Source organism: Mesorhizobium sp. Root554, from assembly GCF_001427025.1.
Taxonomy (GTDB): Bacteria; Pseudomonadota; Alphaproteobacteria; order Rhizobiales; family Rhizobiaceae; genus Mesorhizobium.
Map to the genome: position 1 here is coordinate 2,671,318 of NZ_LMGA01000001.1, position 46,386 is coordinate 2,717,703.

Consider the following 46,386-nt stretch of genomic DNA (forward strand, 5'->3'; position numbering starts at 1 on the left):
CGTGCGCCCATCCGTACGATGCGGGCGAGGAACGAACCGGTTACGAGTTCACCGTTGAACTGCCGCAATGTCAGCGAACCCGGAAAACGGGTGCGGATGGTCTGCGACTAGCCAAGATAACCGCTTTCGATAAGGACCGACGGCGGCTTTTATTCGTCCGGAAAGAACGCCGGGCCGACCATGCGGACCTGCCGTGTGGTGTCCAGCTTTTCTAAGGAAGCGTTCTGTGCTTCCCCTTGCGCTTCTTCACTGATCGCGCTCGTACGCTCGGCAATTTCCGGCCGGGAAGCCGGCAATGGAATGATGGCGTTCTTCATGTTCGTCGGCGTAACGGTCCGCGCCCGCAGCTCGGCGACGCGGTCATAGTAGCGCTTCAGATCGCATGCCCTGAAATTGGCGTCTTCGCGATAGCGGAATGCCGCCGGAAGCTCCTTGTAGGGTCTGCGCTCCCCGACAGAGACCATCTCCTCGGTCTCCAGGCTGAGGTCGCTGAGCGAATACACGTCGACCGCTGCAGCGTCGCAGATGTAGCGGCACTGATCGAGGGTATCCTCGACGTCGTCCTGCTTGGCGAACTGCGATTTCGGCGCCGGAAAATAGTAGCCGTCGGACTGGCGCACGCAAAACAGCACAGCACCGCTGGCGACATAGCTTCCGCTCGGACGCTGTTCCTGTTTGATCGTTTCAGTCCGTTCGCGCCGCGCCGCGCCGTTGTCGCAGCCGAGCGATGCATATCGCGCCCTCAGCCTTGATGCGTCCCTCACCCCGGAAGCCTCGGCGATCTGCCGCTGCACTGTTGCCTGGCGGCTGGCGATGTCGCCACATGCGTCGAAGAACCCGCCGGAGCCGCCGCCGCTGCATCGGCGCTGGCGTTCCAACCCCTTCAGCGCGACAAGCTGGCGCCTGAGCGCCGCCACCTGCGCACTGTTGCCGCCGCTGCCGCTATTACGCAGTTGGCTGGCAATGGCGGAGCAGGCATCCGCATAGGAAACCGTCACGCTGGCGGCAAGCGAACATAAAGCGAGAATGGTCGCGAAAACCAGCAAACGAACCGGGGCCGCAGCCCGCTTTGTTCCACAGGAAACCGCACAATTGCCTATGGTCTGTCCGCGCGCATGGCTTGCGCACCTGCCAGACGACTCCGCCGCCGAGGAAAACATGTTGCCGACCTTCAAACCTGAGACCGGGACTATACTTACGACGCCCGAAAAGTTCGAGTCTTCATTGGGCCCGATTCATTACAGGATTAAGAAGCCGTATGCGGCCCATGAACCAATGGCCGGCATCACACTGCGGTTTCCCGAAAACTCTGGGCATTTTATGATTAAGAACCGAGGCCGAAAAGCCGTTGGCGCGAAGGCGCTGATCGGTAGGTCGCTGGAAAAGGGAATTCTGGTACGCCCAAGGGGAATCGAACCCCTGTTCCCGCCGTGAGAGGGCGGTGTCCTGACCGCTAGACGATGGGCGCAGCCGAGACCGGCGATATAGTCTGGCGGTTTGCAAAAAGCAACAGCGGCCGAACTAGCGATTGCGAACGGCGAAGCGTCCGATCATGCGCTTCTCGCCCAAGTCGTAGACGAAGATCGAGCGGCTGCCGTCGGCGAGTTCCGCGTCGATGGATATGCGATTGCCGGAAAGAGACTGCGACACCACCCTGGAGCCCGGCGGCAGCACGATATCGCCTGTTGCCGGCTCTCCGACCGGCGCCTGGATGTCGCCTGCGGCGGGGGCCGGCGGCGCGGCGGTGCGTGACTTGTAGACAAGCGCCGCGACCACCACCATAAGGGCGAGGAACAGAAGGCCGAGATTGATGGCCATGAAGCGCACCATCTTGCGGCGCACCTTCTCGACATTGGGGTCGAGCGGCTTGTCTTCTTCGTCGGTTTGAACACGCGCCATGGCGGAAATTTCCGGAATGGGTTTTCGATGATTGCACCTGATAGCGAAGGGCACCGGCAATTGATAGAGGACAGATCGGGCGCGGCAGGCCCGGTGACGCTCCAGGCCGGCGACGATGCCGAAGGCCAGCGGCTCGACCAGTGGCTGGCGGAAAAGCTTGCCCCCGGTCTGTCGAGGACGCGGGTTCAAGCTCTCATCAGGCACGGCGCGGTGCATGTCGGCGGCAAGGTCGCAACCGAGCCCAAGCAGAAGCTGACGGCCGGCGCCGGGATTTCGATCGAACTTCCAGAGCCCGAACCGGCTGAACCGCAGGCCGAGGACATCCCGCTCGACATTCTCTATGAGGACAACGCACTCATCGTCATCAACAAGCCAGCCGGCCTGGTGGTGCATCCCGGCGCCGGCAACTGGACCGGCACGCTGGTCAATGCGCTGATCCATCATTGCGGCGACACGCTTTCCGGCATCGGTGGCGTGAAACGGCCCGGCATCGTCCACCGCCTCGACAAGGACACCAGCGGCGTCATGGTCGTCGCCAAGACCGACCGCGCCCACCGGGTGCTGTCAGACGCCTTCGCCGACCATGGCCGCACCGGGGATCTGAAGCGCGCCTACGTGGCGCTTGTCTGGGGCATCCCCCAGCGCGTCACCGGTACGGTGGATGCGTATCTCGGCCGCGCCGCCGACCGTATCCGCCGCGCCGTGGTGCCGGAAGGCCGCGACGACGCCCGCCATGCCGTCACCCATTACACGGTTGAGGAGCGTTTCGGCGAAGGGCAGAAGGAGTTCGCCTCCGCCAGCCTGGTCGAATGCCGGCTGGAAACCGGCCGCACCCACCAGATCAGGGTGCACATGGCCCATATCGGTCATCCTCTGGTCGGCGACAGCGACTACGGCCAGGCGTTCAAAACCAAGGCCAACCGTCTGCCGGAGCCGCTGAAATCCGAGGTCCAGGCCTTTCACCGGCAAGCTTTGCATGCCCGCCTGCTTGAATTCTCCCATCCCGATACCCACATGACGATGAGGTTCGAGGCGCCGATGCCGAAAGACATGGAGACTCTCGCCGGCGGCTTTCGCAAACTCTGAACCGGGATCCAACCACCAAAACCTGAGCCGTATTGTTCACTTTGGCGTGACACACTGTTTCGCATTGAACAAATGCTGTCTTTTCTGGTTTTGTTCCTGTATAAATCGATTAGCGAGGATGCGCCGTTCGGCATCCGCGCCATATGCCCGCCGCGTTTTGGGGGCATCACTCTAAGAGAGGGAGGGCGCTATCATGGCCCAGTCACTACCCAGTATCGTTTCCGGCGAAGGCGGCCTCAGCCGCTACTTGGAAGAAATCCGCCGCTTTCCCATGCTGCAGCCGCAGGAAGAGTACATGCTCGCCAAGCGGTATAATGAGCATGAGGACACCGGCGCCGCCCACAAGCTCGTCACCAGCCACCTCCGGCTGGTCGCCAAGATCGCCATGGGCTATCGCGGCTACGGCCTGCCGATCGGCGAGGTGATCTCCGAGGGCAATGTCGGCCTCATGCAGGCCGTCAAGAAGTTCGAGCCGGAACGCGGTTTCCGGCTGGCCACCTATGCCATGTGGTGGATCAAGGCCTCGATCCAGGAATACATCCTGCGCTCGTGGAGCCTGGTCAAGATGGGCACGACCGCCAATCAGAAGCGCCTGTTCTTCAACCTGCGCAAGGTGAAGGGCAAGATCCAGGCGCTGGACGATGGCGACCTGAAGCCGGATCAGATCACCGAGATCGCCACTCGGCTGAATGTCTCCGAGGCGGAGGTCGTTTCGATGAACCGCCGCCTGTCGGGCGACGCCTCGCTCAACGCGCCGATCCGCGCGACGGAGGGCGAAAGCGGTGAATGGCAGGATTGGCTCGTCGATGACCATGAAAGCCAGGAAGACATGCTCATCGAGCAGGACGAACTGGAGAACCGGCGCGGCATGCTGTCGGGCGCCATGGCCGTCCTGAATGATCGCGAGCGCCGCATCTTTGAGGCCCGCCGTCTCGCCGAGGACCCGCTGACGCTGGAAGAACTGTCCAGCGAGTTCGACATCTCCCGCGAGCGTGTCCGCCAGATCGAGGTTCGCGCCTTCGAAAAGGTGCAGGATGCGGTCAAGGCCGCCGCCAAGCGGCAGGCACAGTCGCTGCGCACCATTGAGGCGCAGCCGGCCGCGTAAGCGGTTCGAAATCTGGCCAACAAAAAGCGGCGCTGAAATTCAGCGCCGCTTTTCTTTTGTCTCCAACCCTTCAGTGCTTACCCTAAAGGCTCCGGGGTATCCGTCGCGGCTTAAGCCGCCGGCTGCTTAGTCTTGCGCAGATAAGGCAGCACGGTCTCATATGCCCCGAACCGCTTGATCGCATCCTCGTTGGACACCGCGCCGGTGATGATGACGTCGTCGCCCTGTTTCCAGTTTGCCGGCGTCGCCACCTGATGCTTGGCGGTCAGCTGCATGGAATCGACCGCCCGAAGAATCTCGTCGAAGTTGCGGCCCGTGGTCATCGGATAGGTCAGCACCAGCTTGATCTTCTTGTCAGGCCCGATGACATAGACCGAACGCACCGTGGCGTTGTCGGCAGGGGTGCGCCCCTCGGAACTGTCGCCGGCGCCCGCCGGCAGCATATCGTAAAGCTTGGCGACCTTGAGGTCCTTGTCGCCGATCAACGGGTAATTCACCGTATGGCTGGTCGCCGTCTTGATGTCGTCCGCCCACTTGCCGTGGCTTTCGACCGGATCGACCGAGATGCCGACGATCTTGACATTGCGCTTTTTGAACTCGCCTTCGAGCCCCGCCATGGTGCCGAGTTCGGTGGTGCAGACAGGCGTGAAGTTCTTCGGATGGCTGAAGAGAATGGCCCAGCCGTCACCGATCCAGTCGTGGAAATGGATCGGCCCCTGGGTGGTTTCGGCGGTAAAATCCGGCGCGATGTCGTTGATGCGAAGGCTCATGACGGTCCTGCCCTATCTCATTGTTATGGATTAGCTGCCGACGAAAGCGGCAATTGCTTCCGGTACCATTCTATCTTTTCTCAAAAACATGCCGGAAGGAAGAACGTACTGGCAGAAACGCATCTGCGGACAAGAAAATCCGGATATCGGTTGAACCGGGGAATCGTTTGCCCTTGTGCCCGACGACGACCGGCGAGCGCCTAGGCTTTCTTGATCGTCAGCGTCCCCGCCAGATCTTCCATGCGCTGCGCCAACGCGCCAAGCGCTCCGGTCAGGGCGGAATCGTTCTTGTCGGCCTTGATCAGTGCATCGTCGCGCGTCTTGCGCAGCGTCTGCACTTCGCTCTCCATACCCATGATGCGCTTTTGCAGTTCTGAAAGCTCGTCCATGACCATGATGCCAGCCATGACCGTCAACCGCTGGTCACCGATTTCGCCGAACGATTCCTTAAGATGCGAGACATACCGGTCGAAGCGCTCGGCCAGGTCGATAAGATGCTCTTCCTGGCCTTCGTCGCAGGCCATCCGGTATTGCTTGCCGTCGATCGAAACCGTTACCTGCGCCATGGCTTACCTATCAAGCACCGCGCGGATGGTTTCCATCGCGGTCACCAGCCGTCGCGAAACTTCCTTGTTGGCATCTTCGAGCCGCTCGGCCCGGGCTTCCGAATTGTCGAGTTCCTGCGCCAACCGCGAACGGTCGGCATTCATGCGCTGAACCTCTGCCTCGGCTTCGGAATAGTCGCGTTCATGCTCGAGACGAGCCGCGACGGCGTTCTCGAGACCCTCCATCGCCTTACCGAGTCTGGCGATCACTTCCTTGAGCGTAGTTTCGCCGGTCATGGCCTTCGTCCCGTGATTGCCCATCACCGAATCGTGCGCGTTCAGAACGCCTTATTCATGAAACATTAGGCGCCGGGTGAAGCATGCGTCAACAAGCTCTCGCGGCTGTCCCCTGCTAACGGCGGAAAGCCAGCCAAATATGGCGGCGAACGACGCCAAAGATGGACTAAATCGATTTAGAGTTTGTTGACTAAAATGGCTGGCCTGATATGTGTCGCGCAGCCTGGAAAGCGCGCAAACTCCCTGAAATAAGTTGGCGTTGGAGGAACGATGTCTACGCGAGAACAACACGACCGGATGGCCAATGCGATCCGTTTCCTGTCCATGGATGCCGTCGAAAAGGCCAATTCCGGCCATCCCGGCCTGCCTATGGGCTGCGCCGACATCGCAACGGTGCTGTTCACGCGCTTCCTGAAATTCGACGCCAAGGCGCCCCACTGGGCCGATCGCGACCGCTTCATCCTGTCGGCCGGCCACGGTTCGATGCTGCTGTACTCGCTGCTCTATCTGACGGGCTACGAGGACATGACCATCGACCAGCTGAAGAATTTCCGCCAGCTCGGATCGAAGACGGCGGGCCATCCCGAATACGGCCATGCCGCAGGCATCGAGACCACCACCGGCCCGCTCGGCCAGGGCCTCGCCAACTCGGTCGGCTTCGCGCTCGGCGAGCGGATCATGAATGCCGCCTTCGGCAACGACCTGGTTGATCATTACACCTATGTCCTGGCCGGTGACGGCTGCCTGATGGAGGGCATCAGCCAGGAGGCCATTTCCCTGGCCGGACACCTGAAGCTCAACAAGCTCATCGTCTTCTGGGACAACAACGACATCTCCATCGACGGACCGGTCTCGCTGGCCGATTCCACCGATCAGGTTGCCCGCTTCCAGGCTTCCGGCTGGAATGCCATGCATGTCGACGGCCACGACCCCGAGGCCATTGCCTACGCCATCGAGGCCGCCCGCCATTCCGACAAGCCGACGCTTCTCGCCTGCAAAACCACCATCGGTTTCGGCGCGCCGACCAAGGCCGGCACCAACAAGGCGCACGGCTCGCCCCTCGGCGCGGACGAGATCGCCGGCGCCCGCAAATTCTTCAACTGGGAGCTGCCGCCGTTCGAAGTGCCGAAAGACGTCCTGGATGCCTGGCGCGCCGCCGGCAAGACCGGGGCGAAAACCCGCACCGAATGGGAAGGCCGCCTCGGCAAATCCGACAAGAAAGCCGAGTTCGAGCGCCGGATGGACGGCAAACTGCCGAAGGGCTTCGACGACACGATCGTCGACTACAAGAGGAAGCTCAGCGCCGACAAGCCGAAGGTGGCGACGCGGAAATCCTCCGAAATGGCGCTGGAGGCCATCAATGGCTTCGTCCCGGAGACGATCGGCGGCTCGGCCGATCTGACCGGCTCCAACAACACCAAGACCAGTCAGACCAAGAACATCACGCCCACGGACTATGGCCAGCGCTATATCCACTACGGCATCCGCGAACACGGCATGGCCGCCGCCATCAACGGCCTGACCCTGCATGGCGGTCTCATCGCCTATGGCGGCACTTTCCTGTGCTTTTCGGACTATGCCCGTCCGGCAATGCGCCTTGCCTCACTGATGGGGATACGGTCGATCTTCGTCATGACGCACGATTCCATCGGTCTCGGCGAGGACGGTCCTACGCACCAGCCGGTCGAGCATCTGGCTGCCCTGCGCGCCATTCCCAACCACAACGTCTTCCGCCCGGCCGATGCCGTGGAAGCGGTGGAATGCTGGCAGATCGCGCTTGAAAGCGAGAAGACCCCTTCCACCCTGGCGCTGACCCGCCAGAACCTGCCTACGGTTCGCACCGAGCATGTCGCGCAGAACCTGAGCGCCAAGGGAGCCTATGAACTCGCCGCCGCCGAGGGCGGCGATGCCGCGGTGACCATCTTCGCCACAGGTTCCGAGGTCGAGATCGCGCTCGATGCGCGAAAGCTCCTGCAGGGGCACGGTCACCCGACCCGTGTTGTCTCCATTCCCTGCATGGAACTGTTCGATCAGCAGGGCGACGCCTACCGCAAGAAGACGTTGGGGGCCGCCAAAATCAATGTCGCCATCGAAGCTGGCATCCGCGAAGGCTGGGACCACATTATCGGCATTGACGGCATCTTCATCGGCATGAAGGGTTTCGGCGCTTCGGGCTCAATCGAACAGCTCTATCCGCATTTCGGCATCACCGCCGAAGCGGCCGCCAAGGCGGCGGAAGCCCGGCTGCATGCCAAATAGCCTCGCCTGAAAAACAGTTTCCGCCGGGCCAGCGCTGCTGTTTCGGCGGCCGGGCGGCTGGATTGTTTGCCGGTCTACCGCTATGAAGTCTCAAAATTGAAACCCATCCGCTCCCAGGGAGAGAAACATGCCTGTCAGAGTTGCCATCAACGGGTTTGGCCGTATCGGCCGGAACGTCCTGCGCGCCATCCATGAGTCCGGCCGCAAGGACATCGACGTCGTTGCCGTCAACGATCTTGGCCCGGTCGAAACCAATGCGCACCTGCTGCGCTATGACAGCGTGCATGGCCGCTTCCCGCATGAAGTCACTGTCCAGGGCGACCAGATTTCCGTCGGGTCGGAAAAATTCAAGGTCACTGCGATCAAGGATCCGTCGCAACTGCCGTGGAAGGAACTGGGCATCGACATTGCCCTCGAATGCACCGGCATCTTCACCTCGAAGGACAAGGCCTCCGCTCACCTGACCGCAGGCGCCAAGCGCGTGCTGGTTTCGGCCCCCGCCGACGGCGCCGACCTGACCGTCGTCTACGGCGTCAACCACGACAAGCTGTCGAAGGACCACATCGTCGTCTCGAACGCTTCCTGCACCACCAATTGCCTGGCGCCGGTCGCCATGGTGCTGAACAATGCATTCGGCATCGAGAAGGGCTTCATGACAACCGTGCATGCCTATACCGGCGACCAGCCGACGCTGGACACCATGCACAAGGATCTCTATCGCGGCCGCGCCGCGGCCATGTCGATGATCCCGACGTCGACGGGCGCCGCCAAGGCTGTCGGCCTTGTCCTTCCCGAACTGCAGGGGAAACTCGACGGCGTGTCGATTCGCGTGCCGACGCCGAACGTCTCGGTCATCGACTTCAAGTTCGTTTCCAGGAAACCGACCACAGTCGAAGAGGTCAACAAGGTGCTGATGGCCGCCGCCGACGGCCCGCTCAAGAACATCCTCGCCTATACCGACGAGCCGCTCGTCTCGATCGACCTCAACCACAACCCGGCGTCTTCGACCTTTGCGCTCGACCAGACCAAGGTGATCGACGGCAATCTGGTCCGCGTCATGTCGTGGTACGACAATGAATGGGGCTTCTCCAATCGCATGAGCGATACGGCCGTCGCCTTCGGCAAGACGATTTCCTGACGTTCGCTTTCTCTTGATATTTTGAACGCCCGGTCTCTGGCCGGGCGTTTTCATTTTGCGATGGTCCAACCTGCATTCGAAGAAAAACATCGGGCAGGACCAAAAAATCTCGGTCTTGCCTTGCACTGGCCATGCCTTCGCCCCACTCTGCGATGAAGCCATATTTTCAAGGACTTGAGGGGGTGCTTTCCGCATGGAGCATGCGATCTATCTGATAACGCTGGTCGGCACCGGTCTGGTGGTCGCCGCAGCGTTTTCGAGCCTGATCGCCTTCCGTTTCGGTGCCCCCTTGCTGCTTCTGTTCCTTTGCATCGGCCTCGCCACCGGCGCCGACGGCCTTGGCATCCAGTTCGACAACGCTCGCGTCGCCTACTTCGCCGGATCGCTGGCGCTTGCCGTCATCCTGTTCGATTCCGGCTTCGGCACGCCGTTGAAAGTGCTGCGGCAGGCGGCGGGACCGGCGCTCTCTCTGGCAACGCTCGGCGTCGTGCTGACGACCGGTCTGTTCGGCGCCGGCGCGTTCTATCTGCTCGACCTGTCCTGGCTGGAGTCCTTCCTGCTGGGCGCCGCCGTCGCTTCCACCGACGCGGCAGCCGTCTTCTTCCTTCTGCGGGCCGGCGAAATCAATCTGCGGGAGCGCGTGCGCGCCACGCTCGAGGTCGAGTCCGGCACAAACGATCCTATCGCAATCTTCCTCACCATTACCTTGGTGGAAATTATCGCCGCCGGCGCAAACCCGGAAGCAAAGGTGCTGGTCACCGACCTTATCCTCGGCTTTGTCCTGAACATGGGTCTTGGCGCTGCGGTCGGCGTGATCGGCGGCATGCTCATTGTCCGCTTCGTCGAGCGGCTGAACCTCGATCACGGCCTGCTGCCGATCTTCGTTCTCACCCTGTCGCTCATGGTGTTCGCCGCTGCCGGCACGATCGGCGGGTCAGGCTTTCTGGCCGTTTATCTCGCGGGCCTTGTCGCCGGCAATTCGGACATCCGCGCCGTCACCATCATCAAGCGGTTCCAGGACGGCATGTCATGGCTGGCGCAGATCATCATGTTCCTGATCCTCGGTCTGTTCGCGACTCCATCGCAGTTCCCGGCCATACTCGTGCCGGCAATCCTGCTCGGCCTGTTCCTGATGTTCGTCGCCCGTCCGCTCGCCGTCTGGCTCTGCCTGCTGCCCTTTCGCTTGCCGAGGCCGGAGGTTGCCTTCATCTCGTGGGTCGGCCTGCGCGGCGCCGTCTCCATCCTGCTTGCCATCACCCCGCTCCTGAGCGGTCTTGAACATGGTCGCCTGATCTTCAACACCGCCTTCATCATCGTGCTGGTCTCGCTCGTCGTTCAGGGCTGGACCGTCGGCCCGTTGGCGCGCCGCCTCGGCCTGATCGTACCGGCGCGCATCGGCCCGCTCGACAAGGTCGAGCTGGAACTGCCCGGTTCCGCCCACCACGAACTGCTTGCCTACCGCGTCGTTCCCGGCAGCCCGGTGGCCCGTGGCGAACGCATCCCGCGCTGGGCGCGTCCGTCGCTTGTCGTGCGCGACGGTCGCTCCATGCGTTTTCAGGACATGGGCCGGCTGGCAGCCGGCGACCACGTCTACATTTTCGTCCCCGACCGCTATCCCCGCCTGCTGGACAGGTTGTTCGCCAGCCGCGCTGTGGTCGATCCGGAAGACGCCGAGTTCTTCGGCGCCTTTGCCGTCGATCCCAACCGCTCCGGCGAGGAGCTCGAGGCCGCCTATGGCCCGGGCCTGACCCCTGAGGAGCAAAAGCTCACCGTTGCCGAACTCGTCACGCAGCGGTTGGGCGGCAAGGCCGAGTATGCCGATCGGACCTCCATCGGACCGATCGAATTGATCGTACGCGACGTCGACGAGAAGGGACGCATCACCGGCCTCGGCCTCTCTTTCGAACCGACGGCGCCGGTTGCCCGCGTGCCTGTCTTCCTCAGCGCCGGCGAAATGAAGGACCGTTTCGTTGCCCTGTTGCGCAACTGGCGCGGCGCTCCCAAGGACGTCAAGGTTGAGACCGAGCCGTCGGAACTGGCGACCGCGACCGCGGAAGGACCGCAATTGCCTGTCAAAGCCGAAAAACGCCCGAGCGAATCCTGACGTACCAACGCTGCGGCGTTCTGCGTGGTTTTTCGTCTCATGGCTCCCCAGCGGAGCTTGCATCGCCCGTGGCGGATAGTAAGGTCCGCCCGGATTTCCGCAGGAGCGAACGATACATGGCCGACTTCAAGACACTCGACGCCATTGGCGACGTGGGAGGCAAGCGCGTTCTGGTGCGCGTCGATCTCAACGTTCCGGTCGCCGACGGCAAGGTCAGCGACGCCACCCGCATCGAACGCATCATCCCGACGCTTGAGGAATTGTCGAAGAAGGGCGCCAAGGTCATTCTGCTCGCCCATTTCGGTCGGCCAAAGGGCGGTCCCGCGCCGGAATTCTCGCTCGATCCCATCGCCGCCGCTATCGAGGCGATCCTCGGCAAGCCCGTCGCCTTCGCCGCCTCCTGCATCGGCGAGGAAGCCTCGAAGGCCGTCGCCGCCATGAAGGATGGCGATATCCTGCTTCTGGAGAATACGCGCTTTCACAAGGGCGAGGAGAAGAACGACCCCGCTTTTACAGAGCAGTTGGCCGCCAATGGCGACATCTACGTCAATGACGCGTTTTCGGCTGCGCATCGCGCGCATGCCTCGACCGAGGGACTGGCGAGGCAACTGCCCGCCTACGCCGGACGGACGATGGAAGCTGAACTGAAAGCGCTCGAAAAAGGCCTCGGCAAGCCGGCCAAGCCAGTCATCGCCATTGTCGGCGGCGCCAAGGTTTCGACCAAGATCGATCTCCTGATGAACCTGGTGAAGAAGGTCGATGCGCTGGTGATCGGCGGCGGCATGGCTAACACCTTCCTCGCCGCGCAAGGCGCCAATGTCGGCAAGTCGCTTTGCGAGCACGATCTGGCGGATACAGCCAGGCAGATCATGACCGAAGCCGCGCAAGCCGGCTGCGCTATCGTGCTGCCGTCCGACGGCGTCATCGCCCGCGAGTTCAAGGCTGGCGCTGCCTCCGAGACCGTCGCCATCGACAAGGTGCCGGCAGACGCGATGATCCTCGATGTCGGCGAAAAGACCGTCGCGTCCGTCAATGAGTGGATCGACCGCGCCGCGACGCTGGTCTGGAACGGCCCTCTGGGCGCGTTCGAGATCGAGCCGTTCGACGCCGCCACGGTTTCCGCAGCAAAGCATGCGGCAGCGCGCACCAGGGCAGGCAAGCTCGTTTCCGTCGCTGGCGGCGGCGATACCGTCGCGGCGCTGAATCATGCGGGCGTCGCTGACGATTTCACCTATGTTTCGACCGCCGGCGGCGCCTTTCTCGAATGGATGGAAGGCAAGCCGCTGCCGGGCGTCGAAGTGCTGAAGGCTTGACGGCCGTCACGAACGCTGCCAGTGCGCCGATACCATGCACGGCGGTGTCGTGGCGTTGAAGCGCCGCTTCAGCTATTGAATTTTTAGAAATCGTCGATTGTGGGAGAATGAGATGAACAAGGACATGGCCGCGCAGGCCGCAAGCAAGGACGGCTTCATTGCAGCCCTCGACCAGTCGGGCGGCTCGACGCCGAAGGCGCTCAAGCTTTACGGCATCGACGAAAGCGCCTGGTCGAACGAGGCGGGAATGTTCGACCTCGTCCATCAGATGCGCGCGCGGATCATCAAGTCGCCTGCCTTCACCGGCGACAAGGTGATGGGCGCCATCCTGTTCGAGCAGACAATGGACCGCGATATCGACGGCACGCCGACGGCGCAATATCTCTGGGAAAAGCGTCATGTCGTGCCCTTCCTGAAGGTCGACAAGGGGTTGGCGGACGAAAAGGACGGCGTCAAGCTGATGAAGCCGATGCCGGACCTCGACACGCTGCTGAAGCGCGCCGTCGCCAAGGGAATATTCGGCACCAAGATGCGCTCGGTGATCGATGCGGCAAACCCGAAAGGCATCGCCGCCGTCGTCGCCCAGCAGTTCGAGATCGGCAGGCAGATCCTGGGGCATGGCCTCGTCCCGATCATCGAACCCGAAGTGACGATTTCCATCCCGGACAAGGCGGAAGCCGAGGACATTCTGCTGGCCGAGATCAGGAAGCATCTCGATGAGGTGCCCGCCGGCAAGCAGATCATGTTGAAGCTGACCCTGCCGAACAAAGCCAATCTCTATAAGCCGCTGATCGACGATCCCCGCGTCATGCGCGTGGTCGCGCTCTCCGGCGGCTACTCCCGCGACGACGCCAATGCAAAGCTGAAACAGAATGTCGGCATGATCGCCAGCTTCTCGCGCGCCTTGACCGAAGGCCTGTCGGCCGGCCAGAGCGACGAGCAGTTCAACGCTGCGCTGGGCGCGGCGATCGACAGCATTTTCCAGGCCTCCCGCGCCGGCGGCAAGACAGCCTGACCGCGACACCTTGCGTGATCGGATCAAGCCCGGGCCTCGCGCCCGGGTTTTTCATGACTGAGCCGCAAAAAGTTTGCGGTTACCTGTCGCAAACCGCCTTTGCCGAACGTCCTTTGCTTGTCAGCAAAGGAGCAGACCATGTCGAAGAACAGGATCGTGCCGCGCGAGGAATGGTTCCGCGCCCACGAAAAGCACCTCGCCCGCGAGAAGGAACTGACCCGCCTGCGCGAAAAGATCGCCGCAGAGCGTCGCGAACTGCCGTGGCTGAAGATCAGGAAGGACTATGTCTTCGAGACCGAGCGCGGACCCGAACATTTGGCCGACCTGTTCAACGGCAAGAGCCAGCTCATCGTCTATCATTTCATGTTCGGCCCCGGCGCCGACTATCGCTGCGAGGGCTGTTCGTTCCTGGCCGATCACATCGACGGCGCCGACCAGCATCTCAGGCATCATGACGTTTCCCTGAAAGTGGTGGCGCGCGCGCCGCTGGCCGAATTTCTTCCCTACAAGCAGCGCATGGGCTGGAAGTTCGACTGGGTGTCGTCCTACGCCAGCGATTTCAATTTCGACATGCAGGTCTCCTTCACCGAAAAGCAGATTGCTGAAGGCGATACCAGCTACAATTTCCAGAAGCGTACGCTGACTTCGCGCGACCTGCCCGGCGCCAGCGTTTTCTACAAGGATGGGGCCGGCAACATCTTCCTGACCTTCATCACGCGCGCCCGCGGCGGCGAACCGCTGATAACGACCTACGACTATCTCGACATGACGCCCAAGGGCCGACAGGAAAACGGTCCTTACGGCGGGCTGATGGACTGGGTTCGCCTGCATGATGAATACCGGCACGCCGATGAACACGGTACAAACTGTTGCCAATGACGTGCCGGCAGGAGTTCACCTGCCAGGAATGATGCGCTAAGCCTTTTGACGTCGCTCTCGTCAAAGCCTTGGCCCATGTCCCGTCTCGCCGCCCTCGCCACCTGGCTCGCCTTCCCTGTCTATATCTGGCAGGGGGTGGGCGTGCGCCGGCGCACGACGCGCATGGTGCCTGCGACCGGCCCGGTCATCCACGATATCGAAGGCAGCGAGCCGGCCATCGCCTTGCTGGTTCTCGGCGATTCCTCGGCCGCCTCGGTCGGCATCGGCCGCTCGGAGGACGGGCTGGCGCACCAGATCGCGCTGCAGATCGCCGAACGGACCGGGAGGGCGGTGCGGTGGCGGGCCGCGGGGTTCAACTCGGCCACGTCAGCGCAGATACGTCAGGACGTGCTCCCCAATCTGGCGCCCGACCCGTGGACGCACATCGTCCTGACGATCGGCACCAACGACACCAAGAATTTTCACTCCGTGCCCCGCTTCAAGAAGGATTTCGGCGGCCTGCTTTACGGCCTTCGCGCCAAGTGGCCGCAGGCTCGCATTGTCTGGTCACCCGTACTCGAATTCACCCGCGCGCCAGCCATGCCCGATTGGCTGGGCCGGATACTGGAAGTACGGGCTCGCGAGATGAACCGCATGGGCGAGCGTCTCTGCAATGAACGCGGCGCGATTGCCCTGCCGCGCCTGCCGATCATCGATCCCGAGGCGGGCTTCGCCAGCGACGGCTTCCACGCTTCCGAACTTGGCTACCGGGCATGGGCGGAACACATGCTGCCCGGCGTGCTGGGCGGAGAGGAAGCCGCGATCTGAGTCAGGGGCTCCAGTGTCCCAGCAGACCGGCGAGCGATGTCGCCGCCAGCGCCAGCACCGCCAGCTTCCAGAAATCGGCGCGGCGTTTCAGGCCCGGCCAGCCGAGCGGCTTGATGATCTGGATCGCCATCAGCGCGATAATCACGAGCGCGAGAAATTTGGTCATGCCGTTTCGGACGTCCGGTCGCTCGTTTCGAGCGGATACTTGAGCCAGATGCCTTTGAGCAGGTGTGCCGGCCCACGTCAAAGCCGAATGAAGTCCGTCCTTAGTCAGATGGACGGGACGCAGGCCTTAACGCTAGAACTGGCTGAAAACATATCTGGGAGGATAGGTGTTGGCGTCACGGTATCACGAGATCTACGACGGCTGGAAACGCGATCCGGAAGCGTTCTGGGCCGACGCTACCCAGGCGATCGACTGGTATCGCCCGGCCGACACGATCTTCGATGCGGCCGGCGGCGTCTACGGCCGCTGGTTCACCGGCGCCACCTGCAATACCTGCTTCAATGCCGTCGATCGACATGTCGATGGCGGCCGCGCCGATCAGCTCGCGCTGATCCACGACAGCGCCATGACCGGCAAGGTGCGGAAATTCACCTTCGCCGAACTCAAGCGCGAGGTTGTGGCGCTGGCCTCCGTGCTGCGCAATCAGGGCGTCCAGAAAGGCGACCGGGTCATCCTTTATATGCCAATGGTGCCGGAAGCAGCGATTGCCATGCTCGCCTGCGCGCGGCTTGGCGCAGTGCATTCGGTCGTGTTCGGCGGCTTTGCCGCGCGCGAACTCGCCACCCGCATCGACGATGCCCGTCCGAAGGTGATCGTCTCGGCGTCCTGCGGTCTCGAACCCGGGCGGGTCGTGCCCTACAAGCCGCTGCTCGACGGCGCCATCGAACTGTCGCGGCACAAGCCGGACCGCTGCATCATTCTCCAGCGCGACGAACTGCGCTGCGAACTGATTGACGGCCGCGATCTGGACTATGCCGATGCCGTGGCACGCGAGCGGGCCGCCGGCGCCAATGTCGACTGCGTGCCCGTCGCCGCCACCGACCCGCTCTACGTGCTCTACACCTCCGGCACCACCGGCCAGCCGAAGGGCGTGGTGCGGGACAATGGCGGCCATATGGTCATGCTGAAATGGTCGATGGAGAACGAATTCGGCGTCAAGCCCGGCGAGGTGTTCTGGGCCGCGTCGGATGTCGGCTGGGTGGTCGGCCATTCCTACATCGTCTATGCGCCGCTGTTGCATGGCTGCACCACCGTCATGTTCGAAGGCAAGCCTGTCGGCACGCCCGATGCCGGTACATTCTGGCGCGTCATCGCCGACCATGGCGTCGTCGCGCTCTTCACCGCGCCGACAGCGTTTCGCGCCATCAAGGGGCAGGACCCCAGGGGCGAGTTCGTGCCGAAATACGATCTGTCGAAGTTCCGCACCCTGTTCCTCGCCGGCGAGCGCGCCGATCCGGAAACGGTCAAATGGGCCGAGCAGAAGCTTGGCGTGCCGGTGATCGACCACTGGTGGCAGACCGAAACCGGCGCGCCCATCACCCAGAACCCGGTCGGCCTCGGCATGCTGCCGGTGAAATACGGTTCGCCCGGCGTGCCGATGCCCGGTTACGACATCCGCGTGCTGGACGATGCCGGCCATGAGGTGCCGCGCGGCACGCTCGGCAATGTCGTTCTCAAGCTGCCTTTGCCACCCGGCTGCCTGCCCACCCTCTGGAACGCCGACGGACGCTTCCGGCAGGCCTACCTCGACGAATTCCCCGGCTACTACAAGACCGCCGACGCCGGCATCGTCGACGAGGACGGCTATCTCTTCGTCATGGCGCGCACCGACGACATCATCAATGTCGCCGGCCACAGGCTGTCGACCGGAGCGATGGAAGAGGTGTTGGCCGAGCATCCCGATGTCGCCGAATGCGCGGTGATCGGCATCGCCGACGCCATGAAGGGGCAGGTGCCGCTCGGCTTCGTCGTCCTCAACGCCGGCGTCTCACGCGAGCACGCGGAGATCGAGAGAGAGGCCGTGCGGCTCGTGCGCGACCGCATCGGCCCGGTCGCGGCCTTCAAGACCGTGGTGACGATCAAGCGCCTGCCGAAAACCCGCTCCGGCAAGATCCTGCGCGGCACCATGCAGAAGATCGCCGACCGCGAAGACTGGACCATGCCGGCCACCATCGACGATCCGGCGATCCTCGAAGAGATCGCCGCCGCGCTCGGGACGAGGAACATCGGCAGCTAGGTCAGGACCCGGTTGGCTTGCCTGCGTCCCAGTTCGGCACGCAAAGGTTAAGGCCCAACCTCGTATCGCCCTGAAAGCAGGACTGTCACCTGTGAATCGTCGGTGGATAAGCTGTGGGAAACACAAGATGTTGCGGTGAACAAACCATGAAAATCAAGCCATCTCTGATTCGTCGCTGATTCGTTCCGCCTTTGATCGAAATGTTAATTCAAACCAGGCCAAAACCACCCAAGGCGTTAAAACCGGTTAGGAAATATTAGCAATTTCATAATGTTGGCAGACCTCGCTCAACTCCAATCCATTCGGATTTCGGATTTCGCCGGCAAAAGTTAACGACGAGACCTCCGGCAGGCAAAATCGCCGCTGGAGCGATTCAGCATGTGGTGCCCATCCTACCGTGCCAATCCACATTTAGCCGTGAACAGACCATGAATCGGGCCGAGTCAGCGATTCGTCGCTGATTCGTTCCAGACTCGTTCCATATCTTAATTTCGGCGTCGAAAACGATGCCAGACAGCAGCCTTGCCGCCTTTCGGGCAACATTCTGCTTTCACCTGGTCCAGTCAGACCCTATGTGTCGAAAGCAGTTTCAGGAAAAATGCGCAGGGTATCGTCGAGAATTGCATCCCTCAGCCGCCAGGCTGTGCATTCCAGACGACCACGGTCAGATCACGGGCGAGAAAAGTCCTCCCACACTGATGAACATCCAGCCGAAAACGAATGAACCGCTGATCCTCTCCGGGCGCGACGTCACCGCCGTGTTGGGGCCGACCAACACCGGCAAGACACATCTGGCGATCGAGCGGATGGTCGCCCACGAAAGCGGCGTCATCGGACTTCCGCTGCGCCTGCTGGCGCGCGAGGTCTATGCACGCCTGTGCGAGAAGGTGGGCGCCCACAAGGTGTCGCTGATCACCGGCGAGGAGAAGATCCAGCCGGCCGGCGCCAAATATTCCGTCTGCACGGTCGAAGCCATGCCGCGCGAAACCGATGCCGCTTTCGTGGCCATCGACGAGGTGCAGTTGGCTGGCGACCTCGAACGCGGCCACATCTTCACCGACCGCATCCTGCACCTGCGCGGCCGCCAGGAAACCCTGCTGCTCGGCGCGGCGACCATGCACGGCATTCTGCAGCGGCTCTTGAAAGGCGTGTCGGTGGTGACGCGGCCGCGTCTTTCGCATCTCGCCTATTCAGGCTCCAAGAAGCTGACGCGCCTGCCGCGCCGCACCGCCATCGTCGCTTTCTCGGCCGACGAAGTGTACGCCATCGCCGAACTGATCCGCCGCCAGCAGGGCGGCGCCGCCGTCGTGCTCGGCGCGCTGTCGCCACGCACCCGCAATGCCCAGGTGGCGCTCTATCAATCGGGCGATGTCGACTATCTGATCGCCACAGACGCCATCGGAATGGGCCTGAACCTCGACGTCGACCATGTCGCGTTCGCCCAGAACCGCAAGTTCGACGGCTACCAGTACCGCCAGCTCACCGCCGCCGAACTCGGCCAGATCGCCGGGCGCGCCGGACGCCATCTGCGTGATGGCACCTTCGGCGTCACCGGCAAGGTCGATCCTTTCGAGGATGACCTGATCCACAAGCTCGAAAGCCATGAGTTCGAGCCGGTGAAGGTCTTGCAGTGGCGCACCGCGAACTTCGATTTCACCAGCTTGGATGCCCTGAAGCGCTCGATCGAAACCAGCGCCCCGGTCGAAGGCCTGACGCGTGCGCTGCCGGCGGTGGATGCGCAGGCGCTCGAATTTCTTTCCAAGGATAGCGAAATCCGCGCCCTCGCCACCGGCCTTGAGCGCGTCTCGCTGCTATGGGAAGCCTGCGCCCTGCCCGACTACCGCAAGATCGCACCGGCCCAGCATGCCGACCTCATCGCCTCGATCTATATGGACCTCGCCAGGCACGGCCATGTCGACGAGACATACATGGCCGAGCAGGTTCGCCGCGCCGATACGACCGAAGGCGATATCGATACGCTGTCGCACCGCATCGCCCAGATCCGCACCTGGACGTTCGTCTCCAACCGGCCTAGATGGCTTGCCGATCAGACACATTGGCAGCAAAAGACCCGAGAAATCGAAGACAGATTGTCGGATGCCCTGCATGAACGGTTGACGAAACGCTTCGTAGACCGCAGGACTTCCGTCCTTATGCGGCGCCTGAGAGAAAATACGATGCCCGAAGCGGAAATAGACGCGACCGGAACCGTGCTGGTCGAAGGCCATCACGTTGGAGAATTGCAGGGTTTTCGCTTTACGGCCGACCAGAGCGCCGGCGGCGAGGATGCCAAGGCGGTGCGCACCGCCGCGCAGAAGGCGCTGGCGGCCGAATTCGAAGCGCGGGCCGAACGGTTCGCCGCCTCCGGCAACAACGACATAGCCCTGGGGTCGGACGGCGTGCTGCGCTGGATCGGCGCACCGGTGGGCACGCTGGTCGCTGGCGAGGACATGCTCAAGCCGCGCCTCGTGCTGCTGGCCGACGAGCAGTTGACCGGGCCGGCGCGCGACAAGGTTGCGGCCCGTGCCGAGCGCTTCGTCAATTTTCAGATCGAGACGCTGCTCAAGCCACTGGTCGATCTGCGCGACGCCGAACAGCTTTCCGGCATTGCCCGCGGCATCGCTTTTCAGCTCGTCGAGCATCTCGGCCTCATCAATCGGCGCGACATCGCCGAGGAGATGAAATCGCTGGAGCAGGATGGCCGAGCGGCGCTGCGCCGCCTGGGCGTGCGCTTTGGCGCCTACCATGTCTTCGTGCCGACGCTGATCAAGCCCGCGCCTGCCGGGCTTGTTACGCTGCTGTGGGCGCTTAAGAACGACGGCAAGGACAAGCCCGGCTTCGGCGATGTCGTTCATGCGCTGGCTTCCGGCAGGACATCCGCGGTCATCGATCCGGCTTTCGAGAAAACCTTTTACAAGCTTGCCGGTTACCGCAATCTCGGCCGCCGCGCCGTGCGCGTCGATATCCTCGAACGTCTTGCCGATCTGATCCGGCCTGCGACGAGCTGGAAGCCGGGCGTCGGGCCTCGTCCGGAAGGCGCTTATGACGGCAGCGCCTTCATGGTGACGCCGCCGATGATGTCGATCCTCGGCGCCACCGCCGATGACATGGAGGAAGTTCTCAAGGGGCTTGGCTATCGATCGGAAGCGAAACCCGCGGCCGACGTGAAGGCCCGGCTGGACGCCATCGATGCCGCGGCCAGGGAAGCGGCGGAAGCCAAGGCGGCGGAGACAGCGGCAAAGGTGGAAGCTGCCGCGGAAGCTGGCGAAGCCCAGGCAACTGACCCCAACGACCCGGAAACGGCTGCCGGGCCGGCTGAAACGGTGACTCCAACAGCGTCCGAAGAAGCTGTGTCCGAGCAGGACACTCCCGACAATGCGAGATCGGAAGAGGAGCCCACCCCGGTTGAGGTGGCTGCCGGCGAACCTTCCACAGCCAGCGCTGAGCCGCCGGTTGAGGCGGCGGAAACTCCGGTCGCGCAAGAGGCCCCTTCGGAATCTGTCGCCGCCGAGTCCGCTGCTCCGGAATCTGCCGCAGGCGAAAGCGCAACCACCGAACCGGTGGCTAAGGCGGAAACTGCCGAGACGCAGCCTGCGACCGAAGGCGCGGAAATCGAGGAGCCCAAGCCCGTCCTCTTGTGGCGACAGGTACGGTTCGACCGGCATCGCGCCGGCCATCGTCACGACCAACGCCAGCGCGGCAACCGCGCCAGCCAGGGACAGCCTGCCGGCGAGCAGACCGTCCCTGCCGGCGAACGCCCGGCCAACCGCGAGCGCTTCGGGCGGGACCGCTTCAAGGGCAAGCCCGGCGAAAGACCGCAAGGGGAAAGGTCACCAGGCGAGCGGCAGGACCGGCGCGACCGCCCCGACTGGAACAAGGGCGGCAAGGATAGTCGCCGCGATGGCAATGGCGGCCCGCAAGGCAAGCCGGCGTTCCGCGACAAGCCGCGCGAGGAGCGCCCGGCGCGCGTCGATCCGGATTCTCCCTTCGCCAAGCTCGCCGCCCTGCGCGACCAGCTCAAGAAGTAGGACGCCGTCGATTCGATGGTCGCAGCGGGCCGGCAGCGCATCGACAAATGGCTGTTTTTCGCCCGCGCTGTGAAATCGCGCTCTCTCGCCGCCAAGCTCGTCGTGGCGGGACGAGTTCGCATCAACGGCGACAAGGCGGAACAGGCCTCCGACACGGTCAAGCCGGGCGACGTGCTGACCATCACGCTCGATCGGCGTATCCTGATCTGGAAGATCGTCGACAACGGTCTTCGGCGCGGGCCGGCAGAAGAGGCGCGCAGCCTTTACGAAGACCTGTCTCCGCAGGAGACCATGGCCAAAACGACCTTGCCGACCGCGCTGGTTCCCGTGCGCGAGGCAGGCAGCGGCCGCCCCACCAAGAAACAACGTCGCCAGACCGACAGGCTTTTCGACAACAATTGACCCCGCTCCGGCAAGGAAAGAAAAAACGTTTCCTCCAGCAGCCAGCAGCCGGCATGGCTGACCCTTGCAAGCGCTCGGCAAAGGCGTTACTCACCGCTCAAAAGACTTAGAAAGACGGGGCGTTCCCGGAGCCAATTGATGACTTATGTCGTTACTGACAATTGCATAAAATGCAAATACATGGACTGCGTCGAGGTTTGTCCGGTCGATTGCTTCTACGAAGGCGAGAACATGCTCGTCATCCATCCGGATGAATGCATCGACTGTGGCGTTTGCGAGCCGGAATGCCCCGCTGACGCTATCAAGGCGGACACCGAAAGCGGCCTCGACAAATGGCTGCAGGTCAACGCCGAATACGCCGAAAAGTGGCCGAACATTGCCGTCAAGAGGGAAGCGCCCGACGACGCCAAGCAGTTTGACGGCCAGACGGAAAAGTTCGAAAAATACTTTTCCCCCGAACCCGGCCAAGGCGACTGAAGCCTGACCGCATGGACCGGCGCTTACGGGACGAAATGTCATGGCTGCATTAACCGCCTTGACAGGGCGTCTCTTCGCGTATGCAGCAAATTGTTGATTCTTCCGACTTTTTGTGCTACACATCCCGGACATGCCGGTGACACAACGTCGATTGATGGCGCGAACGCCCTAATCACTGAAAGGTGAAATCTCCACTCCGGACCAGAGAAATCTGGGCCCGGCAACGCAGTTCGCGTTTGCCGTTTGGCTTGTCCGGCTGGTTTCACCTGTTGTGCGGCAGAGGCAGGGCCTTGTCGGCTCGCCGTTTGGGTTAGGCCGGCATCCGCCGGCGGCAAAATTAAGGAGTCCAGGGCGTAATGGCAACGATGACCCCCCCGAAGAAGAGCGCGACAACCGGGCGTCACGGCTTCAAGACCGGTGAATATATCGTCTATCCGGCGCATGGCGTCGGTCAGATTGTCTCCATCGACGAGCAGGAAGTTGCCGGGCACAAGCTGGAACTGTTCGTGATCGACTTCCAGAAGGACAAGATGCGCCTCAAGGTTCCGGTCGCCAAGGCGACCTCGATCGGTATGCGCAAGCTCAGCGAGACTGACTATGTCGATCGCGCGCTCAAGGTTGTTCAGGGCCGCGCCCGCGTCAAGCGCACCATGTGGTCGCGCCGCGCGCAGGAATATGACGCCAAGATCAATTCTGGCGACCTTATTTCCATTTCCGAAGTCGTCCGCGATCTCTATCGCGCCGACAACCAGCCGGAGCAGTCCTATTCCGAACGGCAGCTCTACGAAGCCGCGCTCGACCGTATGGCGCGTGAAATCGCCGCGGTGAACCGCATGTCGGAAACCGAGGCGGTGCGCCTTATCGAGGTCAACCTCAACAAGGGTCCCAAGCGCGGCGCCAAGGCCGACAATGAGGAATCCGAGCAGGAAGAGGCCGCGTAAGCAGCGCCTTCCATTTGAATGTCTAAAGCCCGGCCTCGCGCCGGGCTTTTCTTTTTCGTCGGCCTGGATTTGGCTTTTTCATCCCAGCGCGACCAATAGCTGCCGGCCCATCCATTCCGCTCTTCCGCTGAAAAGTGCATTTATTTTCAGGCATCGGCGCGGCCGGTACGGAACAATCGCCCTCCCCGCCTCGTTATACGCCCGTCCTAGGGCGCCGCGGCAACGTTTCAAGACCGTCGCGGAACGGTTCAGGTTCCTGAAATCAGGCGGAGAAATCGGATGATGGAAGACAGTGCCGGACGTGCATTCATCCGCACCGCCATGAAGGCTCCTTATCTGGAACGCGAGGAGGAACATCAACTCGCCGTCCGATGGAAGGAGAACCACGACCAGCATGCGCTGCACCAGATCACGCTGTCGCATATGCGTCTGGTCATCGCCATGGCGGCCAAGTTCCGTCATTTCGGATTGCCCGTTGGCGATCTCATCCAGGAAGGCCATGTCGGCCTGCTTGAAGCGGCTTGCCGTTTCGAGCCGGAACGCGAGGTCCGCTTCTCGACCTATGCCACCTGGTGGATTCGCGCATCGATGCAGGACTACATCCTGCGCAACTGGTCCATCGTTCGCGGCGGCACGTCTTCGGCGCAAAAAGCCCTGTTCTTCAACCTGCGGCGTCTCCGCGCCCGCCTTGCCACCGGGTCCGAACCGCTTTCCAACGAAACACTCTACCGCGAGATTTCCGCCGCCCTCGGCGTCTCTGAAACCGACGTGGCGATGATGGATTCCCGGCTGTCGGCTCCCGACAGTTCGCTCAACGCGCCGCTCGCCGACGACAACGGCGCGGCCGAGCGTATGGATTTCCTTGTCGCCGACGATCCGCTGCCGGACGAGGTGGTCGGCGACACCATCGATGTCGAGCGCCGCACCGGCTGGCTGAAATCTGCGCTGGGTGCGCTGAACGCGCGCGAGCTGCAGATCATCGAGGAACGGCGTCTCACCGATGAAGGCGCTACGCTGGAGCAACTGGGCGCTACGCTCGGTATCTCCAAGGAACGGGTGCGCCAAATCGAAGCCCGGGCGATGGAAAAGCTCAAGGTGGCGCTGGTCCGGCAGAATCCGGAATTTCTGGCTGCCTGAGCCAGATCGGGCGGCACGTTTTCCAGTGCAGGCGTATGACCGGCTCAACCGCCGGAAGAAGCCTGCTTTTGTTTCTTCCGGGCGCGCGTCGAGGCGTTCAGGGCCACGGCGCTGCGAATGAGCGCCATGAGCGCCTTTTCGTCGATCTCTTCACCCTTTGATATGTCGATGGCGCGCCTGGGGTTGCCGTCGAGACTGGAGTTGAACAGGCCTGATGGGTCGTCCAGCGACGCGCCCTTGGCGAAGGTCAGCTTCACCACAGCCTTGTAGGTTTCGCCGGTGCAGATGATCCCGTCATGCTCCCACACCGGAACCCCGCGCCACTTCCATTCCTCGACCACTTCCGGGTCGGCCTTCTGGATGAGCTTTCGCACACGGGCGAGCGTCTCGCCACGCCAGTCGCTTAACTCCTTGATCTTCCCGTCGATCCGCTGCGAGGGGGATATTTCCTCGTCGCTCCGCGACCCACTTTTCTTCACGTTCGATCTCCCTTTCCCGTCATTTTGTGCCGGGCGGTTAGGCCTCGTTCACATTTTCTCGCCGGGCAATTTGCTGGCCTGCTTCACCCATGCGGTGAATCGGGATTCATCGAGCGCGTCACCCTCATGGATATGAAAATACCGGACGTCCTTCTGCCTGGAAGCGACCGGCGGGACGGGATCGAGCGCAGCACCACGGAAGAAAGCCACCTTGATGTATTTGTCGAAAACATGAAAGCTGAGGAACGAGTGCTGGTCCTCCATTCCATAAAATGGCGAGTTCCATTTGACCGCCTTTTGGACGTCCGCAACGGTTTTCACGATGAGCGCGTCGAGGCGGCGCCCGACCTCGCGTTTCCAACCCGGCATGGCCGCGATATAGGCCTGCACCGGCGCGTCGCCGTGGCCTTTCGCGACCTGCGGATTGCCGCCGGAGAGACGGACCGGCCGGCCAGCCTTGGCCGGTTGCGGTTTTGCCACGCCCGGTTTTCGCGCTGTTACGCTGCCTTTGGCAGCAGCCGATTTGTCTTCTGCCTTCCCGGCAATGGTTTTGGAGGTGGTGGGCATTGCGTTCACCCCGCTGTTCAACCGCCCAAGGATAGTCGATCGAAGGCATCGACTCAAACTTGCAGCTGACCGTGCTCTAGCGGTCGGTGACGATCTTGACCTTGTCGCCGCTCGACACGCTTGCTCCCGGCGCCATCGCATTCAGCACGCGGAAGAGATCGAGCTTGCGATCGACACCGACCATTTGGGCCGCGAGCGAGCCCATGGTCTGGCCCGGCTGCACAGTGACGATGCGGATGCGCAACGGCTTCAGCGCCGCCTTTTCGGAAGGGCTCAGGACGCGGAATGAGGTGCTGACCGAACGCGCCACCGGATCGAGCGCCGTGCTGGCGGCTGGCGCAGCGGTGAGCAGGCGATAAACCTGCCCGCCGGCGCGGATGACAGTGATATCGAACTGCCAGCCGTCGGCGCGGGCCGTGGCGAAGGCCGCCTCGTTGCCGTTGATGGTTTCCGGCCGAACACTGGCCTCATCCAGCCCGGCTACCCAACCGCTGCGGATGTAGTCCGGCAGGGACTTGCCCTTGTCGATCGACACCCCGTCGAACCGCACGGCGATGTCGCCCGGTCCTGTCGCGGTAACGGCCGCGGCGGTGTTGTCGATGACGAAGCCTTCCGGCACGGCGAACGAGACGCCAAGCCCCGGATGCATGAAGACATTGCCCCGCACATAGCCTTCTTCGGGCGTGTCGCCGTACAACAGCCCGTCTATGCCGGCCAGATAGGAATCGCGGTCGCGCGTCCCGACCCCCGGCTGGCCGAAATTGCGCGCGTGGCGCTGCGCCAGTTCGATGCGCTGCGGGGTGTTCGGATGCGTCGCCAGGAAATCCAGGCTGGCGTCGGTCGCGCCGCTGATCGAGCGGAAATCGGTGTAGGCCGACATCGACTGCAGGAAGCGCCCGGCCGCGTAGGGATCGTACCCCGCCTCGCCCACCGACTTGATGCCGACGGCATCGGCCTCCAGCTCCTGGTTGCGCGAAAACTGCGCCATCCTGAGCTTGCCGCGGATCAGCGCCGCCTTGGCGGCGGGATTGTCGCCGAGAACGTCTGAAACGACCTTCGTCGCCAGGACCTCCTCGGCCTCCTTCTGCTGCCGCTGCAGTCCATGATTGGCCGTCACATGGCCCATTTCGTGGGCGATGACGGCGGCCAGCTCGGACGAGTCGTTGGCCAGCGCCAGCAGGCCGCGGGTGATGTAGAGATAGCCGCCCGGCAGCGCGAAGGCGTTCACGTTGGGCGAGTTCAGGATGGTGATGCGGTAGTTCTGCGTCGGATTGGCCGAAACCGTCGTCAGGCTGCCGACGACCTTCGCCACCATGCGTTCGAGCTTCGGGTCCGAATACTCGCCGCCATAAGTCGCCAGGATACGCGGATGCTGCGCCCTTGCCAGCTCGGCCAGCTTGTTGTTGGCGGTGACGTTGTCGACCGTGACCGGCTTGTTCGACGGCTGGAAGCCCGATTCCTGCACCGAATCCGGCATGATCGACTGGCAGGCAGCCAGCGACAGGCCTACCGCGGCCATGGCAATGCCGCGCGCCCACGCCTTGGCTCGCTTCTTCAATCTCAGCATGTCGGGGCCGGTCGTCAGATCGGCATTCCTTTCGGCTACAGGCTAGGCAAATCAGGCCGCACCGGTCTGTGCGGAACTAGCCATAGTCACTGGTCATTGGCAAGCAAACGCCCCGCTCGCAAGGCCCGGTGTGACCGTAAATTATGTCGGCTTCCGGGCAACATGCCGTGATTGAGCCACTGGCGTCTCCGCGCCCATATAGCGCCGGAACGCTTCGGGTCCAGTCCCGGCAAAGAATTTCTCGATCGGACCGCTGGCAGCAACCTTGCCGTCCTCCAGAAACAGCATGGCGCTGGCGATCCGCCGCGCGTCGTCGGGCTGATGCGTGACGAACAGCACCGTCATGCCGCGCTCGGCATGCAATGCAGTTACAAGCTCCAGCATGTCGGTGCGCAGCGCCGGGCCAAGCGAGGCGAAGGGCTCGTCCAGCAAAAGCACCGGCCGGTCACGCACCAGGACGCGTGCAAGCGCGACCCGCTGGCGCTCGCCGCCGGACAATTCGCGCGGCAGGCGCTTCTCCTTACCGGCCAGACCGGCGCGGCCGAGCGCCTCGGCCACCGCCGCGCGGTCATCCGGTGTCAGCCGCATCGACGCCGAACGGCCGAGGCCGACATTCTGCTCGACGCTGAGGTGCGCGAACAGATTGTTCTCCTGGAACACCATCGAGACCGGACGCATGGCGGGTGAACTGGTCGTCACATCCGTTTCATCGATCAGCACCTTGCCGGCGTCCGGCGTCTCGAAACCGGCGACCAGATTGAGCAGGGTGGACTTGCCCGAGCCGCTGGGCCCCATGATCGCCGTGATCTTGCCCGGTTCGAACATCGCGTCGAATGAAAACGTCACGTCGCCATAGCCGAACGTCACCTTGTCGAGGCTGACCGATGCGGCCTTCTGCACGGCGTTCATGCTTCACGTCCCTTTCCGAGCCGATCGGCGGCCAGCACCAGCGCCAGGCAGGCAAGGCCGAGCAGAAGCGCCAAACCGGCCGCGTCGGCGGTACGGTAGCTGCCCATGCGCGCCAGCAGAAGATAGGGCAGCGTCTGCACGGAATCGCTGCCGAAAAGCGCGATCACGCCGAGATCGCCCAGCGACAGCGCCATGGCGAAGGAGAACGCCGTTGCCAGCGGCCGGCGCAATGGAGGCCAGTCGATCAGCAGCAGGCGGGTCCAGCCAGCTACGCCGAGTTGCGCGCAAAGCCGCTCATGCCGTTCGCTCGCCGCATCGTAGGCCGGCCGGAGCGCGCGCAGGGCGAAAGGCATTGCCATCATCGCATTCACCGCCACCACCATCACCGGCGCGATCGCGAAAACATCGGCGACATGGCGCAGCAGGACAAACCATCCGGCGCCGAGCACGATGGGCGGCACCACTAGCACGAAGGCCGGACCGGTATCGGACAACAGCTCCAGCAGAGACCGCCGCTCGCTGCGCCGTCGAATCGCCAGCGCCCTGCGCGCCATGACGAGCGACAGCGAGATCGCCACCGACAGGGCAGCCGAAAGGCAAGCCAGCACGAGACTGGTCATGGTTGCCTGCCTCACCGCCGCCTCGCCGGCAAGCCGACCGAGATCGGCGCCAAGACCGGCCATCACGGTCGCCGCCATCGGGCCGGCGACGAAGGCGAGCGCCAGCAGGATGAGCACAGCGTTCAGCACCGTTTCGAGGTTGCCGGCCGACAGATAGCGGCGCGGCGCCACTGGCAGGTTGGCGTCACCCGTCATGCTGGCGCCAAGCCGCGCCAACGCACCGACCACCAGTAACGTCAGCCCGATCTGGATCAGCGTCAGCGATACCGCGCGGGCCGGATCGAAGTCGAACCGCAGCGCTTGGTAGATGGCGACTTCCAGCGTCGAGGCGGCAGGGCCGCCGCCCAATGTCAGCACGATGGTGAAGGAGGTGATGCACAGCATGAAGACCAGCCCCGCGACTCCCGGCAGCGCAGCCCGCAGCGCCGGCCATTCGATCAGCCGGAATGTGGCCGGGGCCCGCATGCCCAGCTGGCTGGAAAGCCGCCACTGATCTGAGGGAACGGCCTGCAGCGCTTCGAGGAAAAGGCGCGTGGCGAGAGGCAGGTTGAAGAATACATGCGCCACCAGAATGCCGGAAAGGCCATAGATGCCGGGCCAATTCTGGCCACCCACGCTCAGCAGATCGGCGAAATAGCCGGCGCGCCCATACAGCGCCAGCACGCCGAGCGCCGCGACGATCGCCGGCAGCGCCAGCGGCAGGGCGAACAATTGCAGGATGAGCGTGCGGCCGAAGAACACCGGATGACGCGACAGCGCCCGCGCCACGAACAACGCTGGCGCGACCGACAGCAATGTCGACAGCGCCGCCTGCCACAGCGTGAAGCGCGCGATACGAAACAGATAGCCGTCGAACGCGGCCGCCGCACCGGCGAGGTTTCCGGCGCCTTCCGCGATCAACCCGGCGAACGCGCCGCCGACCAGGATGGCGATGAGGCCCAGCGCGATGACGCCGGCGGTGATGCGGGTGTCGGGCGCGGCCTTCACCGGCTCATCACGGCCAGCCATTCATCCACCCAGTCTTTACGGTTCTTCGCCACCTCGTCGGGACTGAAGACCAGGCTCTTTGCCGGCTTGACCAGCCTGTCGAAAGCCGGATCGAGCGGCTTGTCCATCTTGCCGGCCGGAAACATCCAGTTGGTTTCCGGAATGGCATCCTGGAAACCCGGCCCGGTCATGAAGGCCATGAACTTTTCCGCCAGCGGGTTCTTCGCGCCCGTCGTGGTGATGCCGGCGACCTCGACCTGCAGATAATGCCCCTCGCTGAACGAAGCGGCCTGGTAGCGCTCGGTCTTCTCGGAAATCATGTGGTAGGCCGGCGAGGTCGTGTAGGACAGCACCATCGGCGCTTCGCCCTTGGTGAACAGCCCGTACGCTTCGCTCCATCCCGGCGTCACCGTCAGCACCCTGCCCTTGAGCTTTGCCCAGGCGTCCGCCGCCTTGTCGCCATAGACCGCCTTGACCCAAAGCACCAGGCCGAGGCCTGGCGTGGAGGTGCGCGGATCCTGGATGACGATCTTCTGGCCTGGATCGCCCTCGACCAGTTCCTTCAGGCTTTGCGGCGGGGTCTTCAGTTTCTCCGTGTCGTAGACGACGGCGAAATAGCCGTAGTCGAACGGCACGAAAGTGTCGTCACTCCAGCCTCCGGGTACATCGACATCGGAAACCGGCCCATGGGGCACGAACAGGCCCGCCGCCTTGGCGTCGGCGGTCAGATTGGTGTCGAGCCCGAGCACGATATCGGCCTTGGTGGACGCGCCTTCCAGCTTCACGCGGTTGAGCAACGCCACTCCGTCGGCAACGGAGACGAATGAAACCTCGCAATCGCAACTCGCCTCGAAATTCTTCTTCACCAGCGGGCCGGGACCCCATTCGGCGGTGAAGCTCTCATAGGTGTAGACGGTGAGCTTGTCCTTGGCGGCAGCCGGGGCGGTAGCGGCAAGGGTCGCAAGTGCGAATGCGGTGAAACCAACGAAACCACTGATGCGCATTGGCGCCTCCTTCATTCGATTGACAGGGGAAGCGGCGCCTTTGGCTAGCGTCTAAATCCCTCCGCCGGTGCAAGCCGGATCAGGTTCGACGGGTTGGTTCGAAAACCTCTCAGCAGCCGCAAAAAGATTGCGGTCGGCACCCCGTTAGAGCGATGTGAGACATAGTGCGGCTTCAACTGCCGATCAAGCGGAAGTTCCGACACTTGCCGCCGGCAGGCGTCTTGCGCGTTAAGGCTTCCGCTCTGGTGCAGGCCCTGATAGAGGCCTCGGCCATGAGCCTTTTCACAATCCTGCTCGGCGGCGAGCTTGTCGCCACGCCACGGTTGCGCCGCCAGATCGCCGGCACGCCGGTGATCGCCGCCGACGCAGGGATCGCCCACGCAACTATGCTGGATGTGCTGCCCGAACTCTGGGTCGGCGACTTCGATTCCGTTCCGGCAAACTTGCCGACCGAACTCGCCAAAGTTCCGCGCCAGACCTTTCCGCCGGAAAAGGACATGACTGACGGCGAACTGGCCGTCGCGGTCGCCCGCGAGCGCGGCGCTACCGCACTGGTGCTGGCGGGCGCTTTTGGCGGCCCTCGCGCCGACCACGCCTTCCTGCATCTCACCTTGGCGCTCCGGCTGGCGGAGATGGGTGTCGGCGTGATCCTGAGCAGCGGTGCGCAGGAAGGCATTCCCCTTCTGCCGGGCAGCGCCGGCTACGACTACGACGACGAGACGCTGTTTTCCATCCTCGGCTTCTCCGATCTCGATGGCCTGACCGTCACCGGCGCGAAATGGCCACTGACCAGTGTAGAGGTGCCGTTCGGTTCGTCGCTGACGATCTCCAACCAGGTCAAGGGAAAGCTCGAAATCGGCCTTGCGCAAGGCCGCGCAATGCTTCTCGCCCATCCCTATCCGGAATTCTGAAAGCAATCATGGCTCCGCCGCTCCTCAACCTCGCCGGCATACGCTTGACCTTCGGTGGCGCGCCACTTCTTGACGGCGCCGACCTGACGGCGTCCGCCGGCGACAAGATCGCGCTGGTCGGGCGCAATGGTTCCGGCAAATCGACCCTGCTGAAAATTGCCGCGGGACTGGTCGAAGCGCAGGATGGTGAGCTTTTCCGCCAGCCCACCGCGACCATCCGCTACCTGCCGCAAATGCCGGACATGGAAGGTTTCAACTCGGTTCGCGCCTATGTCGAAAGCGGCCTCGGACCCGCTGACGATCCGCATCGCGCTACTTATCTGATGGAGCATCTCGGCCTCACCGGTGAAGAGAACCCAGCCGATCTCTCCGGCGGCGAGGCGCGCCGCGCGGCACTCGCCCGCGTCATGGCCCCGGAACCCGACATTCTGCTGCTCGACGAGCCGACAAACCATCTCGACCTTTCGGTCATCGAATGGCTGGAGGAGGAGCTTGCGCGCACGTCGTCAGCGCTTATCCTCATCTCGCACGACCGCCGCTTCCTCGAACGGGTGACGCGCGCCACGGTGTGGCTGGATCGCGGCCAGACACGCCGCCTCGACAAGGGCTTCTCCCATTTCGAGGAATGGCGGGACCAGGTGCTGGAAGAAGAAGAGCGCGACCAGCATAAGCTCGGCCGACAGATCGTGCGCGAGGAGCACTGGCTGCGCTACGGCGTGACGGCGCGCCGCAAGCGCAACATGCGCAGGCTCGGCGACCTGCAGGCAATGCGCCAGCGTTTCCGCACCCATCGCGGCGCCGAGGGCAATGCGACGCTAGTCGCCAGCGACGCCGCCGAATCCGGCAAGCTGGTGATCGAGGCCAAGGCTATAGAAAAAAGCTTCGGCGACCTGACCGTGGTGAAAGGTTTCTCGACCCGCATCCAGCGCGGCGACCGTGTCGGGCTGGTCGGCCCGAACGGCGCCGGCAAAACGACGCTGCTGAAAATGCTGACCGGAGAGTTGGCTCCCGACGCCGGCAGGGTGCGGCTCGGCGTCAATCTCGAGATCGCCACGCTCGACCAGAAACGCGAGGCAGTCGATCCGTCCGAAACGCTGGCACACTACCTGACAGACGGTCGCGGCGAGAACCTTGTCGTCAATGGCGAGCAGCGCCACGTCGTCTCCTACATGAAGGACTTCCTGTTCAAGCCGGAACAGGCGCGTACGCCGGTGCGCGAACTGTCCGGCGGCGAACGGGCTCGCCTTATCCTGGCGCGGGTTCTGGCAAGGCCGGCCAATCTTCTGGTGCTGGACGAGCCTACCAACGACCTCGACATGGAGACGCTGGAGCTGCTGCAGGAGCTGGTCGCCGGTTTCGCCGGCACGGTGTTGCTGGTCAGCCACGACCGCGATTTCCTCGACCGCACGGTCACCTCCATCATCGCCCCCGATGCCGAGGGACGGTGGATCGAATATGCCGGCGGCTATTCCGACATGCTGGCGCAGCGCGGCGGCAAGAGGCTGGACGACCGCAAACGACAGCGGACGGATGCCAATCCCCCATCCCCCTCTTCGCAAAAGCCGCAGGCCGCACCCAGGGCCGCAAGCAAACTGTCATTCAAGCAGAAATTCGCGCTGGAAGCGCTGCCGAAGAAGATCGAGGCGGTGAACGCGTCGATCGCGCGGCTGGAAAACAACATCGCCGATCCGGCCTACTACGAGCGTGACCCGGGCGGCTTCCAGAAGACCATTGCCGCGCTGGACAAGGAGCGCCTCGCCCTCGCCGCGCTCGAGGAGGAGTGGCTGGAGCTCGAGATGCTGCGCGAGGAACTGGAGGGCTAGGAACGCGACCCTTCCGGATAATTGGCCTCGACGCGCCGCTTGCTCTAGATAGGATAGGAAGGCGGCGACGTTCGCCGCGGAAACCTCGGAGGATAGCATGAGCGAACCGGTTCGATGGCGCCAGATGACGAGCGCGCCCAAGGATGGCAGCCGGATCCTCGTGACCATAAAGTCTTCCGAGCAGGGGCCAGCCGAGGTGGACGTGGCATACTGGGCGAGAGCCGATCAGCACGGCATCGAAGGCTGGCGCGCCAACGATTCCTATCCCGGCCACATGATCGAGTATCCTGAAACCGAACTGAAATGCTGGATGCCGATGCCCAGCGCGAGCGCTGGCGCCGAGCCGAGCGCGACGCTGCCAAGGCCGTGGGACGGCGACGAGCAGGAACTTTACGGATCAGGCATCTGAGCGCCTTCAGCGGCGCACTGAGGTCCGTCAATTAAAAGGGGCTAAGGTCTGCGCGGCGACGATCCGTCAGCCGCCGCTGGCTGGCGCAGCTGTGGCGGCCTTGGCTTGCCATGCCTGCATCGCCTCATCGAACACCTTGTCACCGGGAATACCCTTTTCCACGGTCAGCAGGGCTCGCCGGCCGGACTTGTAGACCACCGGTATGTCGATCCAGTCCTGGTTGCGCAGCAGAGCGAGATTGGTGTCTTCCTCGGCCTTGGTGTCGTTGAGCGCCACCAGGAAGAAGCCGTCGGCGATCTTGGCCGGAATGCCGATCAGCGGGCTGCCGGCTTCCTGTTCCGACGCCTTCATCGCCACGCGCAGGACATTGTCGATGCCGCCGCCCTCAATGCCGTCGGGCGTCAGGAAAATCATCTCGATGATGTGGCTGGCCGGCAAAGTCTGGTCGGCATTGCGACGGATCGTCATGCGCAGCTGGATATCCTTGCCGGGAATTGTCGCCTCGGCGCGGATCGCCGGTTCAGGCGGCGCGTCGCCGCCGGGTGATTCCTGCACGATAGACCAGACGATATTACCGGGCTCGGCCGACCCTTGGGCAACGCTGGTCCGCTCTTCGTAGAAGATCGCTTTCTGGCCAACCGCCAAAGCCTGCTCCGCGGAAGGGTTGGCCGGGGCAGCAGGCGGGGTCGCCGGATTGGTCGGAGGCGTGCCCGCGGCCGGCGCCGTCCCGCTTTCGGAGGCGGGGGCGGCCGGCCCGGGAGTGCTGGCCGCCGGGGCGCCTGGCGCGATAGCCGGCGGGGGCGTCGTCAGCGCGACGACCGAGGTTCCTTCGCCGACGCCGCTTTCGCCGCCGGCCGGACCGGGATCCGTTTCCTTGCCGTCCGGCTGCAGGCGTTGCGTGAATTTGGGGGCTTCGCCGCTCGCCGCGTCGCCGGCGGGGGCCGGAGGCTGAGTCGGCGCGCCAGGCTTCTGCGGCGCAGGAGTAGCCGGTGTCGCTTCGATCGGCTTATTCGAGGCGACCTCACTCTGTCCGATACCCAGCATCGACTTGAAGGCATCCTGGTTGAGCCAGATGCCGTAACCGCCGCCTGCCACCACCAGCAGCGCGATCGCCGCCGCGATCAGCCCGCCATAGCCGCGCTTGCGTTCATAGCTGTCCAGTTGGTCGAACGTATCGGCATCCTCGTCCGGGATGAATAAAGGTGGCCTGTTCTCGGCCACGGGCTTTTTCTCAATGGCCGGACCTGCCGATGCTGCGGACTTCGCAGGTGCAATGGGCGTGGGCGGAGGGGACGCGCGATTATACGTGCTACCCGCCAAAGGCGGCAGGGGCGGCATCTGCGGCGGAACGGCCGGTTTCTGCACCTGTTCGGGCGGTCTCGCCTCTGGCTGCGGACGCTGCCACGCCGGTTCGACCTTGGCAGCAGGCCGCACGTGGTTCGGCTGGTTTCTGTTGCGGTCTATCGAGGAGAAGATGTTTTCCAGTTCCGCCAGCGGATCGAGTTCCGGCGCCTTGCGGGTGTAGTCGCGCTCGATGGTCGAGATGGCGTCTTCAAGCGCGCGGCGCTGACGATCAGCGACGGCCGGAGCCGGCGGCGGGTCAAGAGCGGCAAGCTTACCCGCGATTGTCGAACGGGCCTTGTCGTATACCTTGGCGCGCACCTCCGGCGTTGTCTCGCCGAGACCGTCGAGCGTCTTTCTCAGAACCGCAACGAAATCTGCCATGCTTCAGTCGACCTGTAATTCTCGCTTCCGCGCTGGCCCCGCCAAATCAGCCGCAAATGCCCGGAGAAGCGCCATGATTAGTCTTGAAACGGATCGGTCACAAGTATCGTGTCGTCCCGCTCCGGACTGGTGGAAAGCAGCGCCACCGGCGCGCCGATGAGTTCCTCGATATACCGTACATACTTAACGGCCTGCGCAGGCAGGTCGTTCCAGCTTCGCGCCCCGGCTGTCGTTCCCTTCCAGCCTTCCAGCGTTTCGTAGATAGGCTGCACCCGCGCCTGCGCGCCCTGGCTGGCCGGCAGATAGTCGATCGGCTCGCCGTCGAGCAGGTAGCCGGTGCAGACCTTGATCTCATCCATTCCGTCCAGCACGTCGAGCTTGGTCAGCGCGATGCCCTTGATGCCGTTGACGGCGACGGCCTGGCGCACCAGCACCGCATCGAACCAGCCGCAGCGACGCTTGCGCCCGGTGACGACGCCGAACTCGTGTCCGCGCGTGCCAAGGAATTCGCCGATCTCGTTCTGCTGTTCAGTCGGGAACGGGCCTTCGCCGACGCGCGTCGTATAGGCCTTGGTTATGCCGAGCACATAGCTCAATGCACCCGGACCGACGCCTGCGCCCGCCGCCGCTTGTCCGGCCACCGTGTTGGAGGAGGTCACGAACGGATAGGTGCCGTGATCGATGTCGAGCAGTGTGCCCTGCGCGCCTTCGAACAGGATGCGTTCGCCGGCGCGGCGGCGGTCGTCGAGCACCTTCCACACGCGATCCATGTAAGGCAGGATCGCATCGGCGACCGACGTTAATTCCTGCATGATCGCATCATGCGAAACCTCGGCATGGCCGAGGCCCCGCCTGAGCGCGTTGTGGTGCGTCAGCAGCCTATCCACTTTCAGCGGCAGCGTTTCCAAATCCGCCAGGTCCATTACCCTCACCGCGCGGCGCCCGACCTTGTCTTCGTAGGCAGGCCCGATGCCGCGGCGCGTCGTACCGATCTTGGTACCGGAATTCGAAGCGGCGTCCTCGCGGAATCCGTCCAATTCCCGGTGTACCGAAAGAATAAGCGCTGTGTTTTCGGCTATTTTCAGGCGCTCCGGCGTCACCTCGATGCCCTGGCCCCTGAGCTTTTCCATCTCGGCGACAAAGGCGTGCGGATCGAAGACGACGCCATTGCCGATGATGGAGAGCTTGCCCTCACGCACCACGCCCGAAGGCAGAAGCGACAGTTTGTAGACCTTGCCGTCGACGACGAGCGTATGCCCGGCATTGTGGCCGCCCTGAAACCGCACCACCACGTCGGCGCGCTCGGACAGCCAGTCGACGATCTTGCCCTTGCCCTCGTCGCCCCACTGCGAGCCGACGACAACCACATTGGCCATGTTTCTTCCCTTCGATCCTGAAAACCCGCGTCCGGCCACCCGTCGAACGGCCAACGCGCTGCAACCGTATCGGATAGGCTGTATCCAATACGGTTACAAAACGACAGGCCTCTATAACGTCAACAACCACTCTGTGCGACCATTGTTTGGCCAGTTGACGGCTTCGAGGCACAACAATTTTCGCCTTTCGCATCATTTACTTGGCGCAGCAGCGGTCATAGGTCGGCATGGTCTGCCACAGGAAGCCTGTCATGAACCATCGCTCCGCCTATGCCCTGCTGCTTTTGACCACTGTCCTGTGGGGCGGCAACGCCATCGCCGGCAAGTGGGCGGCGGGACATATTTCGCCGATGACGCTGGTGTTCCTGCGCTGGGTGGTGGCGACAGCCATCATGCTGCCCTTGGGCTGGCGCACTTTTATCCAGGACTGGCCGCTGGTGCGCCGGCATATCGTCCTGCTCACCCTTCTCGGCGCCGGCGGCTTCACCCTGTTCAACGCCATCTTCTACGTAGCGCTGAATTACACCACTGCGATCAACGTCTCCATCGAGCAGGCCGGCATGCCGATCCTCATCATCGTCGGCAATTTCCTCTTCTTCCGCCTGCGTGCCGGCTGGATGCAACTTGTCGGTGTCGTTTTGACCGTTGGCGGCGTCGTGCTGACCGCCAGCCATGGCGATCCACGTCAACTGCTGAAGCTCGACTTGAATTTCGGCGACGCCATCATGCTGATCGCCATCGTCCTTTACAGCGGCTATTCGATCGCGCTGCGCCTCAAGCCGCCTATCCAATGGCAGACGCTGATGCTGGTGCTGTGCGCCGCGGCGCTGGTCACGTCGATTCCGTTCCTCGCCTGGGAAACGGTCGCCGGCAAGGCGGTGTTCCCGGACACGACCGGCTGGGCGATCGTCCTGTACACAGCCCTTGGCGCCTCGGTGATTTCGCAGGCCGCCTATATCCGCGGCAATGAGCTGATCGGCGCCAACCGTGCCGGCCTGTTCATAAACCTCGTGCCGATCTTCGGCACGCTGTTTTCAATCTTGCTGCTCGGCGAGACTTTCCACGGTTACCACGCCGTGGCGCTGGCGCTTGTCTTCGGTGGCATCTGGCTGGCCGAGCATGGCGGCCGCCGTCATGCGGCGGCGATACAGGCCAACAAGACCCAGATCAGATGAGCCCGGCCTTCGCCAGATCCCGCATCAGGTGGCTGGCGCCGTAACGCCAGGGCGGGCATTCCGTCGACAACCGCACCCGGTTGACCAGCGCGCCAAGCTTCTCCGACGATATGGTGACGATGTCGCCATTCTTGTGGGTGAAGCCCTTGCCGGCCTCGCCCCGGTCCTTCGCAGGCGCGAACATGGTGCCAAGGTAAAGGGCCAATCCATCCGGATACTGGTGATGCTCGCCGATCGCCGCGGCGACGAGGTCTTCCGGCGAACGGCTGATTTCGACCATGGAGCTGACGCCCTCCAGCACGAAACCGTCCCCGCCCTCGACCTTCAGGCCGACCTGCGCCGTCTTGACGTCATCGAGCGAAAACGTCTCGTCGAACAGGCGTATGAAGGGGCCGAGCGATGCCGATGCGTTGTTGTCCTTGGCCTTGCCGAGCAGCAGTGCCGAGCGCCCCTCGACGTCGCGCAGATTGACATCGTTGCCGAGCGTCGCGCCGACGATCCTGCCCCGGCTCGAAGCGACGACCGCCACTTCCGGTTCGGGATTGTTCCATGTCGATATCGGATGCAGCCCGACGTCAGCGCCGTGCCCGACCGACGCCATCGGCTGGCATTTGGTAAAGATTTCGGCATCGGGGCCGATACCGACTTCCAGATATTGCGACCATACACCGCGTTCGATCAGCTTCGCCTTCACCCTTGCCGCCTCGGCCGATCCCGGCTTCAGCTTGGAGAGATCATGGCCGATAAGACCGGCAATATCGGCACGGATAAGATCGGCCTTTTCCGCGGAGCCGCGCGCCTGCTCCTCGATGACGCGTTCGAGTAGCGACACCACGAAGGTGACGCCCGAAGCTTTGACCGCCTGCAGATCGACCGGCGAAAGCAGATAGGGTTTTGATGTGTCGCGCCGCGCCGCCATGCTGTTGGCGACGATATCGGCGAGCGCACCGAGCGGCTTTCCTTCGGCTCTGACGACATAGGTTGCCGGCTCGTCCAGTTCGCAGATGTCCCGGCTGGTAGGCGCGACAGGAGACGTAATGTCTATCACCATGCCGTCACGAATGGTGACGACGGCCGGATGCGGCCAGCCTTCGGCAAAAGCACGGCCAAGGAAAGTGCCTTCGGCGGGAATTGTCATCTCTTGGCTCATCGGTCCAGGTTCCTCCGCCGCATGGCTGTAAACTGCCAGTCCGGCAGTATGGCTTGTTGTGACAGATACGACCTTTTCATTGGCCCGGTCATAAAAAAGGCGCGCCCAGGACCGCGCGCCTTTTCAACACTGATGCAAGCAGCGGCTAGATCCCGCCGACGTCGAAATGCAACGGCCGCGCCGATTTGATGGACTCGTTTGCGCGAAGCTCCGCAAGCACTTTTTCGGGGAACGGCGCATCGAGATAGAGGAGCGCGATCGCATCGCCACCCTGCCTGTCGCGGCCGAGCTGGAAATTGGCGATATTGACGCCGTTCTTGCCGCATATGGTGCCGAGCAGGCCGATCATGCCGGGCGTATCTGCGTTGGTGGTGTAGAGCATGTGCTCCCCCACCTCGGCGTCGAGGTTGATGCCCTTGATCTGGATGAAACGCGGCTTGCCGTCGGAGAAGCACGTGCCGGCGATTGAGCGTGTCTTTTGTGCTGTCTTCACCGTCAGCTTGATATAGCCGTCGAAGACGCCGGACTTGTCACGCTTGACCTCGGCGACGATGATGCCGCGCTCCTTCACCATGATCGGCGCCGAAACCATGTTGACGTCGGCGACCTGCGGCCGGATCAGCCCGGCGAGCGCGGCTGAGATCAGCGCGCGCGTATTCATCTGCGCCGTCGCGCCGTCGAACAGGATTTCGACTTCCTGGATCGGCTCTTCCGTCGCCTGGCCCACGAACGCGCCCAGCACTTCCGCCAGCTTGACGAAAGGCTTGAGACGAGGCGCTTCCTCTGCGGTGATCGAAGGCATGTTGATGGCGTTGGTGACCGCGCCCTTGACCAGATAGTCTGCCATCTGCTCGGCCACCTGCAAAGCGACGTTCTCCTGCGCTTCCGTGGTTGACGCGCCCAGATGCGGCGTCGCCACCACATTCTCCATGCCGAACAGCTCGTTGCGTTCAGCCGGCTCCACCTCGAACACGTCGATACCCGCGCCCGCGACCTTGCCGCTCTTCAGCGCCGCGATCAGGTCGGCTTCGACGACCAGGCCGCCACGCGCGCAGTTGATGATGCGCACGCCATTCTTCATCTTCGCGATGGCCGTGGCGTCGATGATGTTGCGCGTCTTGTCGGTCAGCGGCGTGTGCAGCGTGATGAAGTCCGAGCGGGTGAAAAGCTCGTCCAGCTCGACCTTCTCGACACCCAGCTCCGAGGCCCGCTGCTCGGACAGGAACGGATCGAAGGCGATCACGTGCATCTTCAGGCCGACGCCGCGCGTCGCGACGATCGAACCGATATTGCCGCAACCGATGACGCCGAGCGTCTTGCCGGTGATCTCGACGCCCATGAAGCGGTTCTTCTCCCACTTGCCGGCATGGGTGGAGGCGTTGGCCTCGGGGATCTGGCGGGCCAGCGCGAAGATCATCGCGACCGCGTGTTCGGCAGTGGTGATGGAATTGCCGAAGGGCGTGTTCATGACGATGATGCCGCGCCGCGAGGCGGCGGGAATGTCGACATTGTCGACGCCGATGCCGGCGCGGCCGATCACCTTGAGGTTGGTCGCGGCGGCGATCAGTTTTTCGGTGGCCTTGGTGGCCGAGCGGATTGCCAGCCCGTCATACTTGCCGATCACTTCGGCGAGCTTTTCCTTGTCCTTGCCGAGGTCCGGCAGGTAGTCGACGTCGACGCCGCGATCCTTGAAGATCTGCACGGCGGTGGGCGAAAGTTTGTCTGATACGAGAACGCGGGGCGCCATCATGGCCTCCTTGAAGAAGAATGATGTGGAAGGGAACGGACGGCGTCGGCGACGCCGCCCCGGAAAGATCAGGCCGCGGCCTTGAGCGCGGCCTTCTGGCCGGCGAAAGCCCATTCGAGCCATGCGCGGAGCGCTTCGAGGTCGGATGTCTCGACCGTCGCGCCGCACCAGATGCGCAGGCCAGGAGGCGCGTCGCGATAGGCGCCGATGTCATAGGCCACGCCCTCCTTGTCGAGCGCCGTAACCAGACCCTTGGCGAAGGCCGCCTGGCCGTCCGCGTCGAGCGCGGTCACGTCCGGATCGACGATCGACAGGCACACCGAGGTGTTGGAGCGGGTCGCCGGCTCGACGGCCAGATGACCGAGCCACGACGATTTCTGCACGAAGCCGTCCAGCACCGCGAAATTGGCGTCGGCGCGGGCGACCAGCGCCTTCAATCCGCCGAGCGACTTCGCCCAGTTGAGCGCGTCGAGATAGTCCTCGACGCACAGCATCGACGGCGTGTTGATGGTCTCGCCCTTGAAGATGCCTTCGATCAGCTTGCCGCCGGAGGTCAGACGGAAGATTTTCGGCAGCGGCCAGGCTGGCTTGTAGGTCTCCAGCCGTTCGACGGCGCGCGGGCTGAGGATCAGCACGCCATGTGCGCCCTCGCCGCCAAGCGCCTTCTGCCAGGAGAAGGTGACGACGTCGAGCTTGGCGAAATCGAGCTTCTGCGCAAAGGCCGCCGAGGTCGCATCGCAGATGGTCAGGCCCTCGCGATCGGCCGGGATGAAATCGGCGTTCGGCACCCGCACGCCGGAGGTGGTGCCGTTCCAGGTGAAGACGACGTCACGGTCGAAATCGATCTGCGACAGATCAGGCAGCTTGCCATAGCCGGCCTCGATCTTGCGCGCATCGGCGAGCTTCAATTGCTTGAGCACATCGGTGACCCAGCCGGAGCCGAAGGACTCCCAGGCGACCATGTCGACGCCGCGTTCGCCCAGCAGCGACCACAGCGCCATCTCGACCGCGCCGGTGTCGGAGGCCGGGACGATGCCGATGCGGTAATCCGCCGGCACTTCCAGCACTTCGCGGGTCAGGGCGATGGCCTGTTCGAGCTTGGTCTTGCCGATCTTGGCGCGATGCGAGCGCCCCAGCGCGGCATCCTTTAGCGCCTCGACCGACCAGCCGGGACGTTTTGCGCAGGGACCTGATGAAAAATTGGGATTTGCCGGGCGGAGCCCGGGCTTGGGGAGTGTCGTCATCGTGGTCTATCCTTCCAGATAGTAAGCCCCTCGTTGGGGAGGGGTGGCCCACGGACGGCGATATTCTTTCAGGCGGCCGGCGTCAAGAACAAAGTTTCCGTCGCTGACAGAACAGAGGCGAACCGCGCCAGTATAGCCGGAAACGAAAAAGGCGGGCCGAAGCCCGCCGTCGATTGGCGAAACGGAACCGCGTCTACCAGAGATCGTAGCGCAGGCCGACCCTGACCTGGTGGTAATCGAGGCCCTTCTCCATGCTCCCCGTTGGGATGTCGAAATATTCGAGGCCCGGAGCCGATACGTACTGGTAGCCCAGATCGACGGAAGTGTTCTGCGCCACCTTGTAGGCAAGGCCGGCGCCCAGCGAGTACGCGAAGGCATATTGCGTATCGCGCTCGGAGATGCCGAGGAAAGTATCGTCGACCTTCCGGCTCGAATGGAGCATACCGACACCAGCGCCGATATAGGGCGTGAAGCCCGCGATCGTACCAAGATCGAAATAGCCATTGGCCATGCCGCCCCAGATATTGCTTTCAGCCCGGATCGAGTCGATGCCGTTCGTCCAGTTGTATTTGTCGTGCGACAGGAACCCGAGGTTGATGTCGCCACGGAAATAGTCCGTGAAATGATAGCCTACGCCGAGGCCGCCATTGATCCGCGACCCCTCCGAGTCGGTGCCATTGAACGAGACGTCATAAGGCGACTTGTTGACGTTGTAGCCAATGTCGCCACGCAGATACCAGCCCGAGCCAACTTCGACGGGCGTGTATTCCGGCGTTTCCTCGACATAGACGGGCGGATCGTAATCCGCCGCGAGAGCCTGCGGCAGCGGCGAGAAGGCTAGCGCTGCGAGCGCCAGCGCGGCACGCGATTTCAAGTTCATGTCACCCACTCCCCATGTCGCCATACTGCGACCGGCTGTTCGTCTGGGAGCATTGTTAACCATAGTGGTTAAGTGGCGGTTAAGGCTAACAGAGGGTTAGGGATTTAGTTCACAAGCCGGTTCGACAAACGAAAAACACCCGGCAGCGAGCCGGGTGTTTTGAGGTCGAATAATCCCAGGAGATTACTTGGTATAGATCGGCTCCGGCGGAGGCTCGTAGGCCACCGGCTCGGGCTGCGCGCAATCCGATCTGCCGAACTGGTAGCGCAGGCCGCCGCGAACCTCGTGGACGTTGATGCCCTTGTCGTAGCCAGGTCCGCCGCCATTGGCGTAGCCGAACATCTCGCCGCCATTGATATGGCTGAAACGATAGCCCAGATCGAGCTTGGTGCGGTCGGTGAGGCAGTAGGAGGCGCCAGCCATCACCGCGTAAGCGAAGCGCCAGCCCTTGCCGCCGCGATGGTAGAAATCGCCGTCATTATTGCTGTTGTGCAGCGTGTCCCATTTCAGGTAGGCGCCGCCGATACCGGCGCCGACATAAGGCGTCACGCCGTGCCAGGTGCCGAGGTCGGCATAGGCATTGGCCAGCAGGAGCAGCGCCGAATAGGACGTGGTATCGACTGACTGGCAGACGATGCCGCCGCCGCAGGTGCCGGTCGTCTGGCCACGGAATTTCGACTTGGAGAACCAGTCGCCGGTCACATCGACGCGGAAGTGGTTGTTGACCTGATAGCCGACACCGGCGCCGAGCGACATGGCGCCCTTGAGCTTGCCGAAGTTGAAAGAATTGGTTCCCGGCGGCGGCCCGTAGACGACGTAATCGGCGCCACGGAACTTCGACCAGTGATAGTCGACATCGCCGCGTAGATACCAGCCGCCATAGTCAGCCTCTTCATAGACCGGCGCAGCCGCAACCGGCTCCGGCAGCTCTTCGACCGGCGGGTTGTAGTCTGCGGCCATTACCGGCACGGCCAGGCAAACCGCCGCCGCCGCGAGCGCCGCTTTCCTTGCGAAATTGAACATTCTGGTCACCCCTGGGAGTATCGGAGCCGATGACGCGCCGATTGATTGGCCTCAGGCGTGGATAATGAATTGCAAAGGTTAAAAGGCCTTTAACCCTGCTCTTTAACCAAGAATGTTTAGGAGTTGAATGATCGAGCCGGTTTGCAATTGTCAGCACATACTAAAAAGCCCGCCGAAGCGGGCCTTTTTCAAGACAGGAATGAGGGATCAGGCGGCGCTGCGGGCGTGCGAGATGACTTCGACCAGATCGTCCACCACGGTTTCGACCAGCTTCTGGTCGTCGCCTTCCGCCATCACCCGGATCAGCGGCTCGGTTCCCGAAGGCCTGATGACCAGACGGCCGCCCTTGCCGAGGCGGATGCGTGCATCCTCGATGGCCGCCTTGACAGGCGCGTCCTCCAGCGGCTTGCCGCCGGAGATATGGACATTCTTGAGCAATTGCGGCACCGGCTCGAACTTCTTCGCCACCTCGCTGACCGGCTTGTTGGCGCGCTTGATGCAGGCGAGCACCTGCAGCGCCGACACCAGTCCGTCGCCGGTGGTGGAGAAATCCGACAGCACAATGTGGCCGGACTGCTCGCCGCCGACATTGAGCCCATGTTCGCGCATGTGCTCGACGACATAGCGGTCACCGACCTTGGTGCGGTGGAGTTGCAGCTTCAGTCCGCCCAGGAAGCGTTCGAGGCCGAGGTTCGACATGATGGTGGAAACCACGCCGCCGCCTGCCAGCCTGCCGTTCTGATGCCAGGACTCCGCAATGAGCGCCATGATCTGGTCGCCGTCGACCAGTTCACCCTGCTCGTCGACGATGACGACACGGTCGGCGTCGCCATCCAGCGCAATGCCGATGTCGGCGCGCACTTCGTGGACTTTCCGCTGCAGTTCGGCCGGATCGGTCGAGCCGCATTCCTTGTTGATGTTGATGCCGTTGGGATCGACATTGATGGCAACCACGTCGGCGCCCAGTTCCCAAAGCGCCGCGGGCGCCACCTTGTAGGCCGCGCCATTGGCGCAGTCGACGACGATACGCAGGCCCGACAGCGACATTGAGCGCGGCAGCGTGCGCTTGGCGAACTCGATATAGCGGTCATGCACGCCGTCCACCCGCTTGGCCCGGCCGAGTCCGTCGGAATCGGCAAGCGCCATTTCGATGTCGTCATCGAGCATGGCCTCGATACGCGCCTCGATCTGGTCGGAAAGCTTGTAACCGTCGGGGCCGAACAGCTTGATGCCATTGTCGTGGTAAGGGTTGTGCGAGGCCGAGATCATGACGCCGATGTCGGCGCGCAGCGACCGGACCAGCATGGCCACGGCTGGCGTCGGAATGGGGCCAAGCAGGAAGACGTCCATGCCGGCGGCGCACAGACCGGCCACCAGCGCGTTTTCGATCATGTAGCCTGACAGCCGCGTATCCTTGCCGAGCACGACGCGGTGGCGATGGCTGCCGCGCTGGAAAGAAAGACCCGCCGCCATGCCGACGCGCATGGCCACTTCCGCCGTCATGGGAAATTTATTGGCCCGCCCGCGAATTCCGTCGGTGCCGAAATAACGTCCGGTCATGCAGTGTTTGTCCCTGTCGGTTGTCCCCGATCGCGGCTCTCATGCCACAATCCCCCCGAGCATAACGATCACATTGTATGATCGTATGTTACCAAGTCTTCGTAAACGGTTCGTTTTTAGCGGAATCCACCATGATTCGGCAACAATTCATGACGCTTGATGAGCAACCTCCATATGAATGCTTCCCTGAGGCTGGCAATAGCATCTGGCGCAACCGGCCGTTGAGCGTTATTGCTCGTAGCAGTTCATTGAGGACGGCATAACGGAGAACAGCCATGCTCATCGACCGATTTTTGAAACTATCCGCACTTGCCGTGGTGGCGCTGTTTCTGGCTTCGCCGGCCAGCGCACTGACCATGGCCGAATGCAGCACCAAATATAACGCCGCCAAGGACGCCGGCTCGCTCGACGGCAAGACGTGGAATCAGTTCCGCGCCGCCGAATGCGGCACGGACGCCAGCGCCGAGACCGCGAAACCGGCCAAGAAGGCGACCAAGGCCGCTGAGACAAAGGCTGCTGAGAAGACCGCCAAGGCAGCCGCCAACGACGACACCAAGGGCCTGAGCATGGCCGAGTGCAGCGCCAAGTATCAGGCGGCCAAGGACGCCGGCTCGCTCNNATGGAACGATTTCCGCAAGACCGAATGCGCCGCCGGCGCAACCACGGCTGCTGAGACGAAGCCCGCCAAGAAGACAACCAAGGCAGCCGCCAACGACGACGCAAAGGGCCTGAGCATGGCCGAGTGCAGCGCCAAGTATCAGGCGGCCAAGGACGCCGGCTCGCTC

The 46,386-nt window shown here is 63.1% G+C and carries 40 protein-coding genes, 1 tRNA gene, 1 pseudogene and 1 riboswitch (1 of these 43 only partly in view); of the genes and pseudogenes, 21 read left to right on the forward strand and 21 right to left on the reverse strand.

The window, feature by feature from the left end:
• A protein-coding gene (locus ASD44_RS13075; protein ID WP_156459844.1) for a hypothetical protein crosses the window boundary here: on the forward strand, positions 1-111 show its final stretch. Its footprint begins 234 nt before the window's first position; 111 of the gene's 345 nt are visible here — the last part of the coding sequence; the start codon falls outside the window, past its left edge; the stop codon is at positions 109-111.
• Positions 112-149: 38 nt separating this feature from the next.
• Here ASD44_RS13075 and ASD44_RS13080 read toward each other — a convergent pair whose 3' ends face one another.
• From ASD44_RS13080 to ASD44_RS13090, 3 genes are all read right to left on the reverse strand, one after another.
• Positions 150-1,046: a DUF2865 domain-containing protein gene (locus ASD44_RS13080; RefSeq protein WP_056112650.1), complete on the reverse strand. Its 897-nt coding sequence runs from the start codon at positions 1,044-1,046 to the stop codon at positions 150-152.
• A gap of 347 nt (positions 1,047-1,393) precedes the next feature.
• Positions 1,394-1,468: transfer RNA gene (locus tag ASD44_RS13085), tRNA-Glu, on the reverse strand.
• Between the two features lie 53 nt (positions 1,469-1,521).
• Positions 1,522-1,899 carry a hypothetical protein gene (locus tag ASD44_RS13090; protein WP_056112654.1) on the reverse strand — a complete coding sequence of 126 codons (378 nt, stop codon included), beginning with the start codon at positions 1,897-1,899 and terminating at the stop codon, positions 1,522-1,524.
• Between the two features lie 27 nt (positions 1,900-1,926).
• Between ASD44_RS13090 and ASD44_RS13095 the strand changes: the two genes are divergently transcribed.
• Both ASD44_RS13095 and rpoH read left to right on the forward strand, forming a co-directional pair.
• Entirely contained in the window at positions 1,927-2,985 is a 1,059-nt protein-coding gene (locus ASD44_RS13095) for an RluA family pseudouridine synthase (RefSeq protein ID WP_156459845.1), read from the forward strand.
• Positions 2,986-3,178: 193 nt separating this feature from the next.
• Positions 3,179-4,090 carry an RNA polymerase sigma factor RpoH gene (gene rpoH, locus ASD44_RS13100; RefSeq protein ID WP_056112657.1) on the forward strand — a complete coding sequence of 304 codons (912 nt, stop codon included), beginning with the start codon at positions 3,179-3,181 and terminating at the stop codon, positions 4,088-4,090.
• Positions 4,091-4,200: 110 nt separating this feature from the next.
• Here the strand turns inward: rpoH and ASD44_RS13105 are convergent, their stop codons facing one another.
• From ASD44_RS13105 to ASD44_RS13115, 3 genes are all read right to left on the reverse strand, one after another.
• The gene (locus ASD44_RS13105) at positions 4,201-4,860 is read right to left on the reverse strand and encodes a peroxiredoxin (protein ID WP_056112660.1); all 660 of its coding nucleotides are present in this window, start codon (positions 4,858-4,860) and stop codon (positions 4,201-4,203) included.
• A gap of 200 nt (positions 4,861-5,060) precedes the next feature.
• Positions 5,061-5,426 (reverse strand): cell division protein ZapA, encoded by a 366-nt coding sequence (locus tag ASD44_RS13110; RefSeq protein ID WP_056112662.1) that lies wholly within the window; start codon positions 5,424-5,426, stop codon positions 5,061-5,063.
• A gap of 3 nt (positions 5,427-5,429) precedes the next feature.
• A complete protein-coding gene (locus tag ASD44_RS13115; RefSeq protein WP_040973690.1) occupies positions 5,430-5,702 on the reverse strand; it encodes a DUF4164 domain-containing protein in 273 nt (90 codons plus the stop codon).
• 270 nt (positions 5,703-5,972) lie between these two features.
• Here ASD44_RS13115 and tkt point away from each other — a divergent pair, with 270 nt between their 5' ends.
• The 7 genes from tkt to ASD44_RS13150 all read left to right on the forward strand — a co-directional run bounded on the left by tkt (position 5,973) and on the right by ASD44_RS13150 (position 15,217).
• Positions 5,973-7,961: a transketolase gene (gene tkt / locus ASD44_RS13120; RefSeq protein ID WP_056112666.1), complete on the forward strand. Its 1,989-nt coding sequence runs from the start codon at positions 5,973-5,975 to the stop codon at positions 7,959-7,961.
• A 127-nt stretch (positions 7,962-8,088) separates the two neighbouring features.
• On the forward strand, positions 8,089-9,099 hold the full coding sequence (gene gap, locus ASD44_RS13125) for a type I glyceraldehyde-3-phosphate dehydrogenase (protein WP_056112669.1): 1,011 nt from the start codon (positions 8,089-8,091) through the stop codon (positions 9,097-9,099).
• Between the two features lie 193 nt (positions 9,100-9,292).
• Entirely contained in the window at positions 9,293-11,203 is a 1,911-nt protein-coding gene (locus ASD44_RS13130; protein WP_056112672.1) for a potassium/proton antiporter, read from the forward strand.
• A 116-nt stretch (positions 11,204-11,319) separates the two neighbouring features.
• Positions 11,320-12,516: a phosphoglycerate kinase gene (locus ASD44_RS13135; protein WP_056112674.1), complete on the forward strand. Its 1,197-nt coding sequence runs from the start codon at positions 11,320-11,322 to the stop codon at positions 12,514-12,516.
• A 112-nt stretch (positions 12,517-12,628) separates the two neighbouring features.
• Positions 12,629-13,531 (forward strand): fructose bisphosphate aldolase, encoded by a 903-nt coding sequence (locus tag ASD44_RS13140; protein ID WP_056112677.1) that lies wholly within the window; start codon positions 12,629-12,631, stop codon positions 13,529-13,531.
• A gap of 138 nt (positions 13,532-13,669) precedes the next feature.
• On the forward strand, positions 13,670-14,410 hold the full coding sequence (locus ASD44_RS13145; RefSeq protein WP_056112680.1) for a thioredoxin family protein: 741 nt from the start codon (positions 13,670-13,672) through the stop codon (positions 14,408-14,410).
• Between the two features lie 75 nt (positions 14,411-14,485).
• The gene (locus ASD44_RS13150) at positions 14,486-15,217 is read left to right on the forward strand and encodes an SGNH/GDSL hydrolase family protein (protein WP_056112681.1); all 732 of its coding nucleotides are present in this window, start codon (positions 14,486-14,488) and stop codon (positions 15,215-15,217) included.
• 1 nt (position 15,218) lies between these two features.
• On the opposite strand, the gene ASD44_RS18600 is transcribed toward ASD44_RS13150, so the two are convergent.
• Entirely contained in the window at positions 15,219-15,383 is a 165-nt protein-coding gene (locus ASD44_RS18600) for a hypothetical protein (protein WP_156459846.1), read from the reverse strand.
• 169 nt (positions 15,384-15,552) lie between these two features.
• Between ASD44_RS18600 and ASD44_RS13155 the strand changes: the two genes are divergently transcribed.
• The 6 genes from ASD44_RS13155 (at position 15,553) to ASD44_RS13180 (ending at position 24,445) form a co-directional block, all read left to right on the forward strand.
• Positions 15,553-17,460 carry a propionyl-CoA synthetase gene (locus tag ASD44_RS13155; RefSeq protein WP_056112684.1) on the forward strand — a complete coding sequence of 636 codons (1,908 nt, stop codon included), beginning with the start codon at positions 15,553-15,555 and terminating at the stop codon, positions 17,458-17,460.
• 698 nt (positions 17,461-18,158) lie between these two features.
• Positions 18,159-21,488, forward strand: coding sequence for a helicase-related protein (locus ASD44_RS13160; RefSeq protein ID WP_056112687.1), 3,330 nt, complete (start codon positions 18,159-18,161; stop codon positions 21,486-21,488).
• Between the two features lie 15 nt (positions 21,489-21,503).
• The gene (locus ASD44_RS13165) at positions 21,504-21,890 is read left to right on the forward strand and encodes an RNA-binding S4 domain-containing protein (RefSeq protein ID WP_056112690.1); all 387 of its coding nucleotides are present in this window, start codon (positions 21,504-21,506) and stop codon (positions 21,888-21,890) included.
• Between the two features lie 138 nt (positions 21,891-22,028).
• The gene (gene fdxA / locus ASD44_RS13170) at positions 22,029-22,367 is read left to right on the forward strand and encodes a ferredoxin FdxA (RefSeq protein WP_056112693.1); all 339 of its coding nucleotides are present in this window, start codon (positions 22,029-22,031) and stop codon (positions 22,365-22,367) included.
• Positions 22,368-22,723: 356 nt separating this feature from the next.
• Positions 22,724-23,308: a CarD family transcriptional regulator gene (locus ASD44_RS13175; RefSeq protein ID WP_082542472.1), complete on the forward strand. Its 585-nt coding sequence runs from the start codon at positions 22,724-22,726 to the stop codon at positions 23,306-23,308.
• A gap of 279 nt (positions 23,309-23,587) precedes the next feature.
• Positions 23,588-24,445 (forward strand): RNA polymerase factor sigma-32, encoded by an 858-nt coding sequence (locus ASD44_RS13180; protein WP_056112697.1) that lies wholly within the window; start codon positions 23,588-23,590, stop codon positions 24,443-24,445.
• Between the two features lie 44 nt (positions 24,446-24,489).
• Here the strand turns inward: ASD44_RS13180 and ASD44_RS13185 are convergent, their stop codons facing one another.
• The 6 genes from ASD44_RS13185 to thiB form a co-directional block, all read right to left on the reverse strand.
• Positions 24,490-24,924: a DUF1801 domain-containing protein gene (locus tag ASD44_RS13185; protein ID WP_056112700.1), complete on the reverse strand. Its 435-nt coding sequence runs from the start codon at positions 24,922-24,924 to the stop codon at positions 24,490-24,492.
• Between the two features lie 48 nt (positions 24,925-24,972).
• The gene (locus ASD44_RS13190; RefSeq protein WP_244478835.1) at positions 24,973-25,470 is read right to left on the reverse strand and encodes a DUF1801 domain-containing protein; all 498 of its coding nucleotides are present in this window, start codon (positions 25,468-25,470) and stop codon (positions 24,973-24,975) included.
• A 97-nt stretch (positions 25,471-25,567) separates the two neighbouring features.
• The gene (locus tag ASD44_RS13195) at positions 25,568-27,058 is read right to left on the reverse strand and encodes a M48 family metalloprotease (protein ID WP_056112703.1); all 1,491 of its coding nucleotides are present in this window, start codon (positions 27,056-27,058) and stop codon (positions 25,568-25,570) included.
• A gap of 141 nt (positions 27,059-27,199) precedes the next feature.
• Entirely contained in the window at positions 27,200-27,967 is a 768-nt protein-coding gene (gene thiQ / locus ASD44_RS13200; RefSeq protein WP_056112706.1) for a thiamine ABC transporter ATP-binding protein, read from the reverse strand.
• Positions 27,964-29,595 carry a thiamine/thiamine pyrophosphate ABC transporter permease gene (gene thiP / locus ASD44_RS13205; RefSeq protein WP_056112709.1) on the reverse strand — a complete coding sequence of 544 codons (1,632 nt, stop codon included), beginning with the start codon at positions 29,593-29,595 and terminating at the stop codon, positions 27,964-27,966. Before thiP ends, thiQ begins: the two co-directional genes overlap by 4 nt.
• Positions 29,571-30,578, reverse strand: a complete 1,008-nt coding sequence (thiB, locus tag ASD44_RS13210) for a thiamine ABC transporter substrate binding subunit (RefSeq protein WP_056116136.1) — start codon at positions 30,576-30,578, stop codon at positions 29,571-29,573. The genes thiP and thiB overlap by 25 nt, the downstream gene beginning before the upstream one ends.
• Positions 30,579-30,616: 38 nt before the next feature.
• Positions 30,617-30,732: riboswitch (TPP riboswitch) on the reverse strand.
• A 118-nt stretch (positions 30,733-30,850) separates the two neighbouring features.
• Here thiB and ASD44_RS13215 point away from each other — a divergent pair.
• From ASD44_RS13215 to ASD44_RS13225, 3 genes are all read left to right on the forward strand, one after another.
• Positions 30,851-31,489 carry a thiamine diphosphokinase gene (locus ASD44_RS13215; protein WP_056116139.1) on the forward strand — a complete coding sequence of 213 codons (639 nt, stop codon included), beginning with the start codon at positions 30,851-30,853 and terminating at the stop codon, positions 31,487-31,489.
• Between the two features lie 8 nt (positions 31,490-31,497).
• Positions 31,498-33,312: an ABC-F family ATP-binding cassette domain-containing protein gene (locus ASD44_RS13220; protein WP_056112713.1), complete on the forward strand. Its 1,815-nt coding sequence runs from the start codon at positions 31,498-31,500 to the stop codon at positions 33,310-33,312.
• Positions 33,313-33,409: 97 nt separating this feature from the next.
• On the forward strand, positions 33,410-33,721 hold the full coding sequence (locus ASD44_RS13225) for a hypothetical protein (RefSeq protein WP_056112716.1): 312 nt from the start codon (positions 33,410-33,412) through the stop codon (positions 33,719-33,721).
• Between the two features lie 66 nt (positions 33,722-33,787).
• Here the strand turns inward: ASD44_RS13225 and ASD44_RS13230 are convergent, their stop codons facing one another.
• Entirely contained in the window at positions 33,788-35,446 is a 1,659-nt protein-coding gene (locus ASD44_RS13230) for a hypothetical protein (protein WP_056112721.1), read from the reverse strand.
• 77 nt (positions 35,447-35,523) lie between these two features.
• The gene (locus ASD44_RS13235) at positions 35,524-36,822 is read right to left on the reverse strand and encodes an adenylosuccinate synthase (RefSeq protein ID WP_056112724.1); all 1,299 of its coding nucleotides are present in this window, start codon (positions 36,820-36,822) and stop codon (positions 35,524-35,526) included.
• A gap of 251 nt (positions 36,823-37,073) precedes the next feature.
• Here ASD44_RS13235 and ASD44_RS13240 point away from each other — a divergent pair, with 251 nt between their 5' ends.
• Entirely contained in the window at positions 37,074-37,997 is a 924-nt protein-coding gene (locus tag ASD44_RS13240; protein WP_056116141.1) for a DMT family transporter, read from the forward strand.
• Here ASD44_RS13240 and ASD44_RS13245 read toward each other — a convergent pair.
• The 6 genes from ASD44_RS13245 to glmM all read right to left on the reverse strand — a co-directional run bounded on the left by ASD44_RS13245 (position 37,990) and on the right by glmM (position 45,601).
• On the reverse strand, positions 37,990-39,147 hold the full coding sequence (locus ASD44_RS13245) for a fumarylacetoacetate hydrolase family protein (protein WP_056112727.1): 1,158 nt from the start codon (positions 39,145-39,147) through the stop codon (positions 37,990-37,992). The two genes, ASD44_RS13240 and ASD44_RS13245, sit on opposite strands and share 8 nt — an antisense overlap.
• A 145-nt stretch (positions 39,148-39,292) precedes the next feature.
• A complete protein-coding gene (gene serA / locus ASD44_RS13250) occupies positions 39,293-40,894 on the reverse strand; it encodes a phosphoglycerate dehydrogenase (RefSeq protein WP_056116145.1) in 1,602 nt (533 codons plus the stop codon).
• A gap of 68 nt (positions 40,895-40,962) precedes the next feature.
• A complete protein-coding gene (locus ASD44_RS13255; protein ID WP_056112730.1) occupies positions 40,963-42,138 on the reverse strand; it encodes a phosphoserine transaminase in 1,176 nt (391 codons plus the stop codon).
• Positions 42,139-42,331: 193 nt separating this feature from the next.
• Positions 42,332-43,018 carry an outer membrane protein gene (locus tag ASD44_RS13260; RefSeq protein ID WP_056112732.1) on the reverse strand — a complete coding sequence of 229 codons (687 nt, stop codon included), beginning with the start codon at positions 43,016-43,018 and terminating at the stop codon, positions 42,332-42,334.
• 183 nt (positions 43,019-43,201) lie between these two features.
• Positions 43,202-44,041 (reverse strand): outer membrane protein, encoded by an 840-nt coding sequence (locus tag ASD44_RS13265; RefSeq protein ID WP_056112735.1) that lies wholly within the window; start codon positions 44,039-44,041, stop codon positions 43,202-43,204.
• A gap of 207 nt (positions 44,042-44,248) precedes the next feature.
• The gene (glmM, locus tag ASD44_RS13270; RefSeq protein WP_056112738.1) at positions 44,249-45,601 is read right to left on the reverse strand and encodes a phosphoglucosamine mutase; all 1,353 of its coding nucleotides are present in this window, start codon (positions 45,599-45,601) and stop codon (positions 44,249-44,251) included.
• Between the two features lie 275 nt (positions 45,602-45,876).
• On the opposite strand from glmM, the pseudogene ASD44_RS18780 reads away from it, so the two are divergent.
• Positions 45,877-46,218: pseudogene (locus tag ASD44_RS18780) on the forward strand (hypothetical protein); the annotation flags it as partial.
• Between the last annotated feature and the right edge of the window lie 168 nt (positions 46,219-46,386).

Coding starts and splice junctions, on each gene's coding strand:
- ASD44_RS13090 (WP_056112654.1), bottom strand. CDS start 1,899: ATGGCGCGTGTTCAAACCGACGAAGAAGACAAGCCGCTCGACCCCAAT.
- ASD44_RS13095 (WP_156459845.1), top strand. CDS start 1,927: ATGATTGCACCTGATAGCGAAGGGCACCGGCAATTGATAGAGGACAGA.
- rpoH (WP_056112657.1), top strand. CDS start 3,179: ATGGCCCAGTCACTACCCAGTATCGTTTCCGGCGAAGGCGGCCTCAGC.
- ASD44_RS13105 (WP_056112660.1), bottom strand. CDS start 4,860: ATGAGCCTTCGCATCAACGACATCGCGCCGGATTTTACCGCCGAAACC.
- ASD44_RS13110 (WP_056112662.1), bottom strand. CDS start 5,426: ATGGCGCAGGTAACGGTTTCGATCGACGGCAAGCAATACCGGATGGCC.
- ASD44_RS13115 (WP_040973690.1), bottom strand. CDS start 5,702: ATGACCGGCGAAACTACGCTCAAGGAAGTGATCGCCAGACTCGGTAAG.
- tkt (WP_056112666.1), top strand. CDS start 5,973: ATGTCTACGCGAGAACAACACGACCGGATGGCCAATGCGATCCGTTTC.
- gap (WP_056112669.1), top strand. CDS start 8,089: ATGCCTGTCAGAGTTGCCATCAACGGGTTTGGCCGTATCGGCCGGAAC.
- ASD44_RS13130 (WP_056112672.1), top strand. CDS start 9,293: ATGGAGCATGCGATCTATCTGATAACGCTGGTCGGCACCGGTCTGGTG.
- ASD44_RS13135 (WP_056112674.1), top strand. CDS start 11,320: ATGGCCGACTTCAAGACACTCGACGCCATTGGCGACGTGGGAGGCAAG.
- ASD44_RS13140 (WP_056112677.1), top strand. CDS start 12,629: ATGAACAAGGACATGGCCGCGCAGGCCGCAAGCAAGGACGGCTTCATT.
- ASD44_RS13145 (WP_056112680.1), top strand. CDS start 13,670: ATGTCGAAGAACAGGATCGTGCCGCGCGAGGAATGGTTCCGCGCCCAC.
- ASD44_RS13150 (WP_056112681.1), top strand. CDS start 14,486: ATGTCCCGTCTCGCCGCCCTCGCCACCTGGCTCGCCTTCCCTGTCTAT.
- ASD44_RS18600 (WP_156459846.1), bottom strand. CDS start 15,383: ATGACCAAATTTCTCGCGCTCGTGATTATCGCGCTGATGGCGATCCAG.
- ASD44_RS13160 (WP_056112687.1), top strand. CDS start 18,159: ATGAACATCCAGCCGAAAACGAATGAACCGCTGATCCTCTCCGGGCGC.
- ASD44_RS13165 (WP_056112690.1), top strand. CDS start 21,504: ATGGTCGCAGCGGGCCGGCAGCGCATCGACAAATGGCTGTTTTTCGCC.
- fdxA (WP_056112693.1), top strand. CDS start 22,029: ATGACTTATGTCGTTACTGACAATTGCATAAAATGCAAATACATGGAC.
- ASD44_RS13175 (WP_082542472.1), top strand. CDS start 22,724: ATGGCAACGATGACCCCCCCGAAGAAGAGCGCGACAACCGGGCGTCAC.
- ASD44_RS13180 (WP_056112697.1), top strand. CDS start 23,588: ATGATGGAAGACAGTGCCGGACGTGCATTCATCCGCACCGCCATGAAG.
- ASD44_RS13195 (WP_056112703.1), bottom strand. CDS start 27,058: ATGCTGAGATTGAAGAAGCGAGCCAAGGCGTGGGCGCGCGGCATTGCC.
- thiQ (WP_056112706.1), bottom strand. CDS start 27,967: ATGAACGCCGTGCAGAAGGCCGCATCGGTCAGCCTCGACAAGGTGACG.
- thiP (WP_056112709.1), bottom strand. CDS start 29,595: ATGGCTGGCCGTGATGAGCCGGTGAAGGCCGCGCCCGACACCCGCATC.
- thiB (WP_056116136.1), bottom strand. CDS start 30,578: ATGCGCATCAGTGGTTTCGTTGGTTTCACCGCATTCGCACTTGCGACC.
- ASD44_RS13215 (WP_056116139.1), top strand. CDS start 30,851: ATGAGCCTTTTCACAATCCTGCTCGGCGGCGAGCTTGTCGCCACGCCA.
- ASD44_RS13220 (WP_056112713.1), top strand. CDS start 31,498: ATGGCTCCGCCGCTCCTCAACCTCGCCGGCATACGCTTGACCTTCGGT.
- ASD44_RS13225 (WP_056112716.1), top strand. CDS start 33,410: ATGAGCGAACCGGTTCGATGGCGCCAGATGACGAGCGCGCCCAAGGAT.
- ASD44_RS13230 (WP_056112721.1), bottom strand. CDS start 35,446: ATGGCAGATTTCGTTGCGGTTCTGAGAAAGACGCTCGACGGTCTCGGC.
- ASD44_RS13235 (WP_056112724.1), bottom strand. CDS start 36,822: ATGGCCAATGTGGTTGTCGTCGGCTCGCAGTGGGGCGACGAGGGCAAG.
- ASD44_RS13240 (WP_056116141.1), top strand. CDS start 37,074: ATGAACCATCGCTCCGCCTATGCCCTGCTGCTTTTGACCACTGTCCTG.
- ASD44_RS13245 (WP_056112727.1), bottom strand. CDS start 39,147: ATGAGCCAAGAGATGACAATTCCCGCCGAAGGCACTTTCCTTGGCCGT.
- serA (WP_056116145.1), bottom strand. CDS start 40,894: ATGGCGCCCCGCGTTCTCGTATCAGACAAACTTTCGCCCACCGCCGTG.
- ASD44_RS13255 (WP_056112730.1), bottom strand. CDS start 42,138: ATGACGACACTCCCCAAGCCCGGGCTCCGCCCGGCAAATCCCAATTTT.
- ASD44_RS13260 (WP_056112732.1), bottom strand. CDS start 43,018: ATGAACTTGAAATCGCGTGCCGCGCTGGCGCTCGCAGCGCTAGCCTTC.
- ASD44_RS13265 (WP_056112735.1), bottom strand. CDS start 44,041: ATGTTCAATTTCGCAAGGAAAGCGGCGCTCGCGGCGGCGGCGGTTTGC.
- glmM (WP_056112738.1), bottom strand. CDS start 45,601: ATGACCGGACGTTATTTCGGCACCGACGGAATTCGCGGGCGGGCCAAT.